Source organism: Psychromonas sp. SA13A, assembly GCF_011378715.1.
Lineage (GTDB): Bacteria > Pseudomonadota > Gammaproteobacteria > Enterobacterales > Psychromonadaceae > Psychromonas.
The window spans coordinates 57672-112870 of the sequence record NZ_WTKU01000013.1; the positions used below are offsets into that span (position 1 = coordinate 57672).

Sequence of the window (55199 nt, forward strand, 5' to 3'; positions counted from 1 at the left end):
CTCAGGTGCATTACCCGCGCTAATGGCAAAAATTCCTAATACCCCTATTTACTGTACAGAAAATGCAATTGATTCAATTACAGGTCAGCATCATCATCCTGAATGGAATTTTAATATCGTAAAAACCGGTGACGCATTGGATATTGGTAACGGCAAACAATTGATATTTGTAGAAACGCCTATGTTGCACTGGCCAGATAGTATGATGACATACCTGACCGATGATGCAGTGCTGTTTAGTAATGATGCATTTGGTCAACATTATTGTGATGAGCATTTGTTTAATGACGAAGTTGATCAAAATGAATTAAAAGAACAATGTTTACGTTATTACGCAAATATTTTAACGCCTTTTAGTTCGCTCGTGACTGCTAAGATTAAAGAGGTACTTAGCTTCAACCTACCTGTTGATATGATTGCAACTGCTCATGGTGTTATTTGGCGCGATGACCCTACGCAAATTATCCATCAATACCTAGAGTGGGCAGATAATTATCAAGAAGACCGCATCACTATTTTTTACGACTCAATGTCTAACAATACACGCATGATGGCTGACGCCATGGCACAGGGGATTCATGACGTTGACCCAGGTGTTGCGGTTAAGGTATTCAATGTTTCACGCCAAGATAAAAACGAAATATTATCTAATGTATTCCGTTCTAAGGGCGTATTAGTGGGATCACCAAGCATGAACAACGTGATGATGCCGCAAATCGCTGCGATGTTAGAAGAGATAACAGGATTACGTTTTAAAGATAAAAAAGCCGCTGCATTTGGTAGTTATGGTTGGAATGGCGGTGCCGTTGACCGTATTAATATACGTTTAATGGATGCAGGTTTTGAAACTGCTGACAGCTTAAAAACAAAATGGCGACCTGATGGTAAAGCAATGAACGAATGTCGTGAATATGGCCGCGGCATTGCAAAAAGCTGGGCATTACATGATATCAGTAATATTCAGTCTATCACTGCTAACCAACCTATGACTATCAAACCTATTATTGCAGAGCCTATTGTAAAGGCTAATGTACAGGGCGATCCAGCACCTCAAGTAGCACCTTCTACAGCTCAAGCAGCACCTTCTAAAACTGAAGCCTTTCAAGTTGATGATGCTCAATATATGTTATGTACGGTTTGTAACTGGGTTTATGAACCTGCTATTGGTGAGCCAAATCAAGATGTTGCAGCTGGTACCGCTTGGAACGATGTGCCGGACTTCTTCCTTTGTCCTGAATGTGGATTAGGTAAAGATGTGTTTGTTGCGGTTGCATCGAGCAAAGCATCATGAGCGCGCCGATCATTATTATTGGTAGCGGCTTTGCCGCTTACCAGTTAATCAAAACCATTAGACGCACGGATCAAACAATCGCGATCTCTGTTTTTACCCTTGATGCAGGCGATGATTACAACAAACCAGATCTAAGCCATGTATTTACTAATAAACAGAGTAGCGTAGACCTTATCCGACTAACTGGAGAAGCCTTTACCACTGAATTTAATGTTGATTTACATGCATTTACTGAAGTTGAGCAGATCAATTGCGAACACCAAGAAATTTTGGTTGCAGGTGTCGCGTATCCTTATTCAAAACTTGTTTTAGCGACGGGAGCGCGGGCCTTTATTCCGACTATGTTAGGTGATGCAACGGACAAAGTGATCACGCTTAATAGTTTACGTGAGTTTGAAAGTGCACAACAACAGTTGCAGCAAGCTCAACGTGTTTTAGTTATTGGTGCAGGGTTGATTGGCACTGAGATTGCGATGGATCTATCGAGTAGCGGTAAAAAGGTGCTGGTGGTTGATCCTAGTAAAGGTTTGATGGCAAATATGCTACCAGACTTGGTCGCGAATCAACTTCGCAATAAAATGACTGACGCAGGTGTTGTGTTTGAATTGGGAAAAACCGTCCATTCATTGAATAACTGTTTATCAGACAAAAACGCATTAAATACAAGCGAAACAGGTATTTGTGTCACGCTTAGCTCAGGTGAAACACAGATTGTTGATTGTGTTATTTCTGCGGCAGGTTTAAAAGCAAATACAGGCTTAGCACGAAAATCAGGTATCAACGTCAACAATGGTTTAGTTGTTAATTTGCAGTTACAAACATCTGTCAACAATATTTATGCCTTGGGAGATTGTGCTGAGATAAATGGCAAGGTGATGTCGTACTTACAACCCATCATGTTAAGTGCGAATGCGTTAGCTAAAACATTATTGGGGCAAGCTACTGAGGTCACATTACCGGCGATGTTAGTTAAAGTAAAAACACCGAAAATGCCAATGCAGTTAGGTGGCAACATGGTAAACGGTGTCACTTCTTGGCAAGCGGATATCGATACCGAGGGGTGCTCAGTAAAGGCGTATAACGAAGACAAAAAAATGGTTGGATTTATCGTAACAGAAGGGCACATGAAAAAAGCTTTTCCATTACTAAGAGAATTACCTGCGGCACTTTGATCTTTATTCGATGGAAATCTAGGTTTAGGTTCGTTAGATCAAATCTGCCATATTATAAAATTAGGAGAATATTATGAGTCATTTACGAATTCCAACAAATTGGACAATTCAACGCTCCACCCCTTTTTTCACTGTTGATACTGTGCCAAAAGCATTATTAACTCATCATAATACGGCGGCAGATGTTTTCGGACAATTATGTGTCATGGAAGGCGTTGTCACTTATTTTGGTTTTGCAGATAGTGAAGCGACTGAGCCAGAAGTAACAGTGGTTATTGAAGCCGGGCAATTTGCTACGAGTCCTCCACAATATTGGCATAGAATAGAGTTAAGTGAAGATGCACAGTTCAATATTAATTTCTGGTCAGACCAAGATAAAACAGGACAAGCGCTATACAATAAAAAATAAAGAGCTATTTTTACTGATCGCTTATATCCGATATTTACTCATTACGTTGTTTGTTGATCGTGATGAATGATAGCGGGTATTTGCTTTTATGATCATTAAACTAAACTAATAAATTTTATAATAAGCAGAGCAAATTTTATAACTTACTAGAATAAAAGAGCTTGAAATCATCAATCTTTGGATCAATAATGATATTCATTATCATTAAATTAGCCATTGGAAGGTTGCATGAAGTTACAACATAGTTTTTTATCGGTTTGCATTTTAACATTTATTGCTGGGTGCGATTCTAACGATAGCCCTGCTTCTGAGGAAGTTAATAAAGATACGACAGAACCTGAGATCACATTATCTACACTCGCCGCTAATCGCAGCATATATTCCTCCACTTATTCTATTAACGGTACCGTTATTGACAATCAAGAGGTAACTTCTTTACAGTTGAAAGTTAACGATCTAACCAAAAACGTAACTTTTAATGGAGGGGATTTTGATGTTTCTTTTGTTTTAACACCTGGATTAAACAATTATGAATTAATCGCCTTAGATGCTGCCGGTAATGGAGCATCTATGACTGATAGTATTTATTTTGGACAACAAGTTGCAGCTGGAGGTGCTCACTCTGGGGCCATTATAGATGGTCAGATTTGGACATGGGGTAGGAATAACCTTGGTCAAACCGGAGTAGGGTTTACTAGTAAATTAAATACAGATGAAAATCATCCAACCACGCCGCAAAAAATTGAAGTCTTAGATAACGAAGAACTAGTTACTTTTACTTCTTTAGCATTTAACCAAAATGCATCCATCGCATTGGATAATGAAGGTGATGTATGGGCTTGGGGAGATGGTGATGGCGGTCAATTAGGGTTAGGAGATCAAGATAGTGTAGTTTTAGATGTTGATTATTATACACCTCAAAAAATTAACGCTCTTAAAGACATTGTTTCAATCACTCGTGGTTATGATCATACCGTTGCATTAGATAAAAATGGCCAAGTTTTTACATTTGGTGAGAATGATAAAGGCCAATTAGGCAATAGTTCTAACGAAGACGCTGACTATCCTCAACTTGTTACGTTAACCAATATTGTTCTAATCACTGCCGCTTCAGATTCCACTTACGCTATCGATTCAGATGGTATTCTTTGGGGATGGGGGGAAAATGATAATGGTCAATTAGGCCAAGGTAGTGATGATACAAACGATTATAATACGCCAGTACAAATTCCTTTACTTGAAAAAGTTATTTCTGTTGCAGCAGGTAAAGCACATGTTCTTGCGCTAGGTGAAAGTGGAAAAGTCTACGGTTGGGGATTAAATGCGAGTAATCAAATAGGCAACACAGTTGAAGATACATGGCCTGATGAAATCTACGAAGCAGTTGAATTACCTTGGATAACACAAGCTAAGGCAGTTTGGGCAAATGGCAATCAAAGTTTCGTAGAAAAAAGCGATCAATTAATTTATCCATGGGGTTTTAATGGAACAGGGACATTAGGCCTTGAATCTGATCAAGACCCGATCTCTCCAACTGTCGCAATAGCCGAGCTTAATAATGTGCAGGATATTGCACCTGGCGCATTACATACCATCGCCCTACGTAAAGATCGCTCTATATTTAGTTGGGGATGGAGCTTCGAAGGATCGTTAGGAATTAAAGAACCAATCAACATCTGGGGATACACTGTTCCACAAAAAGTAGAGTTTAATCAGTAATGAAAAGTAAATTATATTTATTACTTAATATCTTATTGGTGGGCTGTGGTGGTTCGGATGGGGCTTCTGACTCTGTCGTTGATAACACCTTAGTACTTGGAGCTACTGGGGGAGTTGCAACGGTAGAATATCAAGAAAATAATGGTTTTTTACAGTTCATTCCTGACCTTGATATTCAAGAATATAATGGGGCTTCCCAAGGCCGAGAGTTATTTATCGCTACTTGGGGCCCTGCTCCTGGGGCGCGAGATCTACTTGATGGTTATGGTCCGCTTGCAATCACTGACTCATGTGCAAATTGCCATGAATCTTCAAGTAGAGCTGAATCATTAAAAAGTGATGGTTCTACTGGCAATGGAATATTGTTCAGATTACGGGATATAGAGGGCAATGTAGATTCTATGTTGGGTGCACAACTGCAAACTTATTCCGCAGATGGAGTGCCCGAAGGAAGTGTAAGCTGGTCCGAAGGAAGTTCAAATGAGATCCTTTTCCATTTAAACGATAATGTAAATGCGCTTGATGAAGGCATAGTTTTAGCACCTAGACTATCGCCTCAATTGATTGGAATGGGATTATTAGATCTAGTGCCTGAATCGGTTATTCTTGAGTATCAAGATGTTAATGATACTGATATGAATGGCATATTTGGTAGAGCAAACCAACAACAGCAATGTATTGGTCGTTTCGGCTGGAAAGCTATCCATTGTTCATTGGATGGGCAAATAGTAGGTGCGCTTCAACAGGATATGGGATTAACTTCAACGTTGAACCCAGCAGAACCTTGCTCTGATAATCAAGGAATATGTAATATTTATCCATCGGGAGGTGACCCTGAAGTATCTGATAAGTCGGTACAGGATATTAATGACTTTTTAACTATACTCGCGGTGCCAGAAAGGCGAATTAATAAACAGGAAACATTCCTTGCGGGAAGAGCACTTTTTAATTCTACTGGTTGTAATGCATGCCACCGAGAAACATTAAGTACTGGTGAAGTGGAAAGATTCCCTATTCTCAGTAATCAAACATTTTACCCTTACACTGACTTATTGCTTCACAATATGGGCCCTGAGCTTAGTGATGGTGCAAAAGAGTCCGGTGCAGAAGCTGATGAATGGCGTACACCACCATTATGGGGATTAGGTTTAATTGAAGGAGATGGGAAAAGTCGATTCTTGCATGATGGTCGAGCCCTCACCATTGAGCAAGCAATCTTGTGGCATGGTGGTGAATCAGAGAGTGCTAAAGAAACTTATTCTCAACTGACGAATGATGAAAAAGATGCATTATTAGCTTTTTTAAGGGCTATTTAATTTAAATTCACTGTGCTGATTTGTTTTGTTTGTCACGAGTTGAAGATCTTAAACTGAAATTGCTCACGTTAAAACTACTGAAGTTAAAGCTGCTATAAATTGAGAGTCTAACCTGCTAACAGAGAGTAGGTTAGACTCTGCTTCTCGCAACTGCTGTACCTACATCAATGAAACCGTTATATTTTCACAATCTAAGGTGAGTTTATCTGTGGCGGATTCAACATTGAAATGTTATCAATAATCGGTTTTAATTAATTTGGATTAGGCATTATCTAATCGATGAGTTAATTAGTTTAGGCAATATTTTCTGTCCCAGCTCAACATTACTAAACGTTTGCTTATTTGGGGCCGAAGCCTCCGTTTTTTAAATGACCCAAAGCCCATTATTTTGCATTTTTATTAACCTCATGATAAATCTATCTATACCCTTCATTTTTTGACTTCATTAAATATTGTGACTTTCCAAGGCTGCAATTGATGACTGTTGTATTCGATTATTTAATTTAAGGTGTTAAAACTAATGTCGCTGAATATACAAAATCTTATTACTGAATTCCCTTTACTTGAGCAATTGATTGCATTGCAAGAAATAAGTTGGTTCAACCCTAATATAACTAGTTTAGAAGAAGGTCTGCCTTATGTTGGGCTCAATCATAATGATATTAAAGCAGCCAGTGATAGGTTAACAAGATTTGCACCTTATTTAGCACAGGTCTTTCCTGAGACGGCTGCAAGCAATGGCATTATTGAATCTGAGGTGGTCAGTATTAGCAAGATGCAAGCACAATTAGAACGTGAATACTCGACACTAATTGTAGGCAAAATGATGCTGAAAAAAGATAGTCACTTACCTATTTCAGGTTCAATTAAAGCGCGAGGTGGAATATACGAAGTATTAACACATGCAGAAAAGTTAGCGATAGCTGCTGGTTTATTAAAAGAGTCTGATGATTATCGTAAACTCGATAGTGATCAATTTAGAGCGTTTTTTAAAGGTTACCGTATCGCCGTAGGTTCAACAGGTAATTTAGGGATGTCTATTGGCATTATGAGCGCTAAATTAGGTTTCTCCGTCTCTGTTCATATGTCTGCAGATGCAAGGCAATGGAAAAAGAACAAACTGCGTGAACATGGTGTGAATGTTGTTGAATATGAACAAGATTATGGTGTTGCCGTGGAGCAAGGTCGTCAACAGGCGGAGAGTGATATTAATTGTTTTTTTATTGATGATGAGAATTCACAAACACTTTTTCTTGGTTATGCTGTTGCAGGTCAACGATTAAAAAAACAGTTCCATGAAATGGGAGTTCGCGTGGATCAAGCTCATCCTCTGTTTGTATATTTACCCTGTGGTGTAGGTGGCGGTCCCGGTGGTGTTGCCTTTGGTTTGAAAATGGCTTTTGGTGATAATGTACATTGTATCTTTGCCGAGCCAACACATTCACCCTGCATGTTATTAGGTGTTTATACTGGATTACATGACGGTATTTCAGTTCAAGATCTGGGTATTGATAATATCACTGCTGCTGATGGATTAGCGGTTGGTCGAGCATCGGGGTTTGTTGGCAGAGCGATGCAACGTCTGTTGGATGGTTATTATACTATCTCAGATCAACGCATGTATCATCATCTAGCTGAGCTCAGTGAATTAGAAAACATTCAACTTGAGCCTTCTGCACTCGCTGGCATAGTAGGCCCGATCATAGTGAATAAAAATATAGAGTATAAAAATCGTTTACAGTTAGATGCCATTAAAATGGAAAATGCTACTCATTTAGTGTGGGCAACGGGTGGCGGTATGGTACCCAAAAAAGAGATGGATGATTATCTTGCTCAATCGTTAACACCTACTTAACCGCCTTTATTTATAGCCAGTTAATATTGATATTAGTCAAGATCTTGAGGTGAAAGTGCTATTAATACTCAGTCATTACTTACAAGCTTTCTCTTGAAACTGATGATTTTAAAAATAAAGATAATCATGGTGGCATTAATCGATAAAATGCCTAGCTCATTATTTATAGAGAATTAGCGGTTAATCATGAACTAAGTAGTAAGCAATAAAAGTAACCTCTACTTCTGAAAGTTAATATTTTTAATTTAAATCACTTCACTTTAAAGCACTGCGCCGTAAATTATTTCAATTAAATTAAGTGGTTACCTTAAGGCTCATGGGTGGCGCTTTCTATGGTAAAGTAGCCGGCCAGGGGACTAGCGATAAAGCCTAAAATTACTCCAATAAGGGGGTTTGACCATGGTCTATTATGGTGGGCTAGCTAGTCAAATATAACTTAAATATGGAGCATGTCCTTCTATTTGTTAATACAAATAGGTAAGACACAGTTTATGAAATTCAAATCAAACAAGTACAGTATTGAATCAACAGATTATCAGGTCGGTCAGGATAATTTTAATAAATGGGGCTTCGATGTCCACAACACAGTTTTCACTGCTTCAGTAGCGTTATCCATCCTTTTCATCGTCACTCTGCTAATGTTAGAGCCTGCCGATGCAAAAGCAGCCATTGACTCAATTAAGGGCTCTGTCCTGTCTAATTTTGACTTCCTATTTATGTGGGGAGCCAATATCTTATTAATCTTTGCCGTTATATTAGCATTTTCACCCTTGGGTAAAATTCGCTTAGGTGGAGATAAAGCGACCACTGATTATTCAACAATGTCATGGATTTCAATGCTATTTGCAGCGGGCATGGGGATTGGATTAATTTTCTGGGGCGTGGCAGAGCCAACTGCTTTCTTTACCAATTGGTACGGAACTCCATTAAATGCAGAACCTTTTACGGCAGAAGGCCGTGAACTAGCATTAGGTGCAACGGTTTTTCACTGGGGACTGCATGCTTGGGCTATCTATGGAATGACAGCACTTTGTTTAGCTTATTTTGTGTATAACAAAGGCCTGCCACTATCCATGCGCTCGGTATTTTATCCGATTTTAGGTGATAGAGTTTGGGGAATAACCGGTGATATTATTGATGTATTAACCGTTTTAGTGACCTTATTTGGCCTAGCAACTTCTCTTGGATTAGGTGGTGCACAGGCGGCTAGTGGTATTAGTCATGTTTTTGGTTTTGAAAATAGCCTTTATCTAAAGCAGTTCATTATTCTATTAATTATGGGCTTAGCTATTCTTTCGGTCACGCGAGGAATGGACGGAGGAGTTAAACTGTTAAGTAACCTGAATATGGTCATTGCCTTTATATTTTTGGGGCTAATTGCTGCTTTGAACTTCACAACGGTACTTGATTCTTTGGCTACCGCAGTGATCGGTTATGTAAAAAATATTATCCCGTTAAGTCAGTCTTCGGGACGTGACGATACAACATGGTTGCATGGGTGGACAGTCTTTTATTGGGCGTGGTGGGTTGCTTATGCACCTTTCTTTGGCATGTTTGTAGCGCGTATATCTAAAGGGCGTACGGTGCGTGAGTTTCTTATTTGCGTGATGGTTATTCCTACGTTAGTCACCACTGCCTGGATGTCAGTTTTTGGTGGTGTAGCTATTGAACAGATCATTGATAAAGTTGGATTGTTAGGTGCTGAGCAAGGTATTACAGATGTGTCTTTAAGTCTTTTTTATATGCTAGATGCTTACCCTCTCGGTGATGTTTTATCTGTTATCGCAGTTGTATTAATTGTTGTTTTCTTTGTAACTACATTAGATTCAGGGTCCATTGTTATCGATAGCATGACAGCCGGAGGCAAACTAGAAGTGCCAATGAAACAAAAGATAGTGTGGGCTGTTATCTCGGGTGTTATCGCAATGGTAATGCTGTGGATTGGCGGTACTCAGTCTATTCAAGCGTTGCAATCAATCACCATTATTGCCGCACTTCCTTTCACTATTATTCTTTTGCTTGGTTGCGTTAGTTTGCTGAAAGGGTTATTAACTGAAGTAGATAAACCAAAGGTAATAGATGAACGAACCAAACAAAGCTAGTATCTAACCAGTATTAAGGCTTTATAAAAAGCTCCTTTGTGCCTAGTGCAAGGGAGCTTTTTTCTATCAAAAATATGAGTATTTAATGTTGTGAACATTTCTTATTTTTTTGTTGTAAGTATTTTTATATAGTTAGCCTCTATTTACCTATCGCGAGAAGTTGCAGGGAGCATGTTATGAATCAAAAACTTGAACAAGTCATTGGTCTAATTGATGACGTTAATAATGAAGATCCAAATAAAGAGTTAGTAGGCGATAAGGAATGGCCAAAGGAACGTTTATATTCTGAGCGTATGGCTGAAATGTTAAATCGTTTTAAACCTGATGCCAACGAGTTATTAAAAATAGCTGTACGTGGCCAACATATTCAACGCTGGAAATCATTACGTAGTGATTATCCGCTTGGAAAGCAAGGATATCACCAGTGGCGATCTGAGCTTTATACCTTTCATGCAAATGGTGTTGCTACCTTGATGCAGCAAGTTGGGTATGAACCAGATGATATAGAACAAGTTAAAAATGCCGTCGGTAAAAAAGCCATTAAACGAAACCCTGATAGTCAATTGGTCGAAGATGTTGCTGGTTTAGTGTTCATTGAATATTACATGTTAGCTTTTGCCCTAAAGCATCCTGAATATACTGAAGAAAAATGGATTGGTATTATTCTTAAAACATGGCGAAAAATGTCAGATGATGCACATCAATTCGTTTTAGCTGGAAATATTAAATTACCTGAGTCTTTACAAAATTTAATTGTTAAAGCTATTAGTTGATTTCAGCTTACTTCGTTTTATTTTAGGAGGTTCGACATCTTGATTTTGAAGTCAAGTATTGAGGTGTCTTATTTTTTATTATTGTGCTTGTCTGAGATTTTATTTCTCCCTTTGAATAGCTTATAAGAAGGTTGTGCCGGAGTAGTATTACACACCGCTTTGTCTTTTTATTTGAGAGCTTAAAAGTAAAGAAAAACTCTTTTACTTTACATTTTGATTCTAAAATTAGTTGCTTGAAATAGTTAATTTTTTCTTTTGTTAAATCTTACTGGATAAGCTTGAAGTTATTATTTAAGTTGTTATATTGAGCTTATGAAAACATCAATATTTTATACTATCAATTTCTTAAGGAGCTTCGTCCTTAAATTCCCCTCTTAAGCGGGCATATGTCTATGCCCATCTGTATTTGCAGATAATCTTCCCAATAAAATTAAACTTAAAAACAAACTTATGAGATCAATTAAACCTCTCAAAAAATAGGTTTATTGTGACTTTTTTATATGCATTTTGTCTAATCGTATGTGATTAATATTTATCAAAATAGATCAGGAGGCTATGTGAGTTGAATCTGAGTAAATTTTAGTTTTGTTACAAAAATACGTAATTAATCTGTTATTTATTATTTAGGTGATGATATGTCAAAGAGTGAAATGAAAAAGCCCGTTTTATCATTGAAAGAAAAACGGAAACTTAAGAAAGAAGATAATAGCAATAAAATTGTAAAACCTAGAAAAAGAAAAGGTTAAATAATGATGGGGCCATATATTGGCCTCATTTTAAAAATTACCGATTGAAAATCAAACACAACAATAGTCAAAATAGTTATAAAAATTGTATATGAGGTGCTGTGTCGTCGTAGTGAAAATAACAAAATATATTTTATCTTATTGAAATATATTTGTTATTTCTATTTTAACCCCACCCAATCTACATTAACGAACGTTAAATTAATCTTTAACGTCTCTACGAATAAATGTTCTGACTTGTGTTAGATCTTTAAATAATTGTTGTATTAATAATACTGAGAATAAAAATGAATCAAAAACCAGAGATTACTATTTCGTCCTTAGATTTAGATCGATTATATAACGTCATTGATCTGTTATCTAAAAACAGTGTGGCAGGAGTGAGTGGACTTGAAGAGGAACTCGCTCGTGCCAATATAGTCGATCCTGAACAGATTCTTCCGGATCTAGTTACCATGAATTCTACCGTCAAATTTTCTGTTGACTCATCACTAAAAGAGTTTGTGCTTACCCTTGTTTATCCCAAAGATATTGATTCAAAAGGTGAGAAAATATCAATATTAGCTCCCGTCGGAAGCGCTCTTCTTGGGCTTTCTATAGGGGACAGAATTGAATGGCCAAAACCAGGTGGGGGAACAATCAAAGTAATGATTAAAGAAATACTGTATCAACCAGAGAGAGATGGCGAACTTCATCGATAAGTAACATTAAAAAGTTCGGTGATCGCTATGCCACCGAATAATTTATAGCTGCGCTTATATCATGGCTCTTTATATCTGGGCAACACAAGGGTCGTAGTCCCAAAGGGCTATCAAAGCATAACCAAATAAAGACTAAATAAAATGAATGCTTATTTTCAAATATTCTTTTTAAAATATGGCATTCCATTTTTGAGTTCAAAATAATACAAGATCGCATGTTGACGATTAAATTGAAAAGCAATCTCTGATAGAACTAATATTTCATTTTAACTTTAAAGGAAGCATTTTATTATGTGGATAATATATGCATTACTCGCTACTGTTTTTTTTGGTATGCGAGGGGTATTGTACCAATGGACATCACAGAAAAAGATGAACCGAAATTTATTCTTATTTGGCGTCTTTTTTGTAGGATTTTTAGTAAGTATTTCTGGTGTCGCCTTGCTAGACCAAGAATGGTATGGATGGGCGGATATTGCCGTTGGTTTAGCATTAGGCTTTGGTTCTTTTGCCGCTAATGCTTTTTTACATAAAGGCTTTTCTGTTGGAAAGGCTTCCCTCATTAGTATTTTGTCTGGGTTAACTCCCTTATTTGTACTGATTTTTGCTTTTTTATTATGGCAAGAGACCTTGACCACACTGCAATTGATTGGCTTTTTTATCATTTTTGGTGGTCTTTATATTATCCGCTACTCCAATGAAATTTCCATAACCAATTTACAAGGTGCGCAATGGGGATTACTTGCAGCATTATTCTTTTCATTTAATGACTTATTAGGTAAGCAGTCCACTCTTCTTGAGGCTGATACGTTCGCCACATTAACCTCAATGTTTGGTTTTGGTAGTTTTCTTTTTGCGATGAGTTGGTTAGCCAATCGTAAAAAAATAGTGGAGGATGAAAATGACACTCGTCCTAGTTGGTCTGGATTAAAAACATTTTCCTGCGGCTTATTTATTGGATTGACTAATGTCGCTGGCATGGTTGCAATAATATCCGCTTTTTCAATTGGCAACACAGGATTAGTATCAGCTATTTCTGGAATGAATATCTTAATCATCCTGTTGTACTCTCGCATTATTTTAAAAGAATCTTTTACTCGCCAAGAGTTTTTAGGATTAGCTACCGCTTTCATAGGGGTTATAGTACTGAGATTGAGCTATTAATAATTCCTGTTTTGAAGTGATTAAAAAGTAATCATTAAATTAATGCGACGCAAAATCGTCGTGTACTTTTTATATATAGTTTGTGTGTGATTTATGACATTTTTTAATTTTTTGGGTAAATAAACTTTATAAAAAACTATTTTTCTTAAAGTGTAGAAATTCTACAGTTGGTTAGGTGGTTAGGTGATAGGAGTTATATGGCATATTTATATTTTGATGAGTCAATTCGAGATAATGGATGTTCAGATTAACTTAGCTTTTACTTTTTGCTTGTAAGCGTTTTATGTTCAAATTGTAAATCCATCTCTTCTCTTTAGCTTTAAATTGTACATTCAGCACCTCTTTTAATATTTTTTTATCATTAATATTACTATTTGTGATTGTTATTTGGCTTTAAGTGTTTAATATGCAAATCAAATGTTAAGTTTCTACCTAATAATAGGCATTTTTATGTCGGGTATTTACGAAGAAAATTAATATTTAACATATTTTTTACTTTTCAAATTGCAGGGAATCTTAATGAAAAAAACATTACTCGCTCTAAGTGTTGCTGGTTTATTAACAGCATGCGGTGGTTCAGATGGTACTAATACAAGTACTGGTTCAAGTAGCTTCAAAGTTATTGATGGTTATTTAAGTGATGCAGAAGTTTGTGTAATAGCCGAAGGTGCTGATATTTGTACTAAAATTGGTGAAACTGATGAAAATGGCAGTATCGAAATTCCAGCGGGAACTACAGGGCAATTAGTCGCAACAATCATTGCTGGTAAAACATCAGATGCAGACAGTATCGGTTTTGTTGATACGACATATCAAATGCTGGCTGATATTAAGGTTAGTACTCATAACGTTATCACTCCTTATACAACATTAGATGCACTTGATCCTGATAAATCAATAGCAGATATTGCTGCAGAGCTGGGGTTAAATGTTGATGTTATTAATGGAGATTATGTTGCATCAACCAGTGAAGAAAAAGAAACAGTACATGCAATTGCAAGAGCCCTAGCGTCACAATTAAATGAAAGTAAAGACGAGAATGAACCTGCAACATTATTAACACAAGCAATTCATATAAAAGCGTACATTGATGATAATGAAATTACGGACTTATCTAATGCTCATTTTAGTATCGATAGTAATAACATCGTTACACATAGTATCAGTAATCCTAAATTAAATACTTTCATTACAAACAACCTATATGTTGAAGATGATCCTGACTCAAACTTTAAATCCCGAGTAAACCTATTCAATTTATATAATTTAAATGAAATTAGAAATGAATCAGAGAATTTTGAAGTAGGCTTTACTTCAGGTACAAATATTTCAATATATAATTCTGATGAGAAAATTGACGCTGAATTCACTACAGAAGGTAATATAATCAACCTTTCGATTGACGGTGAATCTGTTTCAGATGAGTTTATTTACGTAGGTGATAATTTAGCTTTAGTCGTCACCAGTTCAGATAGTGATTTAATTACTTATGTAGATTCAGATGCGGATGATAGAGACATAGTTTGGTCTAAAGATTATTTTATCGATAATACATTTTATTATATCTTCGATGATTCTGATTCGGACACGCCTAAACCTGCCATTATAGATATAACTTTTGCAGAGGATGGTACTGCGATAATGCATGATCAAGGTCCAGAAGAGAATATCACTTGGGAGGTTGATGGTTTGTATTTAACACTTTATTTTGATGCTAATGATCCGGATGATTCAATAACAATCTTAAAGTATGTAGCTGAAGGTGATATAACTTTATTTGCAGAAAAGGCTGAACCTGGATATAAACCTTCTTCTTATGGTTTGATGTCTACGAATCAAACATTAGCAAAACAAATCTTTAATCGTTGGAATACATTGGCTAATTAATTAGTGTTAAACTCCCCACGCTGGGTGCGCGGGGAGCTTATTTATATGAACCACTTTTTAAAAGGTACTCTTAACTAAGCTAGGTCTGTGATTCTCTATAATTACATTTTAAATATAATCAAAAACTTCCAGAACCGTTTCTAACTCCCATTGGTATAAGCTCATTCTTAGATGCATCTATTAGGGGACTGTCATTAGAGAACTGTCAAGTTAATAACTGCCTCAGCCATTATTATGGCATCTGCTAAGCCTAAATTTAGGTCATATTTATTAGGATCTAATGCAGCAAAAATAGTTCGTCATGCACCTTGTTCGGTTTTTGTCGTGAGATAATTGAAGTTGTGAGCATTTAATTAAGTCTATTTATGTGTGATTTTTTCATCTTTTCACCTCAATTCTGCTATTTATTTAAAACACTTTAATGCGCATAAAAAAGCAAATAATTACACTTTTATGCGCATAAAAGTGTAATTAGCTGCTTATCTAAGAATCTTAAATTAGATTGTTTATTGGAATTTTAGTTTTTTGATTCAGTTGTTGGTTATTATTAGGGAGGGAGTTTTTGTTTATTATGGCTTTTTTGGTAAGAGTAGGTGGCTTTACGATGTCATTAAATGGCGTTTTTAAGTAATCATTTTCTGTTATAATTATTCTTTTAAAATGTCAGTTGAAGGTTAGTAGCAATCACTTCTTTAATGTGAACGGTATAACACTCTTATTTGGCTTAATGATCTTCCTTTATTTTATTCTTGGTGTTTTATGCAAAATTTCCCTACAAACCACTTTTCTATTGCTCCGATGCTTGATTGGACTGATTTTTAGTTGTTAACTCGGTTTTTGGCTCATGAGGCAGACTATAGGCGTACCATTATTTTTATATTTTATTTTTAAGCTAAAAGGCGTACCTATCTATTGTGATTCAAAGCTAATCACTGACTTCAAAAATAAATCGATTAAGTTTGTTATTATTTCAATTGTAGAATATAGATGTCGTAAATAGGAAGGAGACTACATACATCAGGCTAGAGATGTAAATAAGAGCCTATACATTAACAACATTCCGAAAAAGTTCAGCTTATGCGAGAAGACGCTAAGCATTTTATTCTGCCAAAAAGAAAACACCGAACTTTTCCACGTTCAGTGCTCTATATTTCGTTTAGGTTAAGCCTAAAACCCATTAACCGAACTGTATTACCTTGCAGGGCTAGTTTTTATATTATATAAAGAAAGGAATTGTATCGTACCCTGTTTGAAATAGTTTAATATCGATTGTTACTACCCAATAGCATTATTTTATCTTCAATTGCTTTAGATACAGCATTACATCCAATGTTAATGACTTTACGTGGATCATTTATATCTGTTGTAGTGTTTTCAAACAACTGTTTTACTGTTAAACACCATTCATACATAAACTCTGTGTTGACATTTACTTTTGCAGTTCCTAAAGATATTGCTCTTAAAATATCTTTATCGGAAATTCCCGTTCCACCATGTAAGACCAAAGGGATTTTTGTGGCTAAGGAAATTTCTTCCATTTCAGCAAAGCCAATTTTTGCTTTTCCTCGATATAAGCCATGTGTAGAGCCAAGAGCAGGAGCAAAAGCAGTTGGTTTTAGTTTAGCTATTTCTTCGCACTCCTTGAGATCTGCATAAATCACATTAGAATTTACGATGCCATCTTCAGAACCTGCAATTGTTCCTAATTCGAGCTCAACCGAGACATCTTTGCTTTTCGCATAATTAATAACTTCAAGTGAAAGTTTTAGATTTTCTTTAAATGGGAGATGTGAACCATCAAACATAACAGATGTGAAACCTGCATCAATTGCTTCTTTACATATTTTGACTGATTTTCCGTGATCCAAATGAATAACAACCGGTGTAGTGATTTCTAAGTAATCAATAAGATGAGTGACTATTGAAACAATTGTTTTAAATCCACCCATTTGCGGAATACTGCCTGAAGAAACGCCTAATATAACTGCTGATTTTTGTTTCTTCGCAGCATTTAAAACTGCGGTGATCCATTCAATATTATGTATGTTGAATTGCCCGACAGCAAATTTTTCTTTATATGCAAGTTCTATTACCGGTTTCATTGAAGTTAACATTATTTTGTCCTTATACTTTAAATTTCAGCATTAAAAAAGTCATAATCTTTCGAGTATTTAGATGTTTCTACTACATCTAACGTCGGTATTGATGTTCTAACACCCTTTTTGCCTACAGATATAGCGGCTGTTTTTGATGCAAAGTTAATTATTTTATCTATTGACCATTTTTTTGAAACTCCATATGCAAATGCCCCATGAAAAATATCTCCTGCGCCCGTTGTGTCTATTGGGTTTTTAGACTTGTAGCTTGGAACGATAACTATTAATCCATCTTTGCACTGATTTATATTTTTAAGTGCACTTTTATTTTTCAGATCCGAGAGTAACACCCTGTAATCTAAGTAAGCACAACCTCGTTCCCCTAGAGTGATGACTACATAGCCTCGACATATCTTTTTAAGATTTATTAAAGCATGTAATAAGTCTTCTTTTGTTGTGAATTCTTTCATATTTGAATGAGCTAGAGCAAAGCTTTCACTAACGACCATATAATCTGTCAACTTAGCTAACTGTAAATTACTTATTCTTAGCGATCCCCCATCCATTACCACTTTAGCATCAGGAAATTGATGTATTATTTTTTCACTTAGCTCCTGTTCACGCCCATCAATTAAAATAACATCACATTCTAAATCTGGCGGAATTGTAAATTTCGAAACATCCGCAATATGAGATGATTTTCTAAGGATAATAGTTCGACTGCCTGTATCAGTATTTACGGTTATATTTGCAAGTGGTGTTGGGTAATTAACATTTTTGGTAATAAGACTAGTGTTCACACCAACACTTTTTAACTCTTCTATTATCCTTTCACCGTATATGTCATTGCCGACGTATCCTGTGTGAAAACATTTTTCTCCCCAAACTCCTAATAAATAAGCAGCATTTGCAGTAGGTCCTCCGCCGCTTTCATAGTAATCAGTAGCTACATATTTAGAATTTTCTTTTGGATACTCATTTACAAAAAAAAATTGATCAAAACAAGTTAGGCCAATTGTTAATATTGACATTGTAATTCACCTTATATGCATAATTTAAAATAGGACTAGCCAGAGAGTATGGCTAGTGTTATTGAACTAATTAAGAGTCAGAAACTCCAATAATTTTACCTTTATAAAGGAAAGATGGGATAATCAGTGCAATTGCTAGCAAAGCTGTGATGGCATAAATGCCTATCTGACCAATTAATGTATTGCTGTAACCTAAAAAGATACCTATAACAGTAAAATCAACATCTCCAAATGTAGTGTTAGCAAACCCAAGTGTTCCTAGTACAGGTAGTAGCAATGCAGGTAAAAAACCTAGTAATAAACCATTGACAAAAGATCCTGAAATACATCCTTTCTTACCACCTAATTTGTCACCGTAAACGCCTGCTGTTCCACCACAGAAGAAATGTGGGACCATACCTGGGATAATTAAGGCTGCGCCAACACCACCAAGAACTATTAATGCAACTAGTCCACCAATAAATGATGATATAAAGCCCACAATTACGGCTGTTGGAGAGTATGTAAAGAATACAGCACAATCTACAGCAGGCATCGAATTAGGAATTAATTTGTCACTAATCCCTTGGAATGCGGGTATTAATTCACTAAGTATTAATCGTATACCGTTGTATACGACTGTTACGCCTACTGCAAACCCAATACCAGACATAAGTGAATAAAGTACAATACCTTTGTCAGTTAATGTTGATATATACTCAGTTCCAGCAAAGGTACAACAGATTAGGTAAATTAGAATCATTATGATTGACGTTGTAATTGTAGTATCAGATAAAAAGTTCCATTTTTCAGGGATATCATTATCTGCAAAAGAATTTTTAGGTTCTCCGACTTTAGATGCGATAAATGCTGATAAATAGTAGCCTAAGCTTGAAAAATGCCCCATTGCTATACCATCATGATCTGTCACTTTATCTGTATAACGTTGACCAATTGCGGGTGAAATCGAAGACCAAGCTCCGAGAATAAAGCCACCAATGAATACGAGTTCCTTTCCCTCCATACCACTTGCTTGTAGAACAGCAGATAATAGAGCTGCTAAGAAGAATGAATGGTGTCCAGTTAAGAAAATATATTTATATTTGGTGAATCTTGCTATTAGTAGGTTAAACATAAACCCTAATATAAGGATGATCATTGTTTCAAAACCAAGTATTTTCTGAGCAACAGAAACAATAGCTTCATTATTTGGGATTACTCCTTGGATATTAAATGCAAATTGTATAATTTGACCTAGTGGGTTGAGGTTGTTGACGATAACGGTAGCCCCTACACCTAACATTACATAACCAGCGATTGGTTTTAATGTACCAACTAATATTTTAGATTTTGTTTCCTTGAGTAAAATTAATCCGATAAAAGAGATAAGGCCCATTAGAATTGCAGGCTCGGAAAGAATGTTCGTTAATATGTCTATAATTTTGTCCATGACACCTATCCTTATGATTTATTGGTAAAATTTAATATCTGCTCTTTTATATCATCTGATATTTTCTGTATGTTTGTGTAAGATCTAATAACTATAACTTCCTTATCTTTTAATTCTGTTGCTAGTCTTTTCGCCGTTATAAAAAAATCAGCTGATTCGCTTTTTGCTGTCATTAGATCAGAAGATTTGATATTAATATCGATATTCCACTCCTTACATAATTTTTTAATCACACCTGCCAACATAAGTGAACTACCTATACCATTCCCACACACAGTAATAATTTTTATCATTTTTAACTCCTAAGTTAGTAATGCTTTAGCTTCTTCTAGGTTATTACAATTAATTAGTGATTTAACAAAATTTGGGGAATTACAAAGATCAGCAAGTTTTGTGATTGTATTGATGTGTTCGTCTGAGTTAGTACCAACTAAACCAAAAACAATTGAAACAGGATCATTATCCTCATTTCCAAAGTTTATAGGGGGATCAAGAGTTACAACTGAAAATCCTGATTTTAGTGCTCCATCTTCAGGTCTTGCATGTGGCATGGCGATATGTTCATCGACTACAATATATGAACCAAATTCATCAAAAAAATCTAACATTTTATTTTTGTAATTTTCATTACAAAAACCATTATCAACAAGCAGTTGTCCTGCAATAGAGATAGCTTCCTTTGCGTCTTCACATTTTACTTTTAAGATAATCAAATCAATCTCCTATAAACGATTGGCTCATAGTAGTAAATATCTATTTTAATACTGTGATAGGGTTCACGGTGTAATTTACATTTGGGCATTATTTTTAAAAGTGATGTTTTTTTGAGACTTATCTTATACTTTTATTTATTAATGCTATATGAGCTGCAGAAAATATAGATTTATCTTGATAACTTTGGCTTTCTTTGGCGGGTTATTTTTTGATAGGTAGTTTAATCAAAACTCTTCAATCGAAAAATTTAATGATTTTTTATATATGACCAACTTATAGGTGAGTTTGAGTGAAAAAAAGCAAGCTGTTTACATTTGAAGGCCAAGATTTGGAACGCAGTTTTAAGATTGATCCATTCACTGATAAGAAAATTTATTCATTTACTTTAGGGGGAAATGAGTGCATCTCAAAAAATTTAGATGACAAAATTGCTGAATCTTTGGGTAGGTATGCATTAATAGATAAAGATTTAGACTATATAATTCGATCTGTAAATCTAGCCATTGCAATGACAAGTGACAATCTTGATGTCGTTAGTAATTTACGTTCGTATCAATATATTCAGAATTCAGATGAGTTAAAGACTATACCGCATTCTCTTTTTTCTTCGGCAGTGGTAGCTTACGGTAAATGCTTCGCCTCAGCAGAAGGAAGAGGAATAAAATTAGACAAAGTATCGGTATTTGAAAATGCAAACCGTAGCCTTCTTGATACTCATTCAAATATCATTGACACTAGAAATAATTATATTGCACATGCAGGCAATACATTCATGGAAAATCATACTGTTCAAGTTGTATATCACCCTGATAAAGAAAGAAATATTTCTCCTTTTATAAGTGTTGATACTGATTTTATTAGTCATGTATCCCAGAGCACTTTTAAAAAATATATGGTTGTTTTTGAGCATGTATCCGCTCATGTAAAGAATAAAATGAATAAGATATACGAAAAAATAAAGCAAGAAAAAAGTTATTAAACAACGAAAACATAACAAGGCAAATCACTCGGACGCATTACGGCTGTCACTGTTTTTGCTGAAAAGAAAAGATGCAAAAATAGCGGCAACCTACGCGCCAGTGTTTGCAGCGTCAAGCTAAGCTTGATGCGTCTTGCAGGGTGTAAGTCCCTGTCAGGTAAGGTTTAACCAACCACCTATATCGAGTGTTGCACCTTTGGCGGAGTCTGGGATTCGTGTATCACTTATCTGCGATTTATCGCTCCAGATGAACAAAATAGGTGAAGCGTACACAGAGAATCATATAGGCATAGGGGGTACGTGTCCCAGAAGTGCTGGTATCGCTCCGATAAATATTAGATCTGACTGGCGAGGTTTGCAACGCCATCGAAGTCCAAGCAAAGCAATCGATATGGTTAGATTGTGGCGAGTCAGCGAAGTTTTCAAGCTGTGGCATGTACGTAGAGATGCATTGAGTACTTGAGAGATCCAAAAGTATCCCACAAGGAAGGTGGTAGAAAAGCTGAGTGAAAAGCAAGGCAAACGAAGATCTTTTGGAAGTCAGATCAGCCCGTAGTAGTCTGAGCAGGGGAAAGCCTTGTACATGGCGAAGGAGCTGACAGTTATATCCGTTATTGAGCAGATACATGGTCCGGACAAAGTAGGGCTGGAGATACGATGACAACGACACTTAATAACATCACATTTAAAGCACATACTCACCCCAAGCATAGGTTTCAGAATTTATATGGATTACTAAATACTGATCTTCTATATGAAAGTTGGGGGCAACTCAATAAGAAAGCTGCACCAGGTATTGATGGTTGTACTATTGCTCAATATCAAGCCAACTTAGTTGAAAATATAAATTACTTAGGTCATCAATTGAAACAGAAATGTTATCGAGCGAAGGACATTAAGCTCATCTTTATTCCAAAATCGAACGGTAAACAACGACCACTAGGTCTGCCCACTGTTAACGATAAACTGGTTCAGCAAAGTGTCTGTCAGATCCTGCAAAGTATCTAGGAACAATACTTTTTGCGCAACAGTTACGGTTATCGACCGAATAAAAGTGCACATCAAGCAATTCATAGTTTAACACTTAATTTGCAATTCAAAGGTTATGGTTACATTGTAGAAGCAGATATTAAAGGCTTCTTTGACAACCTAGATCATGATTGCCTGATGGAGATGCTTAACCAATCAATTGATGATGAAGCGATACTTAGCTTAATAAGCCAATGGTTAAAAGCACGGATAAAATCCCCCTATGGTGTTTTTACTAAGCCAACGAGTGGTAGTCCGCAAGGCGGTATAATTAGTCCCGTTTTGGCAAATATTTATCTGCACTACACTTTAGACTTATGGTTTTAAAAGAAAGTAAAACCTGCGATGGAAGGGCGATGTATGATGATTCGTTATGCGGATGATTTTGTATGTGCCTTTCAGTTTTCAAAGGATGCAGAACGCTTTTATCGGGTATTACCGAAACGATTAAAGAAATTCAATTTAGACGTCGCGGAAGATAAAACATCATTGATGCGGTTCAGTCGCTTCCATGTAGGGCGAAAGCGTCATTTTGCATTTTTAGGTTTTTAATTTTATTGGGGAACGAATGCCAATGGTAAAGCGAGACTGAGACAGAGAGCTGCTGTTAAGAAACAGAAAGCGACATTAAGTGAATATTATCATTGGATAAAGGGCAAATACTCACTTAAATTGAGAGAGTGGTTACCACAATTAAAACGAAAACTGCTAGGATTTAGAAATTACTTCGGGCTTCCTGACAGCAGCCGTAGTCTGTCCCACTTGTATAATTATGTGTTACATAATCTGTACAAATGGTTAAATAGGCTAAGCGGTCGGAAAAGCTATAATTGGAATGATTTCAAGAAAATGTTAAGTTATTTTAAAGTTGAAGTACCAAAGGTGAGCAAACGAAACTTACTTGTCGATTGGTGCTAGAGTTGAGTTTTACACGAGTGAAGAGTTAACTGAAGAGCCGGATGTGGTAATTCCGCACGTCCGAATCTGTGTGGTGTCGGCCTAGTAATAGGTCGTTCTACCACGATAGGTTGTAGAATAACTCGTTTTTTACAAATTAGAGTAAATTTTTAGCTTTTAACACATTGTTTTAATTTATTATTAAATTTTAAAAATAGCTATTTTTCCTAAAATGGAGAAATTCTACAGCCTCATTATGCTAGTAAGGGGGATCAATATGCTAGAAATAATCAAAAAGCATCCAATTGTTGTTTTTACTGCAACAGTCATAAGCGTAATCGCTGCATTGAATACTGTTTTTGATTTCCCAGAGAAAGCGTGCAGATACGCTCCTGACTACTTAGAACCCAAAATAGTCGAAACAAAAATCGATGCGGTATGGGTAGGAATCACAAAAAAGGAAATACGGAAAAGTTTTGGAAGACCTCCTCATATCGATTCAACTAGTAGAAAAGAAGCTTGGTTTTACAAAACAGAAAATGCGTATCTTGTAGTGGCTTTTTCTACTCAAGGAGTGGTTAAAGAATTTGTTATCGCAGTACCAAATGAAACACTGAAAAGCTTCTATGGCTACAAACTCAAGCACCCTGATACTTATGGAAAATTTAATCTGGGAATCAGTAGTATGGAGTTAGTAAGCAATGATTCATTGATTGCAGGAATTGGAGCACAATCAGGTTCAGTATCAGGAGAAATCGACCCACCTTTTATTTTAAGAAAAGTAGGTAGAAACGAAACAATTAAACTAAGAGCGTTCGATACCACATTATTTAATCGAACTATGTTTGGTGCGCCAAATCTAACTATGAAAATTTCAAATGCTTTCAATTGTTTCGGAGAAGAATGCGATATAGCATCTAAAGAAAGTGCAATTAATTCTCTAAAAAGATCCATACCCGGTTGGCTAAAGGTATCTGATGAAGATAATGAAATTTTAAATGACTATGATCTCATAAATACATTCTCACTTATGGCTGAGAAAAAATATAATTACGGAACTTGGAACACTGAATTTTGCTTGAATTTCTAAATATGCATAACAAGATCAAGCAATCAGTCGTATAAACAGTTGGCGTTGTTACAAGCGTTATATTCTAGGAGGTACTTTTCATCATTGCTTGCGAAAGGAAATTGGGCGCATAAACAAACTTAAGAAAAAATTTAAGTACTTTTATCCTAAATGTGGTGAAACTTCTATTGGTTCTCATTCACAGCAAAGAGGAAGTGTCGAAATCTGCTACACCTCAATACAATACGCATTAAGGCAGCATCCGTGAAATAATTATTATTTCTCAAATTAATTTTTATATAATATTTTTTAACCTGTTACAGCTTTATTATTTCATAACAATGAAAAATCTAAGTGATACCTTGACCAGTCAGTCATTCTAATACGAATGGATGCATATACGATAAGTTCTATTATCATTTTAGTAATGTTGATCTTTAACTTATCGTAATGCTAATACGGTGAGGCTTATGTGATAGGAATGAGCTCTACTTATTACCTAACTGCCGTTATGCTTAGAGCTTCTTATTCTTGTTTAACTTATCGTAATGCACAAACATAAAGAGTTATAACTGGATTAGGGGTCAAGTAAAGCTGAACGTTGATTATGCTTTTTATATGCATTGCTCAGACCAGACTACTTTTCCTATTATTACTAAATCTTCGTCCTTTAAATCCTCTTTTGTTAATATCCAAGGCTTATAACTACTATTATCACTGATTACATTAAAGTCAGATTTAATTAATTGTAATCGTTTTATCATTACCTGTGCATTAAGTTGAAATATATAAATTCCATCATCAATGAAATTTTGAGTTCTACGGATCATTATTATAGAGTCATTTTTTAAGGTTGGGTACATGCTGTCGTTTGTTACTGACATTAAAAATAGATATTTGGGAGCAACTTGTATTTTTTTGTATAAAAGATTCTGTAAAGCAAATATCAACTGTAGCATTCTGTTCTAGAGTTAAACTTTCCCCTGCTACTATTTTATAAAAATCAAGTTCGATATATCGAACGTTCTCTTTTTGATCCACTTCAATTGAAAGTGATATATTTTCAGTATTTTTGGAGTTTGTATGTTTTTTGTTTATCTCTGAATTTTTATCTATAATTGAGAGAAACGAGTAAGGATTAAGCTTGTCATCTTTAATGTTTTTATTCTCTTTCCCTAATAATTGGCTTTGAACCTCTGTCTCAAAGTTACTAATATGATATTCGAGTGAGCGCCCACCACCTTTAGCTTTTCTACTTATCCAATCTTTTGTTAAACATAATAATCGAATAGGTAACTTATGGATACACACTTTGCTCTACTGGCTCGTTTTCAAAGTCCAGTCGTTGAACTCAAACAAAGATCCGAGGTCAAGTCTTTCATTTTGCATTTTTAGTAATTAGCATCTGCTCTAGCTCGGTATGGGGCGTTAGCCACTTAATAATCGGATATGATTTTTTAGCTTTATTCGTGAGGAAGATTAACTTATTAATACTCCTATTTTTCAAAGCTTGGTATCTGATATAATTAATTTTCTTATGCCTTCATTTAGTTATTGATTGAAATTTTTTGTTGGCTAGTTTATTCGTTTTATTACATTGGTACCTTATGCAAAACCTCCCCACAAACCGCTTTTCCATTGCGCCCATGCTTGATTGGACTGATCAATATTGTCGTTATTTCCATCGTTTAATGAGTAAAAATACATTGTTATACAGCGAGATGGTCACGACAGGTGCTATTTTGTATGGGAAAGGGGATTACTTACAAAAAGATGCTGCTGAACATCCAGTAAGTTTGCAGTTAGGTGGTTCAGCGCCATTAGATTTAGCACAAGCTGCCAAAGCGGGTGCTGACCGTGGATTCGATGAAATAAACTTGAATGTAGGCTGTCCCTCTGACCGAGTACAAAATGGTCGTTTTGGTGCGTGTTTAATGGCCGAAGGTGCATTAGTTGGTGATGCAGTAAAAGCGATGAAGGATGCCAGTGGTTTGCCTGTGACGGTTAAAACACGGATTGGTATTGATGAGTTAGATTCCTATGAATTTTTATGTGACTTTGTAGAAAAAGTAAAAGCACAAGGTTGTGATACTTTTATTATTCATGCCCGTAAAGCTTGGTTAAGTGGTTTAAGCCCAAAGCAAAATCGTGATGTACCACCTTTAGATTATGAACGAGTGTATCAATTAAAGCGTGATTTTCCTGAATTAACGATTGCTATTAATGGTGGTATTAAAACGTTATCTGATTGTGAAACTCATTTGCAGCATTTAGATGGTGTGATGTTAGGAAGAGAGGTTTATGCTAATCCGTATATCTTAAGTGCGGTTGATCAGCAGTTATTTGGATGTGACAAAGTACCATTAACTCGTTTTGAAGTTTTAGAAAAAATGTACCCTTATATTGAATCTCAGTTAAGCCAAGGTGTACACTTGAACCGTGTCGCTCGCCATATGTTAGGCTTGTTTCAAGGTTTACCGGGTGCACGAGCATGGCGTCGTCATTTAAGTGAAAATGGTCATATACCGGGTTCTGGTATTGAGGTCATGCAAAAAGCAGCATCATTTGTGATTGAAGATTAAGATCTACTTGTTAGCGAAGGTGAGGTAATAGGATGAAAAAATTATATTTACTGTTTGCTATGATTGGTATTCAGTTGGCTCTCTATGGTTGTAGCTCACTAACGACAACCGATGCAACAGCGCAAACAACAAGTAACACACAGCGTTTGATGATTGTTAGCAGTGGTAATCCCCCTGACGTATTGCCCGCATTTACTACTTATACTTGGAGCGACCAATATAATCAGGTGTTGTCAGGTGTTGCGGGACAAAATCAGCAGCAGCTGAAAGGTTATATTCGCAACCAAATCACCACTTATTTGAGTAGTAAAGGGTATCAATATCGTGCTGATCCTAAGCAAGCTGATATAGTTGTTGGGTTTTTATTTGCGCTAGAAGATGATATTGCGGACCAAACCATTCAGCAACGCTTTGGACTGCTACCAGGTTTAACACGTAGTAATGTTAATGATCCTCGTTATGAAAAAGGGTCTCTATTACTAGCTGCATTAGATAACCAAGAAAAAACCGTTTATTGGCGCTCTGCTGTGCAAGGTTTTGTCGATTTAGAACAAGATCGAATGGAATCCGGCTCGGTACGCATGCAATATATTCTGAGTATGATGCTAGGTGGTTTCCCACAAGCGGGTAAATAGGCGGAAAAGTAATAAGGAAAGGTAGTACATAATGTATTGCTGAAATTACACTTAGCAAATGTGTCTCGGTTGCCATTCAATGTGCAAATGATGAATGGCAACGGATAACGGATACAGTCCAGTAATCTATTTAATGCTGCTTACTGTTAACCAATTACTATTAACCAATTACTGTTAACAAAGGGACTTGCTCGCAATATGATTATTGATTGTGTAGCCGCTGTCTGAGAAAAAGGCCTGAGTTGCTAGGTACTGATCTTCCAATACTTCTTTTAAGTTATATTTAATTTGTGTAATACCTTCCGCTGTAATTGTTTTTTCAATTTGCTTTAATAAATTCTTACCAACGCCACGTCGACGAGTTAGATCTCTAATAGATAATTGTGAAAATATAGCCGTTGTACCTTGGGTTTTTAAATTTACAGCACCTATATGACGTTCATTAAACATTGTTACGTATAACTTGGTATCCGCTTGTACTAGTTGCTCTTCAATGGCTTGTTCGGTTAATGCTGCTGGTGGAAGGTGGCCTGCATAGATTTTCTGTAAATCTATTAATAATTGATTTGATAGGGTGTCGGCAATGAAAACGGATAGGCGCATACAGGTCTCACTATTAGGTTGTTGGTTATGTTATTAGTTATGTTATTCATTATGTAGTGGAAAGTTAACGCTACTGGTGTCTGAATAAACTTGATTTTGTTGATAATATTGTACTTTTTTAAGCAATAAGATCACACGTTCTTTTAATGGAATTAATTGTCTTAAGGAGACTAATTGGTAATCTTGCTCAGATAAAGCTAAGCGTTGTGATAAATATTGTAAGGTTTCAGGGTAAGGGTGCGCTATAAGAATGGTATAAGCTGAGTGCATACTATGTTCGATTGCTGTCTTAAATTGCTTTTCCATGGCCGCTTGTGTTCGTACGTTGTCTAGGAATATGTGACGTCTTAAAGCTGGTAGCCCGGCGGTCAATGCTGCGGTCTGTGCAACGCTCTTAGCACTAGTAAAGCTATCAACAAAAAACAAACCCTGTTGAAATAACAATTCCATAGTCCACTGCATTGCTGTTAGATTCTCGGTGAGTTGACTACCCATATGATTATTAGCACCAACGGCATAGGGGACGACCTTTAAGGAATCGATTAATTGTTTTTGGTGAGTCTGCTTGTCCATCTCTTCGGTCAACGCACCTTTGCCTAATAAATGGTTATGGCTGTGTGCCTGCATCGGAATGTGTAATAGTACTTCACGATGTTGCTGGTGGGCAGCTCGAGCAAGGCTTTTAGCGTAAGGTGTGAATGGAAGAATAGAAAAAATTATATTTTTAGGTAACTTTAAAAATGCTTGGTTATTCTTATTATTACCAATGTCATCAATGATAATAACGAGCTTACCGATTGCTAAGGCATTGGTTGCGTTGCTAAAGAGCCAAGTATAAAGTAATAATCTACCTGTTTTATTTAGAAAGGTGAGTAGCATATTACTTACTTCTTGTTAACCAGCGTAATGGATCTTCTGCTTTACCTTTGTGGCTTAATTCAAAATATAAGCTGTTTCTATCTTGTCCACCACTGTGTCCTGCTAGCGCGATTGCATCACCTTGAAAGACCACATCCCCTGCTTTTTGCAACAATGTTTCATTGTATCCGTATAGGGTAATATAGTTATCACTATGGTCGAGCGCGATCACCATGCCGTAGCCTTTAAAATATCCTGCAAATAGAACCCGTCCTGTAGCCACGGCTCTTACTTTTTCGCCCTCATTTGCGGCGATAGCAATGCCTTTCCAAGTAACTTGGCTGCTACGAGCGCTTCCAAATCGGTGTAATACTTTACCTTGAATAGGCCAAGGTAATTTACCTTTGAGACCTGCAAGCTTAGAGTTGTTTTTTGCTTTGTTTCTCGCTGCAGCTTCTGCTTGTGCTATTTTTTCTCGTTCCTGTGCAGCTTGTGCCTGCGCCTTTGCTCTATTCTTACGTTCCTGTGCTGCTTTGGCTTTAGCTGCTGCGAGCTGTCTTTTTTTACGGTCTTCGGCTGCTTTTTTAATGCGTGCTCGTAAAGCTTTTTCAGAGTTTGCTAATTCCGCTATTTTTGCATTTTGATAGTTAATATCTTGTTTTAATTCACGTAGTGCTTGATCACGTTTTAATCGCTGATTATTTACCGTTGCTTGAGTTTGTTTCTGTTCTTGATACAGACTCTCTAGGGAAGTTAGTGCAGCAGCTTGTTGGCTGGCGTTTTTGTCGAGTTTTTGTTGCGTTGAGTGTAAGGCTTCAATACTTTCTAAGCGGGCTTCATTTAAATAATAGTAATAGCTTTTGGCGCGAATGACTTTGCTCAGATCCTCTTGATTTAGCATTAATTTAATGAGGTCATTTTGCCCAGTCATATAAGCACTAATGAGTTGCTGTTCTAATAATGTTTGTTGCTTTTTTTTGTCGTCTTCTAGTTGCTTCGTTTCTTGCTGCAAAGTGATTAATGCATTGCGTTTGTCATCAATCATTTTTTTGGTTTGATTAACCTGTAAAGATGCCTTGGCAATTGCTTGGTCACTTGCTGAAAGTTGCTCTTCAAGCTGCTGTTGTTGTTTTTGTTGTTCTGATTTTGTTTGTTTGCTTTGCTTGATCTGACGTTGTAAATTATTAAGGTCTGCTGCTGAAATTTGATGGCTAAAAAGAATAGCAACGAGAAAAGGAATGCACAGTAATTGTTTTAAAGGCCCTCGTTGATTGGAATAAAATAGATTTAGCATCACTGTTGGTATCGACCTTATAAACGGATTAGTATTATTGATAAATCTCTCAATCAGATAATACCTACAATTCTTTTGTATGTTGAGTAAAAAAACAATTACTGAAGGTTTACATGGTATTTTATTCGATTAAATAAGAATTTATGCGAATTAAGTGGATATTGCTTGGACGATATAACTGATTTTTAGGAAGAAATCAGGTGCGTCAGAAGAGTCTAACGCACCAAAGTATAAACTTACTTAACAGTAATTAAAGGTTTACCTGTCATTTCATTTGGTATTTCCATGTTCATCAATGACAACATAGTTGGTGCTATATCACACAGACGACCGCCTTCAGCGATAGTTGCTTCACGACCCACATAGATAAACGGTACCGGTAAATTAGTATGTGCGGTATGAATACCACCTGTATCTGGGTCAATCATTTGCTCTGCATTACCATGATCAGCGGTAATTAAACATTCGCCGCCCACTTCTTTTAATGCGCCTACAATCTGACCAATACAAGCATCGACTGCTTCACAGGCTTTGACTGCCGCGTCATAAACACCCGTGTGTCCAACCATATCACCGTTCGGGTAGTTACAGATGATCACATCGTATTCGCTGCTTTTGATTGCGCCTACTAATTTTTCAGTTAATTCAGCAGAGCTCATTTCTGGTTGCATATCGTAGGTAGCAACCGCTGGAGAGCTAATCAATGTGCGATGTTCGCCTGGGAACTCATCTTCAACACCACCGTTAAAGAAGAAAGTCACATGTGCGTACTTTTCAGTTTCTGAAATACGTAATTGTGTTTTATCTTTTTTCGCTAACCATTCACCTAATGTATTCGTTAGCTCTTCACTTGGGTAAGCTGCTGGTGCTTTAATATCTGCTGCGAACTCTGTCAGCGTCACAAAGTGAACGTCTGGTGTTACTGCACGTTCAAAACCAGTGAAATTTGGATCAGTGAAAGTATAGGTTATCTCACGTGCACGGTCGGCGCGGAAGTTTAAGAATAAAACTGCATCACCGTCAGAAATAGGTGCAGCTTCACCAATCACAGTTGCTTTTACAAACTCATCATTTTCATCACGAGCATAAGCATTTTCAAGGCCTACTAATGCGCTGTCGGCTGTGTATTCTGATTTTGCTTCAGTAAGCAGGCTATAAGCTTGCTCTACACGATCCCAACGATTGTCGCGGTCCATTGCAAAATAACGTCCCACTAAAGAAACAGTACGACCAACGCCAACTTCTTTATATTTATCTTCAAATTTCGCTAATGTACCTGCTGCACTGCGGGGCGGAGTATCACGACCATCTAAGAAAGCATGAACGTAAACTTTTTTTGCACCACGTCTTGCTGCTAGTTCAATGGCTGCAATAATATGGTCTTCGTGAGAGTGAACGCCACCTGGTGAAGCAAGACCCATAATATGAACAGCTTTATCTGCTGCAACTGCTTTATCAACTGCGGCAACAAAATTTGCATTTTCATAGAAATCGCCATCGGCAATAGATTTAGTCACTTTGGTTAGGTTTTGGTAAACAGTACGTCCTGCACCAATATTAGTATGACCTACTTCTGAGTTACCCATTTGTCCATCTGGTAAACCTACATCCATACCCGATGCCGAAATAAGCGTATTGGCATAGTCTTTACATAATTGGTCTAGAACAGGTGTGTTAGCATTTGACACTGCATTATCTGGCATATCTGGGCGGTAGCCCCAACCGTCTAAAATCAATAGTACTAATGGTTTCTTAGGAGTTGTCATATCAAACCTCTTTAATGATTAAATTATCTACAAGGGATTTTACAACATTTGTGTAGCTTGTCACTGAAAAAGCCTAGTGTTAGATCAAAGCAAGTTGAAAAAAGCATAAAAAAGCTATTTTCATTTATTAATCTAAATCTCAAGGCTGATATTCTGTTTTCCACAGGGTATACTCATGCTGAAATTTATCCTTACAGAAGAAGAAACAAGTTATGCAAGAGTATATTGATTTTATTACCAACAATCCGATGTTAGCTGCTGCATGGGTAGCGATTGCCGCAATGTTAATCTACAGTGTTGTAAAAGATAAACTAAGCAAGATAAACAATATCAATCCACAGCAAGCAACGCAATTAATCAACAAGCAAGATGCGATAGTAGTTGATATTCGAACTGCTGATGAGTTTAAAAAAGGCCATATCGTTAACGCAAAAAATATAACTCCGTCACAGATTCAAGAAGGAAAGTTCGCAGCTATTGAAAATAATAAGCAGACCCCCATTATAGTTGTGTGTGCATCAGGTACTCGCTCTGCAGCTGCTGGTGAGAAACTAGCAAAAGCTGGTTTTGAGCAAGTAAATAACCTATTTTCAGGTATGAGCGGCTGGACCTCTGCAAATTTACCAACAACTAAGAAGTAATTATGGCTACTATCACTATCTACACCACTCCATATTGCCCATATTGTGTTCGTGCAAAACAATTGTTGGACAATAAAGAAGTAACCTATCAAGAAATTGATGTGTCTGACCGTTCTCTTCGTCCGAATATGACAAAATTGACTGGTGGAACAACGGTTCCACAAATTGTTATAGACGGTAAGGCAATAGGCGGTTGTGACGAGTTGTATGCATTAGAACGCGCACACCAACTTGATGAATTGTTAAGTTAATACGAATAAATAATTTTTAAGGATTAAGGAAAGATCATGCCAGAACAACAAGAACAACAAGTAGAATTCAACATCCAACGTGTTTATGTAAAAGATATCTCTTTTGAATGCCCAAATTCACCTGACATTTTTAAAAAAGAATGGGCTCCAGAAGTTAAAATGGACATTGATACACAATCTAATAAATTAGAAGAAGGTGTATACGAAGTAACTTTATCACTGACAGCAACTGCGACAGTGGAAGGTGAAGTAGCTTTCTTATGTGAAGTACAACAAGCAGGTATTTTCTCTGTTTCACAGCTTGAAGGCCCTCAATTAGCACATTGCTTAAATGCATTTTGTCCAAATATCCTATTCCCATATGCACGTGAAGCGGTATCAAGCTTAGTGACTCGTGGTACTTTCCCACAGTTAAACCTAGCTCCAGTGAACTTTGATGCTCTATTTCAACAAGCAATGGCAAATCAGCAAGCTGAAGTAGAAACATTAAATTCTTAATTAAGTTCTATAACAATCGGTATGAGTATTTGAACCAATATTACCTAAAAATAACAAGCCATAGCTAGGTCTTAATTTATATAGTTAGGTCTTAGCTTACATGGCTAGCTCTTAATTTAAATGGTTAAGCCCTAACTCAGCAATGGCTTGTTATTGTCAGTAACATGGAGCATTTATTTATTCCGGTTGACATTAAATAGGTGATGATGAATGACTGAAAAAACTGCAATTACAGTTTTAGGTGCAGGCTCTTACGGCACCGCACTTGCTGTTGCATTGGCTCGTAACGGCCACAATACATTAATTTGGGGTCATCAAGCTGACCATATTCAACGCCTCCAATCAGATCGTGAAAACAAAGCCTTCTTACCCGGTGTTACATTTCCTGAACGTCTTCAACCTGAAAGTGATCTCGCAAAATGCATCGCTGCAACGGATACTATTCTGCTTGTAGTGCCAAGCCATGTATTTGGTTTAGTATTATCTCAAGTTAAACCTTTATTACGTCCTGAACACCGCATTGCATGGGCAACTAAAGGGCTAGAAGCTGAAACTGGACGGTTATTACAGGAAGTCGCGCGGGATATCGTGGGTGAAGCTTATCCTTTGGCTGTATTGTCTGGGCCAACGTTTGCGATGGAAGTGGCAAAAGGTTTACCTACTGCGGTTGCGGTTGCTGGAACTGACCTTAGCTTTACGCAACACCTTTCAGAGCTTTTTCACAACCAAAGTAATTTTAGAGCCTACATTTCAGAAGACTTTACCGCAGTGCAATTAGGCGGTGCTGTTAAAAACGTGATTGCAATTGGCGCAGGTTTAGCCGATGGCTTAGGGTTTGGTGCAAATGCTCGTACTGCATTAATCACTCGTGGGTTAGCTGAATTAACTCGTTTAGGTGTTGCCCTAGGTGCCGCTGAGTCTTCATTTATGGGAATGGCGGGACTAGGTGATTTAGTATTAACTTGTACTGATAATCAATCCCGTAATCGACGTTTCGGTTTGGCTTTAGGCCAAGGCAAAGGCATTGATGAAGCACAGGTTGAAATTGGCCAAGTAGTTGAAGGTTACCGTAATACCGAAGAAGTTTATAATCTAGCAAAACGCGTTAATATCGAAATGCCGATTTGTGAACAAATCTATTACGTACTTTATCAAGGCAAAGCAGTAAAAGAAGCTGCGATGGATTTGTTATCACGTAGTAAGAAAGGCGAGTAGCATCTAGTCTACTTGAGATTATAAAAACCGATATACAAAAAAGGCCTCATTGAGGCCTTTTTTAATAGATGTTACAAACTAATGCAAATTAAGCATCTTGTAATATGTTCAACATACGACGTAATGGCTCAGCTGCGCCCCATAATAGTTGATCTCCAACAGTGAATGCACTGATGTACTCAGGACCCATTGCTAATTTACGGATACGACCAACAGGGATACTTAATGTACCTGTTACTTTTGCAGGAGAAAGCTCAGAAACGGTGGCTTCACGTTCATTAGGGATCACTTTAACCCACTCATTATGTGATGCTAGAATCTTTTCAATTTCAGCTACTGAAACATCTTTTTTAAGTTTCATTGTGATTGCTTGGCTATGACAACGCATCGCGCCAATACGAACACACAAGCCATCAATTGGTGTTTGATTATCACTAGTGCCTAGAATTTTGTTTGCTTCAACTTGTGCTTTCCATTCTTCTTTTGATTGACCAGAAGGCATTGGTACATCAATCCATGGAATCAAACTACCCGCTAACGGTGCACCAAACTGTTCAGTTGGTAATGCATCACTGCGAATGAATTCAGCCACTTTTTTATCTATTTCTAAAATAGCAGAAGCAGGATCTGCTAGCTCATCTGCTACTGATGCTTCAATTGCACCCATTTGGCTAATCAACTCACGCATGTTGCGTGCACCTGCACCTGAAGCTGCTTGGTAAGTATGTGGAGAAACCCATTCAATTAAGTTTGCTTCAAATAAACCACCTAATGCTAATAGCATCAGTGAAACGGTACAGTTACCGCCTACGTAGGTTTTTACGCCATCAGCTAGACCTTGTTGAATCACATCTTTGTTTACAGGGTCTAGTACGATAATGCTGTCATCTTTCATACGTAACGAAGAAGCCGCATCAATCCAGTAACCGTTCCAACCACTAGCACGTAGTGCTGGATAAACTGAATTAGTGTAATCGCCACCTTGGCAAGTAATGATGATATCCATTTCTGCTAATGCTTCGATTGAAGATGCATCTTTTAAAGTATCGGTTGGCTTACCAACTTCTGGAGATGCTAGACCAACTTGTGAGGTGGTGAAAAATACTGGCTCAATCGTTGCAAAATCATTCTCTTCACGCATTCTTTGCATAAGAACAGATCCAACCATACCGCGCCAACCAACTAAACCCACTTTTTTCATGGTCTACATTTCCTTTCATTTATAGTTTAAATAGAACCGATTAATCATTAACCGAATACAGAATCTACCATTAGAGGGCTTAATAAGGCTAGTTATTTGATGGTTTGCTTGGGAAAAAAGGGCAATCTTACCTTGATTGCTTAATTTTTATTAAACAACCAAGGTAAGTTATTGTTACTGGTCAGTGCAGGTAAGTAGAGGCATACCTGTGGTTTTTATAATCGTTGCTTATTAATCGTAAATTGTTGGAATAGGTTGACGTTTATGCTGCGTACGTAAGTAAATGGCAATCAGTTTATCTTCGATCTCTTGAGGGACGCTTTTACCTTCTAAGAAATCATCGATTTGATCGTAGGTCATGCCTAGTGCTATCTCATCTTCAAGCTGTGGTTTATCTTCTTCTAAATCAGCAGTAGGTGCTTTTTCAACTAACAAACTTGGCGCACCTAAATGTTTAGCAAGCGATCTTACTTGACGTTTGTTTAGTCCAAATAAAGGAGCTAAATCGCAGGCACCATCACCGTGCTTGGTATAAAAGCCCGTAATATTTTCAGCACTATGGTCGGTACCAACAACTAACCCACCCGTTAAACCTGCAACTTCGTATTGAGCAATCATTCGCATACGTGCTTTAACGTTGCCTTTAATAAAATCAAGGTTGGTATCATCGGAGTAATTAATAGTACTGTTTTTAATCGCATCTAACGTACTTTCATGAATACCATCCGCACCGGCTTGAATATTTACCGCGACAGTGTGTGTTGGTTGAATGAAACTTAACGCTAGCTGCGCTTCATCTTCATCTTTTTGTACTGCATAGGGCAAACGAACCGCAATAAATTGGTAGCTATTAGTGTTTTCTTGCGTGTTCAATTGCTCTACTGATAACTGACATAGTCGCCCGGCAGTACTGGAATCAACACCGCCACTGATACCCAATACAAGGGTTTTAGAATGTGCTTTTTTTAGTATGTTTTGGATAAAGCTGATACGACGTTGAATTTCACTTTCTATATTGATGTCTGCTAACACACACATCTCTTGCAGTATCTTTTGTTTCATGAGGCAGCCTATTCTTAAAAGGTTAATATTGATATTGATAGATGGCAATGCACTATAAAGTACCAAGGATGACTATGATTATGCAAAAAAGTCGCCATTTTTTATAGTTATTTGTTCTGTTGTCTTTTTCGGTTAAATTTTTAGGCGAGATAGCAATATTTTATTCGTACGGCTTTGAAAGCATTAAGCTCACTGTACTTTCCTTTATTTCACTGACTATTTATCTCATATAAGTTAAAAGCATTGAGGTATCTTAATACTTTCAATTAAAATATTTTATCGCTCTATTTTGGTGCGAAATGCTCTTTATTGGTGCGTTCTACCTTTTTTGATCTATGAAATTCAGTAGTAGGTTACATGTATTGATATTGTGTTTTTTAAAAAACTGGAATATTTGTTAAATATTGTCCGCTTTTCGATATTTTTTAATCAATTATGTTTTTATTTTTGTTGAATCACGGATCAATTTTTTTCTTATCCAAGCTCGCTTATTGGCGTATTTGTTGCTACATCTATATAACTAAAATAATGTCGTGACATTAATTGTCTTAATGAAGCGCATTATTAGTGATAAACACTTCAAATACTAAAAGGATTTTTACATGAAAAACAAACTTAGAAAACTCGTTTCAGCGACTTCTCTTCTAGCATTATCAGTTGGTATTGCTAATGCAGGGACTTTAGATGATATCAGTAAAGCTGGTGAGCTTAGAGCTTGTTTTGATGCAGGGTATATGCCATTTGAAATGAAATCTAAAAACGGAAGTTATATCGGTTTTGATGTGGATTTAGGTAAATTGATGGCTAAGCAAATGGGTGTTAAGTACGTGCCTGTCAATACTGCATGGGATGGTATTATTCCTGCGTTATTAACAGATAAGTGCCATATTATAATGGCAGGTATGACCATTAACGCACAAAGAAATATGCGTGTTAACTTTGCCGACCCGTACATTACAGTTGGTCAATCTATACTACTGAATCCAAAACTAGAAGGTAAAGTACTTAGCTACAAAGACCTCAATGCCGGTGAATACACTATTGCAGGTAAGTTGGGTACTTCTGGTGAGCAAGTAATTAAGAGAATGTTATCAAAAGCAAAATATAATGCCTTTGAAACACAGACTGATGCTGCACTTGAAGTCATTAACGGTAAAGCTGATGCAATGATTTACGACATGCCATTCATCTCGATTTATGCAAACCAATCAAAAGGTAAAACGGTCGCTATTCTAGAACCTTTTACTTATGAGCCTTTAGGTTGGGCTGTTAAGCAGGGTGATCCTGATATGTTGAATTTCCTTAATAACTTTCTAAGACAAACTAAAGGTGATGGTAATTATCAACGCATCTATGATAAATGGTTTAATAGTGATGCTTGGTTAAGCCAAGTTAAATAAGGTTTTTAAGTAAGCCCTTTAAAACCAGAGGATCTCCTCTGGTTTTTTATTTTCTGACTGTCGGTGGACTTATGAACGAAAAACCCAATAAACTGAAATGGCATGTGCTGTTTATTATTACGATTGGCCTTATCTCAGCCGGAATTTATTCCGCATCACAAACAATTAATTATAAATGGCAATGGCACCTGGTCCTTCCTTATATTATTGATACATCTCCTATCGATATTATTGCCCAAGGCGATGCAAATGCGGCAGTTAATGCTGATGGTGTGATCACCTTAACCTTTGATAACGGCGATCCTTCTCGCGTAATTTCAGGTGCTGATCAAGTGCTTATTTCTGATGGTGATCTTATTTTTGAAGGTGATCTATTAGCACGCAAGGAAGGTATTAGAAGTGGTGTTTTAATTGATGGGTTATATATGACCCTGAAAATTTCTGTTATCTCTTTATTATTCTCTATTATTATTGGTTTAATTGCCGCATTGATGAGGATCTCAGACAACCCATTTAGTAAAAATTTATCTGTTTTATATATTGAAATTATTCGTGGTACGCCGCTACTAGTGCAAATATTTATCGTTTATTTTTTCCTAGGAACAATTTTCGATCTAGATCGTTTTACTGCTGGTGTTGTTGCATTATCTGTTTTTACTGGTGCTTATGTTGCTGAAATCCTCCGTTCTGGTATTCAGTCTATCTCAGCTGGCCAAATGGAGGCTGCACGCTCACTGGGCATGACTTATACGAAGGCGATGACTTATGTGATCCTTCCACAGGCTTTTAAGCGTACGTTGCCACCAATGGCTGGACAGCTTATTAATTTGATTAAAGATTCTTCGTTAGTTTCTGTTATTTCTATTACTGATTTAACAAAAGCGGGACGAGAAGTGGTGAGTGGTAGTTTCGCTACCTTTGAGGTTTGGTTTACTGTTGCTGCATTGTATTTAGTTTTAACATCTACCTTATCTTGGGGCATACAGCGTATTGAAAAAAGGTTAGCAAATAATGACAGATAAGAAAAAGTATGAAGGTAACGATATGATCGTCACTGTTGATGTTGATAAAATTTATCCTAACGGCTGTCATGCATTAAAAAAAGTAACAACCAATATTCAACGTGGCGAAGTTGTTGTCATCATTGGGCCTTCTGGCTCTGGTAAATCCACTTATTTACGTACTTTAAATCAATTAGAAACTATCTCGAGTGGTGAAATTACGGTTGATGGCGTAAAAATGTATGATGACGATACTAATATTAATAAGTTGAGAGAAAATATCGGAATGGTATTTCAATCATTTAACTTATTTCCGCATCTTTCTGTTAAAGAAAATGTAATGTTAGCACCATTAAAAGTGGCTGGTCGTAGTAAAGATGAAGTCATTTCAGAAGCTGAAGTGTTGTTGACACGTGTAGGGCTTGCAGAAAAGATGGATATCTACCCAAGTCAACTTTCTGGTGGCCAGCAGCAACGAGTAGCTATTGCTAGAGCCTTGGCAATGAAACCGGATATGATGCTTTTTGATGAGCCAACTTCAGCACTTGATCCGGAAATGGTGGGTGAAGTGCTGGATGTAATGAAGTCCTTAGCTGCAGATGGTATGACCATGGTCGTGGTTACTCATGAAATGGGGTTTGCTAACGAAGTTGCTGATCGTGTTTTATTTATGGAAGATGGCGTTTTATTAGTTGATGATATTCCTGAAAATATTTTTGGTAAGGTAACAAATCATGTAAGATTACAAAAATTCCTGTCAAATATTCGATAAGTTTGTAACTAGCATCGCATTTTAGATAGCGATTAATTTAGGCAAGGTTGTTTAGTGCCAGTATTAAAAACTGCTTAATTTAACAACCTATTAAGTCTTTATTTCTCTGCAAACCTACGCCACCTAAGGCAACTTTCGAATCATATTAATTATAAATGTGAATTTGCAAGTTTTCAGCCCTTGACGCTGGAGCACATTTAGCTCCAGCGTCAAATTTTTTAAATAACACCAAGCTCTCTTAGGCGTTCCTTTAAGTATTGATCCGCAGTGTAATTATCCGAGAGAACAACTTCTGGTTTTGGATGAAGAAAAAGAGGTAATGAAATTCGAGACTTCGTTTTGTCTGCGCCATCAGGATTAATAACACGGTGGGTTGTTGACGGATAATATCCGCCTGATGCTTCCTGTAGCATATCGCCGATATTAACAATCAAGTTACCGAAATCAGATGGTACATCTAACCACTCACCTTCTATGCTTTTTACCTGCAGACCGGGCTCATTAGATGCAGGAAGAATAGTCAGTAAATTAATATCTTCATGGGCACCTGCTCTTATCGCACCCAGCTCTTCATCTCCTTTTAATGGAGGGTAATGGAGTATTCTCAACAATGTCTGTTGATTATCTTTAATCATATCTGGAAGCGGTTGTGTGAATAATTTTGAAACTTCAGTTGGTGAATTATCCTCTACCCAAGTCAATAACTCAGCAGCAAGGTTACCCGCTTGTTGGTAATAATTTTGAAGTTCAGTTTTTAATTGTGCAGGACATTGTCCCCAAGGATAATAATGAAAATATTCTTTAATATCTTTTTTTGTATTTCCTTTCGCCGTTTCAGAAACTTCAGCTGGGAAAAAACCGTCTTGAGTCTCAGCATTGAAATGAAAGTCCACTTTATCTTGAGAGTTAAAAAACTGCTGCCAATTGTCGTAAATAGACCTCACTATTTGTTGCTGGATAGGATGATTTTTTAATACACCAAACCCAGTATTGCGAAGGGATTCAACAAACAGTTGTTGCGCATTTTCGGCATTGTAATCTATGGCTTCAAGTTTCATATTTTTATCTTATGTTTTAAGTAGTAATTTCATATTTTAACAACACTTTAATAGGCGAATCTAGGTGCAAATAATATTCGTAAGTTTGAAGTATGCTGTAGAGCACAAAAGAAACATTAGAAAAAGCTTATTAAGCTCAATCTAGTCACCATCAAGGTTACCTTTTCTATATCTACGCATATCATCTTGGTGCTTAAGGCGGTGAAAATTACAAAAAATGAAAAATATTTAATTAAAATGATATTAATCGGATATTTTTTTATGGTTATGTTTACCAAAATCTCGAGATCAGTATTTTCTTATACGTTCTTATCAAAAAATCCGCTAAAATGAACGTTTTATCATTCTTTATTATTAAGGTCTCATTATGTCTTTAAGTGTTGTTATTCTTGCTGCTGGTAAAGGTACCCGCATGCGTTCGCTTTTACCTAAGGTATTACATAAAATTGCTGATAAGCCGATGGTGCAACATGTTATTGATACGGTAAAAGGCATTGGTTCTGAAAATATACACTTAATATATGGCCACGATGGCGACATCATGCAAAAAAATATTGCTGATGATTGTTTAAATTGGATCGAACAAACTGAGCAATTAGGTACTGGCCATGCAATGCAAATGGCGCAGCCACACTTTAAAGCGGATGAAAAAATCTTAATCGTCTATGGTGATGTTCCTCTATTATCTGCGACTACATTAGAAAAATTAGTGACAGTGCAGCCTAAAGGCGGCATTGGTTTATTAACTATTGAGCTTGATGACCCAACAGGTTATGGCCGCATTGAGCGTACAAATGGTGAAGTGATTGGCATTGTTGAGCAAAAAGATTCAAATGCGGCTCAACTAGCAATTAAAGAAGTAAACACAGGTATTTTAGTCGCAGATGCGAATGATTTAAATCGTTGGTTACCTGCTTTATCTAACGATAATGCTGCTGGCGAATATTACTTAACGGATATTATTGCAATGGCATATTCAGAAGGCGCTTCAATTCAAACAGTTCAACCTGAACATGCTTTTGAAGTAGAAGGTGTTAATAACCGTCTGCAACTTGCTAATTTAGAACGTGCTTTTCAACTTGAAAACGCTAACAAGTTATTACTTGATGGAGTGATGTTACGCGACCCAACTCGTTTTGACTTGCGTGGTGAACTAACCTGCGGGCAAGATGTTGATATTGATATCAATGTGATCATCGAAGGTAAAGTGAACTTAGGTTACGGCGTTAAGATTGGAGCTGGCTGTATCCTAAAAAATTGTGATATTGCAGATAATACGGAGATTAAAGCAAATTCTATTATCGAAGGTGCAAAAATTGGCGAAAATGCCTCAATTGGTCCTTTTGCACGACTTCGTCCAGATACTGTAATTGCAAAAGAAGTGCATATTGGTAACTTTGTTGAAGTTAAAAAATCAACCTTAGGTGAAGGTACTAAATGCGGTCATTTAAGTTATATTGGCGATAGCCAGGTTGGTAGTGGCGTTAATATTGGTGCTGGTGTGATCACTTGTAATTATGATGGTGTTAATAAACACCTGACTGTTATTGGTAACGATGTTTTTGTGGGCAGTGATTGTCAGATTGTTGCTCCTGTTACCATTGGTAATGGCGCGACGACAGGTGCGGGTACAACAGTGGTAAGTGATGTTCCTGATAACGCATTATGTATTTCACGTACTAAACAGCGCAATATTGAAGGCTGGAAGCGTCCCGTTAAAAAGAAATAAGGCTTAGCTTAAATTGGTTTAGAGCTTTAACTAGTAAGCAAACTATGAGAGGTCGTTAACTTAGGTTAGCGGCCTTTTTTATTGCCTTGAATAGGATGATTGATAAATTTCAGGTATAAAAAAGGAGGCGTTAGCCTCCTTGATAAAATACTAAACCTTAATGGTTAGCACTTTTTAAGGTTTAGTGGACGTTTACATACTTGCACATTTCTTAAGTGTGAAAGTGTTTCTTCCGGCATACCTTTTGGTAATTCAATTGTAGAGTGATCATCGTTTAAACGAATATCACCAATGAAGCGACTATTGATATTTGCTTCATTTGCAATTGCACCAACGATGTTTTTAACTTGTACACCGTGCTCACGACCAACATCTAAACGGAACATTTCAAGTTCAACATCAGTAGGGCGTCCACGACCACGAGGTTTATCTTCGCTACGTGCGCGGTCATTGCGGTCAGGGCGATCACCACGAGGACGGTCACTGCGTTCGTTACGGTCACGACGAGGACGATCACCACGATCACTACGTTCGTTACGATCATTGCTACGTGGTTCTACAAATTTTTCTTCAACAGGCTGTAATGGTTTTTCTTTTTGTGCCATGAATAATAACGCAGCAGCAAGATCTGTATCATCAATTTCAGTGTTGTTTACCATTTGCTCAAACAAAGTGCGGAAGAATGTTAGATCTTCACTTTCACATGTAGAGAATATTTGTTTTTGGAAGTTATCAATACGTGTTTGAGTTACTTCATCACGTGTTGGTAAGTCCATAATAGTAATTGGTTGACGAGTTGCACGTTCAATTGCTTGTAGTAAACGACGCTCACGCGGTGCAGCAAATAAGATTGCTTTACCAGTACGGCCAGCACGACCAGTACGACCGATACGGTGAACATAAGATTCAGTATCTGTTGGGATATCGTAGTTTACAACTAAGCTAATACGTTCTACGTCTAGACCACGTGCAGCAACATCTGTTGCTACTAAGATGTCTAAGCCACCTGATTTAAGGCGAGCGATAGTACGTTCACGTGTTTGTTGATTCATATCACCGTTTAGTGCTGCACTGCGGTAACCACGTGCTTCTAAACGTTCTGCTAATTCAACTGTTGCTGTTTTAGTACGAGCAAAGATGATAACACCATCAAAGTCTTCAGTTTCTAACATACGAGTTAAAGCGTCTAACTTATTAACACCACGTACGATCCAACATTTTTGTTCAATGTTTGAAACAGTAGATGTTTTAGCTTTAATCTTAACTTCTGTTGGGTTGTTCATGTAACGCTTAGTAATGCGTTTAATTTGATCAGGCATTGTTGCTGAGAAAAGCGCTGTTTGATGCTTTTCTGGCATTTCTTTCATGATCGTTTCAACATCATCAATGAAGCCCATGCGTAACATTTCATCAGCTTCATCAAGTACTAATGTTTTTAGGTTTGATAAGTCTAATGTTTTACGTTTCAAGTGATCCATGATACGACCAGGAGTACCAACAACTACGTGTGGACCACGAGTTAATTGCTTAAACTGTATATTGTAGCTTTGACCGCCGTAAATAGGCATAACGTGGAAGCCGCGCATATGACGAGAATAAGATTGAAATGCTTCTGCAACTTGAATCGCAAGCTCACGTGTTGGCGCTAGTACCAATACTTGAGGATGGTTTTTGCTAATATCAATGTTTGCTAATAAAGGAAGTGCAAATGCACCTGTTTTACCAGTACCTGTTTGAGCAAGACCTAATACGTCTTCACCATTTAATAGGTGTGGGATACATTGTGCTTGGATAGGAGATGGTGTTTCGTAACCCATTTCTGAAACAACTTTAACAAGCGCTTCTGGTAAGTTTAAATCTTTAAATGTTGGTCCTGTTACTTCTTCTACTGCTTGTTGGTTTTCTGACTCTGACATAGTGGCCTCATGAGTTTATAAAATTCTGCACATTACTCGAATGTACGTTAAATTCAGCCTATTCCTACATCAGCCTAACAAGTTAGAAGCTGTAAAACGTGTCCATTAATTTTCGCGAAATCAATCGCGTAGTAGGTTTACTCTGAATATTCTGCTTCGCTTTAGATGGATCCTTCTGCGAGGGAGGCGCATTCTACTGTATTTGTTTATAAAATGCCCGCTTTATTTTGACAAACCGCACGTTTTTTATAAATTAATCGCTATCAACCATGGGAAATCCGATAATTGACTTGTGGTTTCTATTTTTAGATGGTTGCTTGATTTTTATTTCATTTTATTTCATTTAATTTCCTTTTATTACTTAATGTCGTTGTTTGCAGTGATAAACTGCTGTTTTCCATATATCCCTCACAGAGATTGTCTTTCAAGGAGTCACAGTGGCATTGCACACCCATAAATTGTCGGTATTACAAGGCGTTGGTTTATTAGTTTCTGCTTTATTAGGATCTGGTGTTTTTATTATTCCTGCTATTGCAGCGCAAGTGGCGGGCAGTTGGTCATTATTAGCTTGGACGTTAATGGGAATTTTAATTGTGCCTATCGTTTTTACTTTTGCACAATTAGGTAAAATTTATCCTCATGCTGGCGGTACTGCTTATTATGTGCAGCAAGCATTTGGCGAGCGCAGTGGACGATTGGTCAGTTGGTTGTTTATTTGGGTAGTGGCATTGGGTTCACCTGTTATCGCCATGACAGCTGCCAACTTTTTACAAAATGCATTAATAGAATGGCAGTTACTTGCTACAGGCGCGGATCATCGATTGTTGATTGCTATCACTATGCTGTTGTTAGTTTTAATTATTAATCTACTAGGACTAAAAACAGCGGCTGTGATCCAATCTGCATTGAGTGCACTCATTGTCGGGACCTTGTTGTTTGCTTCCATTGATACCCAGCTAGACCCATCCTTAGCATTGCCTGTCACCGAGTTTCACTTCGATAAGATTGCTTTGGCTGCGACTTTTATTCTGTGGTGTTTTTTAGGTATTGAAGCGATTACGCATATTGCCGATGACTTTGAGCAGCCACAGCGAGACTTTCCTCTGACTATTTTCATCGGGATCACTATTACCTTAGTGGTTTACGGGTTAATTAGTATCAGCTTATTAAAGACAGGCTTTTATGGCGATCAGGAGAGGAATCTTAATTCAGTGGTGCATTTAGTTGAGTCTAGTTTAGGCCGTAAAGGTTATGTATTAGTAAATCTAGTAGGGTTTTGTACCTGCTTTATTTCAGTAAGCTTATACTTTGTTGGATTTTCTCGCTTATTACAAAGCATGGGGAATCAACAACAAATTCACCTTAACTTCACCCGCTTAAATCAACACCATGTTGCTTATTGGGGGCTCTCTTTTGCGGTTATACTTTGTTTTGTGATGCTATTAATCAGTAACTTTATTGATTTGCCGATTGATAATTTAATTGCTTATGCGAATGGATTGTTTATTTTAATTTATCTTGCCGCTGGAATCGCGGGGATTCAATTATTACCAGGTAAAGGTCGATGGATAGCGGTTATTGCAAGTGTTACTTGCTTACTACTATTTTTGAGTTTGGGTAAGGAAATGTTATTCGCACTGTTATTAATAACAATATTAGGAGGGTATTATGCGGTTATCTATCCTTCAAACAACCGCGTTAAAACAAGTTAGACGTTACTTATAGAAAGAGTGATCGCCTTGAGCATGCTCAGTAACATCGCGTACTGCGTTTAGCTCTCCTGAAAACTCTTCAAGTAATTCTTTCTCGATCCCTTCTTTTAAGGTCAAGTCTACTTGTGAGCAACCATTACAGCCACCGCCAAATTCAATCACAGCAACGTTATCATCAGTGATTTCGATTAGTTTAATAAATCCACCGTGGCTTGCTAGTTGAGGATTTATTTGTACTTGAATAACGTATTCAACGCGTTCTAGTAGTGGAGCGTCATCTTTCACTTTACGCATTTTTGCGTTTGGTGCTTTCAGTGTTAGTTGTGTGCCTGCATCTTCTTCAACTAGGTCAACAAATGCATCTTCTAGGTAAGGTAAGCTAACTTCATCAACTAATGCATCAAAACCTTCAAAACTTAAACGTGTATCGCTAGCTTCAACTGCTTCCGGTGGGCAGTAAGATACACCACATTCTGCTTTAGGTGTGCCTGGGTTGATAACAAACACTCGGATGTTAGTGCCTTCTTTTTGTGGCGCTAGTAATTTTGCAAAATGTGCTTGTGCAACTGGAGTAATTTCGATCATGTTCAACCTTTATGCTTGAGTAATTTACTAGGACATTATAGCGAGATTTGAATGCAATAATAAAGCAAAGAGTGAAATTGCAACAAATAATAAAATTTAGGATCAAATAAAAGCTATTATAGAAACATTATTGGTCGTTTTATGTATTGATATTTAAAGGAATTCTTCTTAAACGTCAGTAATGCGTAAAAGATTTAACGTTATTGTGGTTTTTTAGTCATTGAGAGTTAAAGTTACTTAGTAAATATTAGAGCTATTTAATTAATATTGCAGTTACTTAGTCATATTAAAGCTTCTTAGCCTAATTCCGTGCGGCAAATACACCAAACATCAATTGTCTTAACTTTAGCTGTTGATAAGCATTGGCATAGGCTATTAATAGTTGCACCCGTAGTGACAACATCATCAATAAGTACAATATTTTTCCCCTGTAAACTTATCTCTGCGTCTTTACTTAATGAAAATGCGTGATTTAAATTGTGTAAACGCTGTGCTCTTGATAATCCTTCCTGTGCTGTGGTTAATTTATTTCTAATAATAAATGGCTGATTAACGGGTGGTTCGTACAGTGTAATTACGGGCAAGTGCTTGACTAAAGAATCCTTAATTAATTGTGCTTGATTAAAACCTCGGCTTCTGTGTTTTTTGGTGTGTAGTGGCACTGCGATAATACAATCGATTTCTTGTAATTGTTGCTGGCTATAACGGTTTTGTATTGAATGAGCGAGCAATAAACCGAGTAAATCTGCATATAATATTTGACCATTATATTTTAATTGTTTTATTAAAACGGGAAAGGGTGTTTGATAGCTTGCTATCGCATGTAGTTGACGAAAACTAAAAGGATGTTGTAAGCATTCTCCACAATATGCTTGTGAGCTTGTTAATCCACAACCACAATGTAAACAACAAGGCCTATCTGTTAAGATTGAATCATAACAACACTGACAAATAAGAGACTGCTTACTAGGTAAGTGGCACAATAAACAATGGCTTGGTAAACAAGCTTCAAGTAATGTTTGGCAGTGTTGATTAATCGCATTCAGAAAATTTTTCAAATCAAACCCTATTATTAAATGAGGTTACGGTGAGTATAGAACAGCAAAGTAATAAGCAAGGTGATGAGTCGACTAATCTACAAATAAGTATTCCTGAAGGTCGTCAACCTCAACATCAGGTTGCTTATCAATCAATGGGTACAGGGAAGAATTTAGTGTTAGTGCATGGCTGGGGAGTAAATAGTGCTATCTGGCAACTTGCAGCTGAACAACTAAGTCAACATTATTGCGTGCATCTAGTTGATCTCCCAGGATTTGGTAAAGAACCTGAAATTTCAGATTATTCTTTGGCCAATATCGCAGACTCAATTTTGAAAAAATTACCCGATAATGCCATCTGGTGTGGATGGTCGCTAGGAGGGCTGATTGCAACCTATGTCGCACGTCATCATCCCGAACGCGTTGAAAAATTAATTCAGGTGTGTGCTGCGATAAAATTTGTAGAACAAGGCCAGTGGTTAGGTGTAAAAAAAGCGGTGTTTGAGCGATTTAAAACAGGAGTCATTACACAGCCTGAAAAAACATTAAATCGATTTTTAACCTTGCAGGCGATGGGTAGTGTGACGGTAAAAAATGATATTGCTATTATTAAAGGTTTATTAGCAGAACAGCCACAGCCAAAGCAAAATGCGTTGATTGCAGGTTTAGATTTATTAAGTAATGTTGATTTACGAGAATCATTTAGTCAATTGACTATGCCATGTTTAAGTTTATTTGGACGCTTGGATAGTTTGGTGCCTATTGCGAATATGCCTGAGTTGATTAAATTATATCCTGCTAATCAGCAGGTTATATTTGAACATTCTTCACATGCTCCATTTATAAGTGAATCTGTTCATTTTCAGCGTGTCGTGATCGACTTTATTGAAGGATAACTATTCATGTTAAGCTTTATCTTTGCTTAAAAAGTAGCCATAATGGAGTTGTAATCATTGCTTAGGAGTTATTTATGGAAATAAATTCAGCGTTTTCTTCAGGTCTGTATGGCTTGAATCAAGCATCACAGCAAATAACTGAATCCAGTGAAAAGATTGCTAATCAACCCGTGAATTCTGAAAATACAGAAAATAGCAGTTATGACTCACAACCAGTGACAGCAGAATTGATCAATATGAAGCTAGCGGAAATTCAAGCACAAGCTTCTGCAAAAGTGATCACAACAGCTGATGAGATGGTTGGTTCACTGATTGATGTGTCTGTCTAACTTTAACCCTCATGGTTAATGTAAATGTTCAACTCCCACCTATTGTCGCGGCTCCTTTCCCGCAAGCCGCGGAAACACTTCATCGTCAAAATCAATTACAAACAGCTATTCCAAAAACCGAGGAAACTCATGCTTACGCTAAAATGCGATCTCAGCAAGAACGAGAACAGGTCGCTCATCAGTCTGGGCAAATTCTTCAAAAGGATAATCCTGAGTCAAAACAACAAAGGCATTCAAGTGGCTTCAATCAAAGACGTGATTTTTTCTTTTCCAGCAAATTAAAACTTTCACATCGCGAGATGGATAAAGTCTCTGTGCAATTAAAGGGGATCTCCGATTACAAGCAAGTAGTCTCAGTGATTCAAGCAAAATATAACGATGCAGTGTCACCTATACCTGAACCGACCGTTAATTATGATATCTAGCTGTTTATATTATTTATTAGCAAATCATCTTTAAGGCATTGTCTAGAGTTACTTTGTTATTAGGTTTTGCAGGTGAATTGTTTTTAAAGGGGCGTTTCTGACAATTATTAAAGAGGAAAATTAGCTATAAAAAAGGCCACAAATCCATGTAGCCTAGCTTACTGTTAGTCCTTTTTTAAATAGTCTATTTAACGACTATTTATTAAATAACAAGCTATCAAGTAACTCGCTATTTAATAAGGTTCTATTTAGTGAGAATGTCCACAGCCTTCAGCTGAATGAATATGCCCATGTGACATTTCTTCATCAGTCGCAGCACGAACAGAAATAACTTCACCAACAAATTGTAATGCCATACCTGCTAGAGGATGATTTGCATCAATGCTAACATTTTCTTCCGTTACGCCAGTGACTTCTACAGTACGAGGGCCTTGCTCTGTTTCTGCTTGAAATGACATACCTACTTCAATTTCATCAACGCCTTCAAATAAAGTACGAGGAACTTCTTGAACTAACTCTTCTTGGAAAGGACCGTAAGCATCTTCTGCTTGCAGTGTTACATCAAATTTGTAACCCGCTTCTTTACCTTCTAACTCTTTCTCTAAACCTGGTACTAAATATTGTGCACCTTGAATAAATTCAAGTGGGCTACCGTTTTCTGTACTATCAAGCGCATTACCGTCAACTTCTGCAACACCAAAGTGGATTGCTACTACTGAATTTTTTTCAATTTTCATCGTTATTTCTCTCTATTCTTTATCGGGTTCAGAGGGATCAAAAACACCAATTATTTGTTCAAATTGACGTGTTGCTGATTTAGCCTGATTAGGCGTTTGTGTTTGTGTGTAACCACAAGCGACGCAGGTTAAAGTCTCAACTGCATTTTCCAGTGTCAAAGCAATACTGTCAATAGTCTTACATTGTGGGCATTCAGCTCCAGCGATGAAGCGTTTTTTATTTTTAGATACAGGCATATACAAATCACAAATGACAAAAAGTACGTAATGATAAACAAATTAGCACTCATTTTCAGTAGTTATGGCTCAACTTTGTAAAGTTCGTTATTATCTTGATCTAATTTACCTGATTTACATTGAGACTCTGAATTTATGATTGTTGCAACTAATATCGAATTTATCCGAGGTGGAAAAGCCTTACTTGAAAATGCCAGTGCAACCATCAATCCAAAACAAAAAGTAGGTTTAGTTGGTGCCAATGGCTGTGGTAAATCTAGTTTTTTCACTTTATTAAAGCAAGAGCACCAAGTTGATGCCGGCGAATTAACTATTCCTCAGCATTGGCGACTAGCGAGTGTTGCTCAAGAAACGCCTGCTTTAGATACTAATGCCTTGCAATATGTAATCGATGGCGACCATCAATTTCGTGCTTTACAAGCAAAATTAAAACAAGCAGAGGCTGAAGATAATGGTACTAAAATCGCTGAAATGCATATTTTACTAGATAATGCTGGTGGTTATACCATTGAATCTCGTGCTGCTGAGTTATTAGCAGGGTTAGGGTTTAGTGAACAAGCTCAAGGTCGGCCGGTAAGTGACTTTTCTGGTGGTTGGCGCATGCGTTTAAATTTAGCACAAGCGTTGCTTTGCCCATCCGATTTATTGTTGCTCGATGAACCAACCAATCACCTTGATTTAGATGCGGTGATTTGGCTTGAAAAATGGTTACATCAATATCAAGGAACATTAATCCTTATTTCTCATGACCGAGACTTTATTGATAGTATCGTCGATAAAATTATTCATATAGAACAGAATAAATTATTTGAATATACCGGTAACTACACTAGCTTTGAGCGCCAGCGTGCTGAGAAATTGATGCAGCAACAATCTTCCTACGAAAAACAACAAGCGCAAATGGATCATATGCAAAGTTATATTGATCGTTTTCGTTATAAAGCCAATAAAGCCAAACAAGCACAAAGCCGTATTAAAGCGCTCGAAAAAATGGAAACGTTATTACCTGCACATCTTGATAGCCAATTTAGTTTTTCATTTCGAGAGCCTGAAGCTTTACCCATGCCATTACTTACACTGGAAAAAGTGAGTGCAGGTTACGAAGATCTATTAATTCTTGATGAAATAAAATTAAACCTAGTCCCAGGTAGCCGTATTGGTTTGTTAGGTCGCAACGGTGCGGGTAAATCAACACTCGTTAAATTACTTTCAAATCAGCTTCAGCCTAAATCTGGCAAGATTGAAATCAATACCAATGCAAAGATTGGTTACTTTGCACAGCATCAATTAGAGTTTTTACATCTAGACGAAAGCCCAATGCAACATTTAATGCGTTTGGCACCAGATGAGAAAGAGCTGCCATTGCGTAACTTCTTAGGTAGCTTTGGTTTTCAAGGTGACAAAGCTTTTGATATTGTCGCTCCGTTTTCTGGTGGAGAAAAAGCACGTTTAGTTTTAGCATTATTAGTTTGGCAAAAACCTAACTTATTATTACTTGATGAACCAACCAATCACTTAGACTTAGAAATGCGGCATGCACTGACGGTTGCACTACAAGCATTTGAAGGTGCCATGGTTGTTGTATCACATGACAGACATTTATTACGTACTACTATTGATGATCTGTATTTAGTACACGATAAAAAAGTGGAGCCATTTTCTGGTGACCTAGATGATTACCATCAATGGTTATCAGATCAACAGCGTATTGAAAAACAAGCCTCTCAAAGCGAAGATAAAATCGTGTCGGTGAGTGCTAATCGTAAAGATCAAAAAAGATTAGAAGCTGAATTTCGTAAAAAACTAACGCCTTATAAAAAGCAGCTAACCAGCGCTGAAAAGCAAATGGATATTCATTCTGCTCGTGTGGCCGAGATTGAAGAACAGTTAAGTGATAGTTCGCTTTATGATCAAGAGAATAAAAAGAAATTAACTAATCTATTAAAAGAACAAGGCGAAGTAAAAGAGCAGTTGGAAGAAGCTGAAATGTTATGGATGGATGCGCAAGAACAGATAGAAACACTGCAATCAGAATTGGAAACTTGAATTTTAGGTGCAGCTTCGCCATACTCTCTGCGCAATGATTCACCAGCAAATGAAATAATAAAGGGATTAAAATGAGTTTTGAAGCAAATGAATATTTCGATGGTAACGTTAAATCAATCGCATTCCAAAGCGAAACATTACCTGCAACAGTAGGCGTAATGGAAGTTGGTGAGTACACATTTGGTACTAGTGCTTATGAATATATGACAGTAGTAAGTGGTAGCCTAACAGTGCGCTTAGTTGATACAACTGAGTGGAAAACTTATAAAGCAGGTGAAACATTTGAAGTAGAAGCAAATTCAAGCTTTGATGTTAAAGTTGTCGTTCAAACTGCTTACCTTTGCTTATATAAAGCATAATATTTAACATATTGCTAATATTAGAAAATCATAAAGGGGCTTAGGCTCCTTTTTACTAACCAATAACCTTCCTCGTTTTTATTCACTTCTTCTTTTTTGAATAGAAATAATTAATGCCACACAGTTAACAAAAAATCATATACCTCTTATCTATTGAATATTAAGTCTTAATATTTTCCAAGAAGATCACAATTAATAATACAATAATATTATAACTTGCCTTTCAAGTTTTTTTGTTGATATTAATAGAGTAGGCATTCTCATGAAAAAAATATATTTAAGTGCGCTTGTGGCAAGTTTGTTAGTTGGTTGTGCGAGTAACGATACTAATGAAGTAAATGAAGGCGATTATGTAACAGGACAAGTTGCTAATGCAACAACGCCTTTACATCCATCTGCTAATACAACAGCATTAATCACTAAACTAGATCCTAACAAAGCACCATCTCAAAACTTTGACCTTACAAAATGGAAAATTAATATTCCAATGGAAGATGACAAACCTGGCCGTGCAGGCAAAGTTATGGAAATTTCTGCTCAAAAACTAGGAAGCACTACCAATCCTTATACTCATTCTGATTGGTTTTATACAGATGCAAGAACCGGTGCGATGGTCTTTGCTACTCCGAACAAAGCAATGACAACGCCAAACAGCAAAAATGCGCGTAGTGAATTACGTGCTATGTTAGCCAAGTCATATAAAGATCCAAAAAACAATTTTGCAATCGCCGCTAACCCCGATGCAGCAGATTATGGCTCAATCGGAGGAGAGTTATCTGCAACATTATCAGTAGATTGGGTAAGTACGAGCGGTAACGCAGATAAAAACGGTGCTTTCTCTACTGTCATAGGCCAAATTCATGGTTCAAAAAACGAACCTTTAAAAATCGTATACCGTAAATTACCCGGTCATGAATACGGTTCACTGTATTGGCGTTATGAAATAAATGCGACGGGTGATAATTACTCAAAACGTAAAGATATTTATCATAACGTGTTTGGTGCTTATGATTTACGTGAAGGCTCAGCTGAACCAATGGACGGGATTAAGTTAGGTGAAGTGTTTTCATATAATGTAAATGTAGAAAATAGCATTATGCATTTAACCTTTGTTAAAAATATCGGAGAACAAGGCGAAGAAGTTAAAACAGCAGAAATAGATTTGTCGAAACCACATTATAGAGGTAATGAATACGATGAAGGTTATGCAAATGATTGGATGTACTTTAAAGCAGGTAATTATAACCAATGTAATGTTGGATCATCTGAATGTACTAACAATGGAATTGCAGCTGGTGATTATGCAAAAGTAAGTTTTTACCAATTAACATTAGAGCAATAAGCTAACTTAATAGACATTAAAGTCTTTCATATAAGTGAAAGACCTTAAATTATGACTTTAACTATTATTAAAATAGTTAAAAATGGGCTATTTGTACTTATATCAGTGCTTATAGATAATAAAATTTAGATATTAAGTGCAACTTAATACAATTAACTTTTCCTTTTTAGTCCTGAATTATCACTATTTTGCATGAAAAACACGCTCTTTGTTGTTTAATTAGTCACTCAGTCACTTTATTGCAAATAATCATAATAAAACGCTTGCTTACCTTTTCAAGATCCCTATAATGCGCATCCACAGACACGGGACGGAACGCAAGTTACCCAGCGAGTTTGAGAATAGTTTTTAACGTATTAACGCTTCGTTGTTCGCTTCGAAATTAAGTTAAATTAAAACGTTGACAATGTTCGAAAGGCGCGTAATATACGCCGCCTAGCCGCAAGGCACGCTCTTTAACAATTTAATCAAACAATCTGTGTGAGCACTTGTTGTTGATGTGATTTCAAAAAAATCAAAGTCCTTTCTTGTAAAGGCAACATCAATAATAGTGACACACGAAATAATTCATTATTTCAGAATAATAAATTGTTAGTTTCTTATATTTATATAAGTGATTAGCAGTAAGTTTTA

52 protein-coding genes and 1 pseudogene (1 of these 53 only partly in view) are annotated in these 55199 nt (G+C 36.8%); 34 read left to right on the forward strand and 19 right to left on the reverse strand.

Annotated features, from left to right (window positions below; all coding sequences use genetic code 11):
• From norV to GQR44_RS12525, 12 genes are all read left to right on the forward strand, one after another.
• Positions 1-1291: the 3' portion of an anaerobic nitric oxide reductase flavorubredoxin gene (gene norV, locus GQR44_RS12470; protein WP_166372099.1), read on the forward strand. 251 nt of this gene lie to the left of the window's left edge; 1291 of the gene's 1542 nt are visible here — the last part of the coding sequence; the start codon falls outside the window, past its left edge; its stop codon occupies positions 1289-1291.
• A complete protein-coding gene (gene norW, locus GQR44_RS12475; protein WP_166372100.1) occupies positions 1288-2463 on the forward strand; it encodes an NADH:flavorubredoxin reductase NorW in 1176 nt (391 codons plus the stop codon). Before norV ends, norW begins: the two co-directional genes overlap by 4 nt.
• A gap of 73 nt (positions 2464-2536) precedes the next feature.
• Positions 2537-2872, forward strand: a complete 336-nt coding sequence (locus GQR44_RS12480) for a DUF1971 domain-containing protein (RefSeq protein ID WP_028867844.1) — start codon at positions 2537-2539, stop codon at positions 2870-2872.
• Positions 2873-3100: 228 nt separating this feature from the next.
• Positions 3101-4591 carry an RCC1 domain-containing protein gene (locus tag GQR44_RS12485; RefSeq protein WP_166372101.1) on the forward strand — a complete coding sequence of 497 codons (1491 nt, stop codon included), beginning with the start codon at positions 3101-3103 and terminating at the stop codon, positions 4589-4591.
• Entirely contained in the window at positions 4591-5907 is a 1317-nt protein-coding gene (locus tag GQR44_RS12490) for a di-heme oxidoredictase family protein (RefSeq protein WP_166372102.1), read from the forward strand. The genes GQR44_RS12485 and GQR44_RS12490 overlap by 1 nt, the downstream gene beginning before the upstream one ends.
• A 520-nt stretch (positions 5908-6427) precedes the next feature.
• The gene (locus GQR44_RS12495; RefSeq protein WP_166372103.1) at positions 6428-7762 is read left to right on the forward strand and encodes a D-serine ammonia-lyase; all 1335 of its coding nucleotides are present in this window, start codon (positions 6428-6430) and stop codon (positions 7760-7762) included.
• A gap of 491 nt (positions 7763-8253) precedes the next feature.
• Positions 8254-9864 (forward strand): BCCT family transporter, encoded by a 1611-nt coding sequence (locus tag GQR44_RS12500; RefSeq protein WP_166372104.1) that lies wholly within the window; start codon positions 8254-8256, stop codon positions 9862-9864.
• Between the two features lie 176 nt (positions 9865-10040).
• The gene (locus GQR44_RS12505; protein ID WP_166372105.1) at positions 10041-10637 is read left to right on the forward strand and encodes a DUF4202 domain-containing protein; all 597 of its coding nucleotides are present in this window, start codon (positions 10041-10043) and stop codon (positions 10635-10637) included.
• A 1033-nt stretch (positions 10638-11670) separates the two neighbouring features.
• Positions 11671-12084 carry a nucleoside diphosphate kinase regulator gene (gene rnk / locus GQR44_RS12510; protein ID WP_166372106.1) on the forward strand — a complete coding sequence of 138 codons (414 nt, stop codon included), beginning with the start codon at positions 11671-11673 and terminating at the stop codon, positions 12082-12084.
• Positions 12085-12375: 291 nt separating this feature from the next.
• Positions 12376-13248, forward strand: coding sequence for a DMT family transporter (locus GQR44_RS12515; protein ID WP_166372107.1), 873 nt, complete (start codon positions 12376-12378; stop codon positions 13246-13248).
• Between the two features lie 519 nt (positions 13249-13767).
• Complete coding sequence (locus GQR44_RS12520; protein WP_166372108.1) at positions 13768-15135, forward strand: hypothetical protein; 1368 nt, start codon at positions 13768-13770, stop codon at positions 15133-15135.
• Positions 15136-15348: 213 nt separating this feature from the next.
• A complete protein-coding gene (locus tag GQR44_RS12525; RefSeq protein WP_346774351.1) occupies positions 15349-15468 on the forward strand; it encodes a universal stress protein in 120 nt (39 codons plus the stop codon).
• A gap of 926 nt (positions 15469-16394) precedes the next feature.
• Here the strand turns inward: GQR44_RS12525 and GQR44_RS12530 are convergent.
• The 5 genes from GQR44_RS12530 to GQR44_RS12550 form a co-directional block, all read right to left on the reverse strand.
• Positions 16395-17249: a ketose-bisphosphate aldolase gene (locus GQR44_RS12530; protein WP_166372109.1), complete on the reverse strand. Its 855-nt coding sequence runs from the start codon at positions 17247-17249 to the stop codon at positions 16395-16397.
• A 17-nt stretch (positions 17250-17266) separates the two neighbouring features.
• Positions 17267-18262, reverse strand: a complete 996-nt coding sequence (locus GQR44_RS12535; RefSeq protein ID WP_166372110.1) for a PfkB family carbohydrate kinase — start codon at positions 18260-18262, stop codon at positions 17267-17269.
• A gap of 70 nt (positions 18263-18332) precedes the next feature.
• Complete coding sequence (locus GQR44_RS12540) at positions 18333-19691, reverse strand: PTS ascorbate transporter subunit IIC (RefSeq protein WP_166372111.1); 1359 nt, start codon at positions 19689-19691, stop codon at positions 18333-18335.
• Between the two features lie 11 nt (positions 19692-19702).
• Positions 19703-19984: a PTS sugar transporter subunit IIB gene (locus tag GQR44_RS12545; protein ID WP_166372112.1), complete on the reverse strand. Its 282-nt coding sequence runs from the start codon at positions 19982-19984 to the stop codon at positions 19703-19705.
• A gap of 9 nt (positions 19985-19993) precedes the next feature.
• Entirely contained in the window at positions 19994-20404 is a 411-nt protein-coding gene (locus GQR44_RS12550; RefSeq protein ID WP_166372113.1) for a PTS sugar transporter subunit IIA, read from the reverse strand.
• Between the two features lie 290 nt (positions 20405-20694).
• Between GQR44_RS12550 and GQR44_RS12555 the strand changes: the two genes are divergently transcribed.
• The 5 genes and pseudogenes from GQR44_RS12555 (at position 20695) to GQR44_RS12565 (ending at position 24400) form a co-directional block, all read left to right on the forward strand.
• Positions 20695-21384: a hypothetical protein gene (locus GQR44_RS12555; protein ID WP_166372114.1), complete on the forward strand. Its 690-nt coding sequence runs from the start codon at positions 20695-20697 to the stop codon at positions 21382-21384.
• A 657-nt stretch (positions 21385-22041) separates the two neighbouring features.
• Positions 22042-22392: a reverse transcriptase gene (locus GQR44_RS19820; RefSeq protein WP_240923649.1), complete on the forward strand. Its 351-nt coding sequence runs from the start codon at positions 22042-22044 to the stop codon at positions 22390-22392.
• Positions 22393-22404: 12 nt separating this feature from the next.
• A pseudogene (locus tag GQR44_RS19825) lies at positions 22405-22965 on the forward strand (reverse transcriptase domain-containing protein).
• A 96-nt stretch (positions 22966-23061) separates the two neighbouring features.
• A complete protein-coding gene (locus GQR44_RS19830) occupies positions 23062-23331 on the forward strand; it encodes a group II intron maturase-specific domain-containing protein (RefSeq protein ID WP_346774352.1) in 270 nt (89 codons plus the stop codon).
• 256 nt (positions 23332-23587) lie between these two features.
• On the forward strand, positions 23588-24400 hold the full coding sequence (locus tag GQR44_RS12565; RefSeq protein ID WP_166372115.1) for a hypothetical protein: 813 nt from the start codon (positions 23588-23590) through the stop codon (positions 24398-24400).
• Positions 24401-24993: 593 nt separating this feature from the next.
• On the opposite strand, the gene GQR44_RS12570 is transcribed toward GQR44_RS12565, so the two are convergent.
• Entirely contained in the window at positions 24994-25338 is a 345-nt protein-coding gene (locus GQR44_RS12570; RefSeq protein WP_205963060.1) for a S24 family peptidase, read from the reverse strand.
• Entirely contained in the window at positions 25220-25690 is a 471-nt protein-coding gene (locus GQR44_RS12575) for a hypothetical protein (RefSeq protein WP_166372117.1), read from the reverse strand. The genes GQR44_RS12570 and GQR44_RS12575 overlap by 119 nt, the downstream gene beginning before the upstream one ends.
• Positions 25691-25986: 296 nt before the next feature.
• Between GQR44_RS12575 and dusA the strand changes: the two genes are divergently transcribed.
• Both dusA and GQR44_RS12585 read left to right on the forward strand, forming a co-directional pair.
• Positions 25987-26961 carry a tRNA dihydrouridine(20/20a) synthase DusA gene (dusA, locus tag GQR44_RS12580; RefSeq protein WP_166372118.1) on the forward strand — a complete coding sequence of 325 codons (975 nt, stop codon included), beginning with the start codon at positions 25987-25989 and terminating at the stop codon, positions 26959-26961.
• Between the two features lie 32 nt (positions 26962-26993).
• Positions 26994-27596, forward strand: a complete 603-nt coding sequence (locus GQR44_RS12585; RefSeq protein WP_166372119.1) for a DUF4136 domain-containing protein — start codon at positions 26994-26996, stop codon at positions 27594-27596.
• A gap of 174 nt (positions 27597-27770) precedes the next feature.
• Here the strand turns inward: GQR44_RS12585 and panM are convergent, their stop codons facing one another.
• From panM to gpmM, 4 genes are all read right to left on the reverse strand, one after another.
• Entirely contained in the window at positions 27771-28199 is a 429-nt protein-coding gene (panM, locus tag GQR44_RS12590) for an aspartate 1-decarboxylase autocleavage activator PanM (protein WP_166372120.1), read from the reverse strand.
• Between the two features lie 42 nt (positions 28200-28241).
• Complete coding sequence (locus GQR44_RS12595; protein WP_166372121.1) at positions 28242-29078, reverse strand: divergent polysaccharide deacetylase family protein; 837 nt, start codon at positions 29076-29078, stop codon at positions 28242-28244.
• A 1-nt stretch (position 29079) separates the two neighbouring features.
• Complete coding sequence (locus GQR44_RS12600) at positions 29080-30351, reverse strand: peptidoglycan DD-metalloendopeptidase family protein (protein WP_166372145.1); 1272 nt, start codon at positions 30349-30351, stop codon at positions 29080-29082.
• Between the two features lie 236 nt (positions 30352-30587).
• Positions 30588-32117, reverse strand: coding sequence for a 2,3-bisphosphoglycerate-independent phosphoglycerate mutase (gene gpmM / locus GQR44_RS12605; RefSeq protein WP_166372122.1), 1530 nt, complete (start codon positions 32115-32117; stop codon positions 30588-30590).
• A 212-nt stretch (positions 32118-32329) separates the two neighbouring features.
• On the opposite strand from gpmM, the gene GQR44_RS12610 reads away from it, so the two are divergent.
• The 4 genes from GQR44_RS12610 to gpsA all read left to right on the forward strand — a co-directional run bounded on the left by GQR44_RS12610 (position 32330) and on the right by gpsA (position 34722).
• Positions 32330-32758 (forward strand): rhodanese-like domain-containing protein, encoded by a 429-nt coding sequence (locus GQR44_RS12610; RefSeq protein ID WP_166372123.1) that lies wholly within the window; start codon positions 32330-32332, stop codon positions 32756-32758.
• 2 nt (positions 32759-32760) lie between these two features.
• Positions 32761-33009 carry a glutaredoxin 3 gene (grxC, locus tag GQR44_RS12615; protein ID WP_166372124.1) on the forward strand — a complete coding sequence of 83 codons (249 nt, stop codon included), beginning with the start codon at positions 32761-32763 and terminating at the stop codon, positions 33007-33009.
• A gap of 36 nt (positions 33010-33045) precedes the next feature.
• Positions 33046-33507: a protein-export chaperone SecB gene (secB, locus tag GQR44_RS12620; protein ID WP_166372125.1), complete on the forward strand. Its 462-nt coding sequence runs from the start codon at positions 33046-33048 to the stop codon at positions 33505-33507.
• Between the two features lie 210 nt (positions 33508-33717).
• On the forward strand, positions 33718-34722 hold the full coding sequence (gpsA, locus tag GQR44_RS12625) for an NAD(P)H-dependent glycerol-3-phosphate dehydrogenase (protein ID WP_166372126.1): 1005 nt from the start codon (positions 33718-33720) through the stop codon (positions 34720-34722).
• 88 nt (positions 34723-34810) lie between these two features.
• Here gpsA and asd read toward each other — a convergent pair whose 3' ends face one another.
• Together asd and nadE are read right to left on the reverse strand one after the other, a co-directional pair.
• Positions 34811-35923 (reverse strand): aspartate-semialdehyde dehydrogenase, encoded by a 1113-nt coding sequence (gene asd, locus GQR44_RS12630; RefSeq protein WP_166372127.1) that lies wholly within the window; start codon positions 35921-35923, stop codon positions 34811-34813.
• 231 nt (positions 35924-36154) lie between these two features.
• Positions 36155-36985 (reverse strand): ammonia-dependent NAD(+) synthetase, encoded by an 831-nt coding sequence (nadE, locus tag GQR44_RS12635; RefSeq protein WP_166372128.1) that lies wholly within the window; start codon positions 36983-36985, stop codon positions 36155-36157.
• A 602-nt stretch (positions 36986-37587) separates the two neighbouring features.
• Here nadE and GQR44_RS12640 point away from each other — a divergent pair.
• The 3 genes from GQR44_RS12640 (at position 37588) to GQR44_RS12650 (ending at position 40158) form a co-directional block, all read left to right on the forward strand.
• Positions 37588-38385 carry a transporter substrate-binding domain-containing protein gene (locus tag GQR44_RS12640; protein WP_166372129.1) on the forward strand — a complete coding sequence of 266 codons (798 nt, stop codon included), beginning with the start codon at positions 37588-37590 and terminating at the stop codon, positions 38383-38385.
• A 71-nt stretch (positions 38386-38456) separates the two neighbouring features.
• The gene (locus GQR44_RS12645) at positions 38457-39407 is read left to right on the forward strand and encodes an amino acid ABC transporter permease (RefSeq protein WP_166372130.1); all 951 of its coding nucleotides are present in this window, start codon (positions 38457-38459) and stop codon (positions 39405-39407) included.
• Between the two features lie 22 nt (positions 39408-39429).
• Positions 39430-40158, forward strand: a complete 729-nt coding sequence (locus GQR44_RS12650; RefSeq protein WP_205963062.1) for an amino acid ABC transporter ATP-binding protein — start codon at positions 39430-39432, stop codon at positions 40156-40158.
• Between the two features lie 218 nt (positions 40159-40376).
• Here the strand turns inward: GQR44_RS12650 and GQR44_RS12655 are convergent, their stop codons facing one another.
• On the reverse strand, positions 40377-41216 hold the full coding sequence (locus GQR44_RS12655; RefSeq protein ID WP_166372132.1) for an isopenicillin N synthase family oxygenase: 840 nt from the start codon (positions 41214-41216) through the stop codon (positions 40377-40379).
• 367 nt (positions 41217-41583) lie between these two features.
• On the opposite strand from GQR44_RS12655, the gene glmU reads away from it, so the two are divergent.
• A complete protein-coding gene (gene glmU, locus GQR44_RS12660) occupies positions 41584-42945 on the forward strand; it encodes a bifunctional UDP-N-acetylglucosamine diphosphorylase/glucosamine-1-phosphate N-acetyltransferase GlmU (protein ID WP_166372133.1) in 1362 nt (453 codons plus the stop codon).
• 164 nt (positions 42946-43109) lie between these two features.
• On the opposite strand, the gene GQR44_RS12665 is transcribed toward glmU, so the two are convergent.
• A complete protein-coding gene (locus GQR44_RS12665; protein ID WP_166372134.1) occupies positions 43110-44861 on the reverse strand; it encodes a DEAD/DEAH box helicase in 1752 nt (583 codons plus the stop codon).
• A 437-nt stretch (positions 44862-45298) separates the two neighbouring features.
• Between GQR44_RS12665 and yjeH the strand changes: the two genes are divergently transcribed.
• The gene (gene yjeH, locus GQR44_RS12670) at positions 45299-46573 is read left to right on the forward strand and encodes an L-methionine/branched-chain amino acid transporter (protein ID WP_166372135.1); all 1275 of its coding nucleotides are present in this window, start codon (positions 45299-45301) and stop codon (positions 46571-46573) included.
• A 3-nt stretch (positions 46574-46576) separates the two neighbouring features.
• Here the strand turns inward: yjeH and nfuA are convergent, their stop codons facing one another.
• Entirely contained in the window at positions 46577-47158 is a 582-nt protein-coding gene (gene nfuA, locus GQR44_RS12675) for a Fe-S biogenesis protein NfuA (protein ID WP_166372136.1), read from the reverse strand.
• A 296-nt stretch (positions 47159-47454) separates the two neighbouring features.
• Positions 47455-48216 carry a phosphoribosyltransferase family protein gene (locus GQR44_RS12680; RefSeq protein WP_240923651.1) on the reverse strand — a complete coding sequence of 254 codons (762 nt, stop codon included), beginning with the start codon at positions 48214-48216 and terminating at the stop codon, positions 47455-47457.
• A 29-nt stretch (positions 48217-48245) separates the two neighbouring features.
• On the opposite strand from GQR44_RS12680, the gene bioH reads away from it, so the two are divergent.
• The 3 genes from bioH (at position 48246) to GQR44_RS12695 (ending at position 49845) form a co-directional block, all read left to right on the forward strand.
• Positions 48246-49091: a pimeloyl-ACP methyl ester esterase BioH gene (bioH, locus tag GQR44_RS12685; protein WP_346774349.1), complete on the forward strand. Its 846-nt coding sequence runs from the start codon at positions 48246-48248 to the stop codon at positions 49089-49091.
• A gap of 74 nt (positions 49092-49165) precedes the next feature.
• Positions 49166-49420, forward strand: a complete 255-nt coding sequence (locus GQR44_RS12690) for a flagellar biosynthesis protein FlgE (RefSeq protein WP_166372137.1) — start codon at positions 49166-49168, stop codon at positions 49418-49420.
• A gap of 11 nt (positions 49421-49431) precedes the next feature.
• On the forward strand, positions 49432-49845 hold the full coding sequence (locus tag GQR44_RS12695) for a hypothetical protein (RefSeq protein ID WP_166372138.1): 414 nt from the start codon (positions 49432-49434) through the stop codon (positions 49843-49845).
• A gap of 248 nt (positions 49846-50093) precedes the next feature.
• Here the strand turns inward: GQR44_RS12695 and GQR44_RS12700 are convergent, their stop codons facing one another.
• Both GQR44_RS12700 and GQR44_RS12705 read right to left on the reverse strand, forming a co-directional pair.
• Entirely contained in the window at positions 50094-50582 is a 489-nt protein-coding gene (locus tag GQR44_RS12700) for a peptidylprolyl isomerase (protein ID WP_166372139.1), read from the reverse strand.
• Between the two features lie 12 nt (positions 50583-50594).
• The gene (locus GQR44_RS12705; RefSeq protein WP_166372140.1) at positions 50595-50819 is read right to left on the reverse strand and encodes a YheV family putative zinc ribbon protein; all 225 of its coding nucleotides are present in this window, start codon (positions 50817-50819) and stop codon (positions 50595-50597) included.
• Between the two features lie 135 nt (positions 50820-50954).
• On the opposite strand from GQR44_RS12705, the gene GQR44_RS12710 reads away from it, so the two are divergent.
• The 3 genes from GQR44_RS12710 to GQR44_RS12720 all read left to right on the forward strand — a co-directional run bounded on the left by GQR44_RS12710 (position 50955) and on the right by GQR44_RS12720 (position 54566).
• Entirely contained in the window at positions 50955-52865 is a 1911-nt protein-coding gene (locus GQR44_RS12710) for an ABC transporter ATP-binding protein (protein ID WP_166372141.1), read from the forward strand.
• A gap of 71 nt (positions 52866-52936) precedes the next feature.
• The gene (locus GQR44_RS12715; protein ID WP_113819433.1) at positions 52937-53224 is read left to right on the forward strand and encodes a pyrimidine/purine nucleoside phosphorylase; all 288 of its coding nucleotides are present in this window, start codon (positions 52937-52939) and stop codon (positions 53222-53224) included.
• A 262-nt stretch (positions 53225-53486) separates the two neighbouring features.
• Entirely contained in the window at positions 53487-54566 is a 1080-nt protein-coding gene (locus GQR44_RS12720; protein ID WP_166372142.1) for a polysaccharide lyase family 7 protein, read from the forward strand.
• Positions 54567-55199: the final 633 nt, after the last annotated feature.

Excerpts from the sequence above, each read along its gene's own strand:
- norW (WP_166372100.1), top strand. The coding sequence starts at position 1,288 with ATGAGCGCGCCGATCATTATTATTGGTAGCGGCTTTGCCGCTTACCAG.
- GQR44_RS12480 (WP_028867844.1), top strand. The coding sequence starts at position 2,537 with ATGAGTCATTTACGAATTCCAACAAATTGGACAATTCAACGCTCCACC.
- GQR44_RS12485 (WP_166372101.1), top strand. The coding sequence starts at position 3,101 with ATGAAGTTACAACATAGTTTTTTATCGGTTTGCATTTTAACATTTATT.
- GQR44_RS12490 (WP_166372102.1), top strand. The coding sequence starts at position 4,591 with ATGAAAAGTAAATTATATTTATTACTTAATATCTTATTGGTGGGCTGT.
- GQR44_RS12495 (WP_166372103.1), top strand. The coding sequence starts at position 6,428 with ATGTCGCTGAATATACAAAATCTTATTACTGAATTCCCTTTACTTGAG.
- GQR44_RS12500 (WP_166372104.1), top strand. The coding sequence starts at position 8,254 with ATGAAATTCAAATCAAACAAGTACAGTATTGAATCAACAGATTATCAG.
- GQR44_RS12505 (WP_166372105.1), top strand. The coding sequence starts at position 10,041 with ATGAATCAAAAACTTGAACAAGTCATTGGTCTAATTGATGACGTTAAT.
- rnk (WP_166372106.1), top strand. The coding sequence starts at position 11,671 with ATGAATCAAAAACCAGAGATTACTATTTCGTCCTTAGATTTAGATCGA.
- GQR44_RS12515 (WP_166372107.1), top strand. The coding sequence starts at position 12,376 with ATGTGGATAATATATGCATTACTCGCTACTGTTTTTTTTGGTATGCGA.
- GQR44_RS12520 (WP_166372108.1), top strand. The coding sequence starts at position 13,768 with ATGAAAAAAACATTACTCGCTCTAAGTGTTGCTGGTTTATTAACAGCA.
- GQR44_RS12530 (WP_166372109.1), bottom strand. The coding sequence starts at position 17,249 with ATGTTAACTTCAATGAAACCGGTAATAGAACTTGCATATAAAGAAAAA.
- GQR44_RS12535 (WP_166372110.1), bottom strand. The coding sequence starts at position 18,262 with ATGTCAATATTAACAATTGGCCTAACTTGTTTTGATCAATTTTTTTTT.
- GQR44_RS12540 (WP_166372111.1), bottom strand. The coding sequence starts at position 19,691 with ATGGACAAAATTATAGACATATTAACGAACATTCTTTCCGAGCCTGCA.
- GQR44_RS12545 (WP_166372112.1), bottom strand. The coding sequence starts at position 19,984 with ATGATAAAAATTATTACTGTGTGTGGGAATGGTATAGGTAGTTCACTT.
- GQR44_RS19820 (WP_240923649.1), top strand. The coding sequence starts at position 22,042 with ATGACAACGACACTTAATAACATCACATTTAAAGCACATACTCACCCC.
- GQR44_RS12565 (WP_166372115.1), top strand. The coding sequence starts at position 23,588 with ATGCTAGAAATAATCAAAAAGCATCCAATTGTTGTTTTTACTGCAACA.
- GQR44_RS12570 (WP_205963060.1), bottom strand. The coding sequence starts at position 25,338 with ATGCTACAGTTGATATTTGCTTTACAGAATCTTTTATACAAAAAAATA.
- dusA (WP_166372118.1), top strand. The coding sequence starts at position 25,987 with ATGCAAAACCTCCCCACAAACCGCTTTTCCATTGCGCCCATGCTTGAT.
- GQR44_RS12585 (WP_166372119.1), top strand. The coding sequence starts at position 26,994 with ATGAAAAAATTATATTTACTGTTTGCTATGATTGGTATTCAGTTGGCT.
- panM (WP_166372120.1), bottom strand. The coding sequence starts at position 28,199 with ATGCGCCTATCCGTTTTCATTGCCGACACCCTATCAAATCAATTATTA.
- GQR44_RS12595 (WP_166372121.1), bottom strand. The coding sequence starts at position 29,078 with ATGCTACTCACCTTTCTAAATAAAACAGGTAGATTATTACTTTATACT.
- GQR44_RS12600 (WP_166372145.1), bottom strand. The coding sequence starts at position 30,351 with ATGCTAAATCTATTTTATTCCAATCAACGAGGGCCTTTAAAACAATTA.
- gpmM (WP_166372122.1), bottom strand. The coding sequence starts at position 32,117 with ATGACAACTCCTAAGAAACCATTAGTACTATTGATTTTAGACGGTTGG.
- GQR44_RS12610 (WP_166372123.1), top strand. The coding sequence starts at position 32,330 with ATGCAAGAGTATATTGATTTTATTACCAACAATCCGATGTTAGCTGCT.
- grxC (WP_166372124.1), top strand. The coding sequence starts at position 32,761 with ATGGCTACTATCACTATCTACACCACTCCATATTGCCCATATTGTGTT.
- secB (WP_166372125.1), top strand. The coding sequence starts at position 33,046 with ATGCCAGAACAACAAGAACAACAAGTAGAATTCAACATCCAACGTGTT.
- gpsA (WP_166372126.1), top strand. The coding sequence starts at position 33,718 with ATGACTGAAAAAACTGCAATTACAGTTTTAGGTGCAGGCTCTTACGGC.
- asd (WP_166372127.1), bottom strand. The coding sequence starts at position 35,923 with ATGAAAAAAGTGGGTTTAGTTGGTTGGCGCGGTATGGTTGGATCTGTT.
- nadE (WP_166372128.1), bottom strand. The coding sequence starts at position 36,985 with ATGAAACAAAAGATACTGCAAGAGATGTGTGTGTTAGCAGACATCAAT.
- GQR44_RS12640 (WP_166372129.1), top strand. The coding sequence starts at position 37,588 with ATGAAAAACAAACTTAGAAAACTCGTTTCAGCGACTTCTCTTCTAGCA.
- GQR44_RS12645 (WP_166372130.1), top strand. The coding sequence starts at position 38,457 with ATGAACGAAAAACCCAATAAACTGAAATGGCATGTGCTGTTTATTATT.
- GQR44_RS12650 (WP_205963062.1), top strand. The coding sequence starts at position 39,430 with ATGATCGTCACTGTTGATGTTGATAAAATTTATCCTAACGGCTGTCAT.
- GQR44_RS12655 (WP_166372132.1), bottom strand. The coding sequence starts at position 41,216 with ATGAAACTTGAAGCCATAGATTACAATGCCGAAAATGCGCAACAACTG.
- glmU (WP_166372133.1), top strand. The coding sequence starts at position 41,584 with ATGTCTTTAAGTGTTGTTATTCTTGCTGCTGGTAAAGGTACCCGCATG.
- GQR44_RS12665 (WP_166372134.1), bottom strand. The coding sequence starts at position 44,861 with ATGTCAGAGTCAGAAAACCAACAAGCAGTAGAAGAAGTAACAGGACCA.
- nfuA (WP_166372136.1), bottom strand. The coding sequence starts at position 47,158 with ATGATCGAAATTACTCCAGTTGCACAAGCACATTTTGCAAAATTACTA.
- GQR44_RS12690 (WP_166372137.1), top strand. The coding sequence starts at position 49,166 with ATGGAAATAAATTCAGCGTTTTCTTCAGGTCTGTATGGCTTGAATCAA.
- GQR44_RS12695 (WP_166372138.1), top strand. The coding sequence starts at position 49,432 with ATGGTTAATGTAAATGTTCAACTCCCACCTATTGTCGCGGCTCCTTTC.
- GQR44_RS12700 (WP_166372139.1), bottom strand. The coding sequence starts at position 50,582 with ATGAAAATTGAAAAAAATTCAGTAGTAGCAATCCACTTTGGTGTTGCA.
- GQR44_RS12705 (WP_166372140.1), bottom strand. The coding sequence starts at position 50,819 with ATGCCTGTATCTAAAAATAAAAAACGCTTCATCGCTGGAGCTGAATGC.
- GQR44_RS12710 (WP_166372141.1), top strand. The coding sequence starts at position 50,955 with ATGATTGTTGCAACTAATATCGAATTTATCCGAGGTGGAAAAGCCTTA.
- GQR44_RS12715 (WP_113819433.1), top strand. The coding sequence starts at position 52,937 with ATGAGTTTTGAAGCAAATGAATATTTCGATGGTAACGTTAAATCAATC.
- GQR44_RS12720 (WP_166372142.1), top strand. The coding sequence starts at position 53,487 with ATGAAAAAAATATATTTAAGTGCGCTTGTGGCAAGTTTGTTAGTTGGT.